This is a genomic window from Gordonia terrae, assembly GCF_051789125.1.
GTDB classification, from domain to species: domain Bacteria; phylum Actinomycetota; class Actinomycetes; order Mycobacteriales; family Mycobacteriaceae; genus Gordonia; species Gordonia terrae_A.
In genome coordinates, this window is the sequence record NZ_CP196526.1 from 5,150,006 (window position 1) to 5,207,202 (window position 57,197).

The following is a 57,197-nucleotide window of genomic DNA, read 5'->3' on the forward strand; positions in this document are numbered from 1 at the left end:
GGCGCTTTCGCAGGCATTCGCCATCCGGCAACGGCTCGACGACAATCTTCCCGAGACCGACGACGAACGACGCTCCATGCTCGTGCAGATCATCACGACGTGCACCGACACCGACAGTGCGCTCGACGACCAGGTGGAGAATTTCGACGCCCTGCGCGACCTCCTGATCAACGCCGACGCCCGATTCGACTCGATCACACAGCAACTCATCGGTCTGCGCGCCCGGCTGGATCCGGCGGCGCGGCGGCTCATCGAGCTCGTCGATGCGCACGGTACGGGCATCCTCGCGTCGATCGTCGACAACGTGGATCTGGCCCGCGAGCAGATCGACTTCGCGGAGGCCACCGCGGATCAGGGCCGAGAGGCGATCGCCATGCCGGTCGGCAGGCAGGGACCGGCCGTCGCGGCCATCAGGTCCGCGGAGGGGTCCATCGAGCAGGCCACCGCGCTGCTCGACGCGATCGAGCACGCCGACGCGAACATCGCCGTGGCCCGCTCCCGGATGCCGGCACTCATCGACGAGGTGGAGGCCGAGCTCGCGGAGGCGGCGGAGTTCACTGCGAGCGGGCCGAACTTGACCGCTGCGGTCGAGGCCGCGGCAGCGGCGGTGGCGGCCGCTCGCAGCGATTTCGACGCGGACCCGCTGGGGACGTTCACCGCGCTCGTCGACGCCGATGCCGACCTGGACGACGCCCTCGCCGAGGCGCGCGATGCGGCGGCTGAGCGCACGCGGCGTGCGCAGGTGCTCACCGCGGCGTTGGAGTCGGCGGGGGCCAAGGTGTCGGCTGCCGCCGACTTCATCGGTACTCGTCGTGGCGCTGTGCAGTCCACGGCACGGACCCGGTTGGCCGAAGCGCAGCGCCTTCTCCGGTCCGCTCAGGACTCGGCGGCATCCGACCCGCTCACGGCGACCGACACGGCCCGCCGTGCGGGCTCGCTCGCCGACCAGGCTTTGATGGCGGCGCAGGGTGACGTGGTCAGCTGGCAGCACACACAGCAACCGCGATCCTCGGGAACCTCGACCGCGGGTGCCGTCCTGGGCGGCATCCTGGTCGACAGTTTCCTGCGCGGAACCGTCGGCGGCCGCGGTGGAGGCTTCGGTGGAGGAGGCTTCGGTGGTGGGTTCAGCAGCGGCGGACGAAGCCCCGGCTCGTTCGGCGGTTCCGGATCGTCCGGACGCATCGGTACGGGCGGCCGGTTCTGACGCATTTCCCATGGTTCCACGTGGAACCATCACCTCTGTTGGGCTGCCGTTCATGCACGGGTAGCCATCGGTTCGTCTGGCCCTCCTAACGTGCTTCTCGTCGTGCGCCGGCCCCGTGGCGCGACGTTTCTCAGAGGAGCCCGTGTGCGTATTCCGTTGCAGCTGTTCATGTCCAATGGTGAGGATGCGGGGCGGTCGTCCCGTGCCTATGTGACCTGCCGCTACAAGTGCGGCGACGCGTGCCGGCACGAGCCCGGGAACACCAGCGACAACGCCTACTTCCGCGACGTCGTTCGCACTGCGGTGTCTCGTCGAAGTGTCCTGAAGACATCCGCGGGCGCAGCCGTCGCCGTCGGCGCGACGTCACTCCTTGCCGCCTGCGGCGACTCGGGCTCATCGGGCTCGGCGTCGTCGAGCCCCGCGGCTTCCGGGGATGCACTCCCGGGTATGAAGTTCGCTGCTGTCGCCCCGAATACGCAAGACGCCGTGGTGATTCCGGATGGTTACCAGCAGGAGGTGGTCATCCGCTGGGGTGATCCGGTCCTTCCCGGTGCACCCGAGTTCGACTTCGCCAATCAGACGCCGGAGGCCCAGGCGGGCCAGTTCGGTTTCAACAACGATTTCGCCGGTCTTATCCCCGTCGACGGTGTCGCCGACCACTACTACCTTGTCGCGAATCTCGAGTACCCGACCGAACCGTTCATGTTCACCGGTTACAAGGACGGCGAACCGACCGAACAGCAGGCGCGCATCGCGATGGCGTCGGTCGGCATCGCGGTCGTCGAGGTCACTGCGCAGTCCGGTAGCGGAGCGCTCAAGCCAGTTGTGGGACCGCGGAATCAGCGCCTCACCGCTTCGAGCCCCTTCCGTCTGACGGGACCGGCGGCGGGCAGCGAGTTCGTCAAGACCACCGCCGACCCGGCCGGCTCCACCGTGTTGGGAACCTTCGCAAACTGCTCGGGTGGGCTCACCCCCTGGGGCACCATGCTCTCCGGCGAGGAGAACTTCAACAACTACTTCAGCAACGCGAGCAAGGTGACCGACGCCAAGGCCACCGAGCGACTCGAGCGCTACTCGTTCGAGGACGACGGCGACGAACACCACTGGGGGCGGTTCGACAAGCGCTTCGATCTCGCCGTGGAACCCAACGAGGGCAACCGGTTCGGCTACATCGTCGAGGTGGATCCGCAGGACCCGAAAGCCGTTCCCGTCAAACACAGTTCGATGGGCCGGTTCAAACACGAGTCGGCGAACATCTACGTCGTCCCCAGTGGACCCGACAAGGACACGGTCGTCGCGTACAGCGGCGACGACGAGAAATTCGAGTACATCTACAAGTTCGTGTCGAGCCGCAAGATGAAGAGTGGGCTGTCCCGGACCGCGCGCGAGCACAACATGGGCATCCTCGACGAGGGCACCCTGTACGTCGCCACCTTCACCGGCGAATCGCCCGACCAAGTCGACGGTTCCGGAACCCCGCCTGCTTCAGGCAAGTTCGCCGGCAAGGGTTCGTGGAAGCCGCTGCTGACCGTCAACGCCGACGGCTCGGCCCGCTCGTACATCGCGGGTATGACGCCCGCCGAGGTCGCGGTGTTCACCCGGCAGGCCGCCGACGCCGTCGGAGCCACCAAGATGGACCGTCCGGAGGACATCGAGCCGAACCCGAAGACCGGCAAGGTGTACTGCGCGCTCACCAACAACAGCGACCGCGGCACGGACGGTGAAGCGGTCGCGGACGCGGTCAATCCGCGTAACGAGAACAAGAACGGTCAGGTCCTCGAGATGACCGACGACCACACCGGTACCGAGTTCACGTGGGAGCTGCTCCTCGTCTGCGGCGATCCGGCTGCGGCCGACACGTATTACGGCGGATTCGACAAAACCAAGGTCAGCCCCATCTCCTGCCCGGACAACGTCGCCTTCGACCCTCACGGCAACCTCTGGGTGTCCACCGACGGCAACGCACTCGACAGCAACGACGGACTGTTCGCGGTCGCGTTGGACGGCGACCGCCGCGGCGAGACCAAGCAGTTCCTGACGGTGCCCAAGGGCGGCGAGACCTGCGGTCCGATCATCGACACGAATCGCATTCTCATCGCCGTGCAGCATCCGGGTGAGCTCGACGATCACTCGGCGGACAACCCCGCCTCGCACTGGCCCGACGGCGGTGACTCCCAACCGCGCCCGTCTGTCGTCGCGGTCTGGCGCGAGGACGGCGCCGAAATCGGGGTCTGACCACCTCCTACTTCCAAGACCCCCGAGTTCTCCGAACACCCCCGGGTTCCGGCTCACAGCCGGAACCCGGGGTGCTTTGTTGTTGCGACGCGGAGTCGCCGACGACCCGTCCGCTCACCCGGCCGCACCGGTGATATAGCCATATCCGGACAGTCGTCAAGTTTTTTCTTGACGACTGTCAAGAGTTCGTCTTAGTGTGGCGTGCAGCACATGTTGTCTCGACTGTGTCCTGCTTCTCCGCCTGACGCTGACGGCATCGGCGGTTCTCACTGGAGGTATAACGATGACGAGCTACGACCTGACCGGGCGGACGGCATTGGTCACCGGTGGCGCGCAAGGTCTCGGCGCCGGAATGGCCGAGGCACTGGCTGCTGCGGGCGCATCTGTGGCGATCGGCGATGTGAACGCGGACGGCGGTCAACGGACGGTCGAGGCCTTGCGCACGAAAGGCGCCAAGGCCGAGTTCGTCTCACTCGACGTCACCGACGACTCTGCCTGGGAAGCCGCCGTGGCGTCGACCGTCGAATCGCTCGGCGGCCTGGACATCGTCGTGAACAACGCCGGCATCGAGGTGACCAGTCTCCTGGTCGACATCGACGCCGCAGAAGCGTCGAAGATGTTGGACGTCAACGTGTTGGGCACAGCGCTGGGCATCAAACACGCCTTCCGTGCGATGCGCCCGGGCGGCATCGCGGGCAAGGGCGGGGCAGTCGTGAACATCGCATCCGTCGCTGCGACAATCGCTTTCCCGGGAATCAGCGTCTATTCCGCGACGAAGTCCGGTATCGACCGTCTCACCCGCGTCGCGGCGGCGGAGGCGGGCAAACTGGGTTACGGCGTCCGCGTCAACTCGATCTATCCCGCGCTCACCCCGACCGCGATGGGCAACAAACTGGCCGTCGAGACCGCCGCTCTCGGCTTGTTCGAGTCACCGGAGGCGGCCGCCCAGGCGGTCGCGGAACTGACGCCCCTCGGCCGACTCGGTCAGGTCGACGACATGGCCGACGCCGTGGTCTTCCTCGTCTCCGATGCCGCGAAGTTCATCACCGGCGCCGGCCTGCCGGTCGACGGCGGCATGGGGATGTGACACCCCGACCCTCGCTTCATCCCACCGACACTTTCACCATCACCCCGGCTTCACCAGCACCCGAGGAGTTCTGCCATGCCCACTGACAAGCGCGTCGTCGTCTACGGAGCGTCCGGATACACCGGCCGACTGATCTGTGAATACCTGCGCGAGTACAACATTCCGTTCCTCGCGGCGGGTCGCGATCACGCCCGGTTGACGAGTGCGGTCGAGGCGGTGCCCGGCATCGACACGGTCGCATACGACATCATCGAGGTCGAGCACACGGTCGAGGCCCTGACCGAGGCCTTCCGCGGTGCCGACGTCGTCTTGAACACGGTCGGTCCGTTCGCCCGCTACGGTCACGAGGTCGTCCAGGCATGCCTGGAGATCGGGGCCCACTACACCGACACCAACGGCGAGCAGAACTGGATGATCGACGCCGAGGCCCAGTACGGTGCCGAATTCGCCTCGCGCGAACTGGTGTTGACCCCTGGCCTGGCACAGATGTACTCGATCGGCGAGATCGCGGCGAACATCTGCCTGGAGAACCCGGGACTGGACACCCTCGACATCCAGGTGTTCTGGAAGGGCCACCCGACGGTAGCGTCGACCAACACCATCCTCACCAACGCGGCGTTCGCCAAGGCGTACTACCTCGAGGAGAACGAGTACGTCGAGTGGCCCGCGGACGCAGGTCTGTACACGGTGAGTGTGCCCGGCCAGCACGACCTCGGGCTCGCACTGCCCTGGGGCGGCACCTCGCATCCGGTGTGGTTCAAGAACGATCCGCGTGTGGCCACGGCAAAGGCGCTCGGCGGTGTGTTCAATCGTCCACTGATGCAGGGGGTACCGGTCTTGGTTGCGGCTGCGCTCGAGCAGATGGAGGGAAAGTCCGAAGAGGAGAAGTACCGGATCATCGACGAACAGTCGGCCGCCATCCGCAGCGAGATGCCGCCGCGGGAGAATCCGCGCCTGAACACGTCGTTGGACTCGGTCTACGCGTCGGGGCCGCTCGGCCGGGCGCACTGTGTGATCCACGGCAACTCCAACTACAAGCAGACCGCGCTGCTCAACGCTCATGCAGCGAACGAGTTGCTGCAGGCACGACCCCGACGCGTCGGCTTCGTCTCCAGCTGCCAGGCGTTCGGACACCGCGAGTTGCTCGGGACCCTGCGCGCTTTCGGTCTGGTGCTGGACCCGATCGTGACCGTGCACCGCTGAGGGCGACATGCGACTTTCGGAGTATCTCGACAAGGGTGCCTCGCTGGGACGTGACGCGCCGTGCCTGACCACCGGCGGAGTCACCTCGACCTACGGTGAGGTCCAGGATCGGTCGACGGCCATCGCGGGTGCGTTGCAGCACAACGGGATCGACGCGGGCGATCGGGTCGCCGTCCTGTCGGCGAACGACCCGCTGGCATTGACGTGTGTCTTCGGCATCTCGCGAGCCGGCGCCGTGTGGTGCCCGGTCAATCCCCGCAACGAGGCCGACGAGAACCGGCAGCTGTTCGACCTCTTCGGGTGTCGGCTGCTGTTCTTCCAGGCGAAGTTCGCCGGCCTGGTCGAGAAGATCAAAGATCAGTTGCCACAACTGGACTGGCTGGTGTGCTTGGACGGTGAGGTGGGCTGGGCGACCTCTTTCGACGCCTGGCTGGACGCGCACCGCGCTGAAACGGACGAGAGTCGACGACCCGACGGCGGCCTGTGCATGCTGGCCGGCACCGGCGGGACGACCGGGCGCCCGAAGGGGGTGCGATTGACCGAGGACAACATGATGACCTCGACCGCGCTGGCGCTGATGAGCTACCCCTTCGGCGACCGTCCGCGCTACCTGGCGCTGGCCCCGCTGACCCACTCGGCGGGGGTCCTGACGTTCCCGATTCTGAGCCTGGGCGGCGAAGTCGTCATCATGCCCGCGCCCGACATCGGCGAGTTCCTGGAACTCATCGAACGTCATCGCATCACCCACGCGTTCCTGCCGCCCACCGTGATCTACGGCGTGCTCGACCACCCGGATCTGGACAGTCGGGACTTGAGCTCGATGCGGTGTCTCTGGTACGGCGCCGCGCCGATGTCCCCCACCCGTCTGGAGGAGGCGCTGACGCGTATCGGTCCCGTACTCGGCCAGTTGTTCGGACAGACCGAGGCACCGAACATGATCGCGACGCTCGCGCCCGCGGAGCACTTTCGGGCAGACGGTTCGATGGCCACCGAGCGGTTCACCTCGGCCGGCCGGCCGACGCCGCTGACCACGGTGGCGATCATGGACGACGACGGGACGCTGCTGGGGCGGGACGAACGAGGCGAGATCGTCGTCCGCGGCCCGCTGGTGATGGACGGTTACCACGACAATCCCGAGGCAACGGCCGAGGTCAGTGCGCATGGATGGCACCACACGGGCGACATCGGATATCTCGACGACGACGGATACCTCTTTGTCGTCGACCGGGCCAAGGACATGATCATCACGGGTGGATTCAACGTGTACTCGGCCGAGGTCGAGCAGGCGCTTCTCGCTCACCCGGCCGTGAAAGACTCGGCCGTCATCGGTCTGCCCGATCCCAAGTGGGGCGAACGCGTGACCGCCGCGGTGGAACTGCGCGCGGGTCACGATGCCGACACCGCAGACCTCATCGCCTTCGTCAAGCAACGGATCGGCAGTGTCAAGGCGCCCAAGGAGGTCGAGATCTGGACTGAGCTACCTCGTTCCAAGGTCGGGAAGATCCTCAAGAACGAGGTCCGGGGCAACTACGGCGAGCAGCGGAATTAGGCCGACGCCTCTACTCGTCAGGTGCTCATCCGGCCGACCTTGACAAGCGTCAAGATCGGCCGGATGAGTACACTGAGGGCTCTCCGAGCACGCTTCTCCCAGCAAGGACGGCAAGATGACACAAGTCGTCGACCGACAGGCCCGCATCGAGGCCCGCTCACGCGACAAGTTCCAGGCGAAGCGCGACGAGCTGGCCATGGCGACTCTGACGACGCTGGCCGAACTGGGTTACGCGCGGACGAGCCTGCGCGAGATCGCGCAGAACTCCGAGTACTCGCACGGGGTGCTGCACTACTACTTCACCGACAAACTCGACCTCATCGCCCACGCGGTCCGGCAGTACGAAGCCGTCTGCGTCACCCGCTACGACGAGGTCGTCGCCAACGCGGTCACCGCAGCTCAACTGCGCGACGAGTTCGCCGACACGTTCTTCGCGGGCATGCACTCCGAGGCGTCCATCCACCGACTCTGGTACGACCTGCGTAATCAGAGCATGTTCGACGACTCGTTCCGCGCCGACGTCATCGAGATCGAGAGCCGTCGTGAAGAGATGATCTGGCGCGTCGTCGACAGGTTCTGCGAGCTGTCGGGGACCCGGCCGGCGGTCACACCCGCGGTCGCCTACATCGCACTCGACGGCATCTTCCAGCGGGGTCTGCTGAGTGAAATAGACGGCCGCCCCGACGGAGTCGCGACCGCCCGCCGCGACCTCATCGCCTTTTTCGAGGTCGTCGGACACCACTGACCGACCGACCCGGTCACTCCGCCTCGAGTTCGGTAATCAGCATCACACGCTTCTGACTTAATACTTCGAAGTACTAAGTATTAGACTCGCTAACGTGTCCGCCTCCGATTCCGCACAGCTCGCCCTGGCCTTGCGCCCGACGATCACCAGGTTGTACCTGGCACTTCGCCGGCGCGCCCCCTCGGTGGAGCTGACGGCCGCGCAGACGTCAGCCCTCGGCGTCCTGGCCGATCATGGGTCGATGCGCATGGGTGAACTCGCCGAACGAGAATCCATCCGCATGCCGACAGCGACGTCGGTGATCGACGGACTCACCAAGCACGAGTTGGTGGAACGCAGGCCCGATCCCCTGGACCGCCGAGCGGTTCTGGTCGGTCTCACCGGCCATGGCCGCGCACTGGTCGAGCAGATCCGCGAGGAACGCGACGTCGTCCTGACGGGTGCACTGGCCGACCTCAGTGCGGAGCACCGGGCCGCCATCGCGGCGGCCGGCCCGGCGCTGCAGGCCCTGCGCGAACGACTCGACAACCATCCGGCAGCAGAGGCAGCCGCCACGGCGAGCGTGTGACCCCCTCGCCCACCGCCTGCCCCACCCGATCCAGACGAAGGACCTCATGACCGTCACCGAGCACTCCACGACCGACACGGTCGAGGTCGGCACCTCCGCCACCCCGGCCTCCGAACCGTCCATGCTCGCATCGCTGCGGGCCCAGCCTCGCGCGGTGTGGATCACCGCGTTCGCGGCGGTCATCGCGTTCATGGGCATCGGGCTCGTCGACCCGATCCTGCACAGCATCGCCGAGGCGCTCAATGCGCCGCCGGAGAAACTCACCCTTCTGTTCGGCGTCTACGTCGGTGTGCAGTGCGTCGCAATGCTGCTGACCGGTTGGGCCGCATACCGTTTCGGTCCTCGGCGGACACTGACCGTCGGTCTGGGCCTCATCGTCGTCGCCGCCGGCGTCTCGGCGTTCGCCGACAACATCGACCAGCTGATCGCCTATCGGGTGATCTGGGGGCTGGGCAACGCGTTGTTCCTCGCCACCGCATTGGCTTTCATCGTCCAGTCCGCGGTCGGCAACCGCAACAGCGCCATCATGATGTACGAGGCCGCCCTCGGTATCGGCCTGGCGGTCGGCCCGCTGCTGGGTGCCACACTCGGTGAATGGACCTGGCGCGCACCGTTTGCCGGCACTGCGCTACTGATGCTGGCCGGCGCGATCCTGTGCGCGTTCATGCTTCCCGCCGACGGCCCGCGGTCCGAACGCGTTCGCGTCCGGATCGTCGATCCGCTCAAGGTGCTGCGCAACCGCACCCTGTTCGTCACCTCCGTGGGTTCCGCGTTCTACACCGGCGCCCTGTTCACCGTGATCGCCTGGGCACCCATCGCGATGGGTCTGCGTCCGATGTACGCCGGACTGGTGTTCTTCGGCTGGGGTCTGCTCACCGCGGTCGCCGGCGTCTTCGTCGCGCCTCTGCTCGCACGAGTCATCGGTGAGAAGTCGGGTGTCCTCGTGGCCGTCTCGGTGTACGGACTGGTGATGGTCCTCGCCGGCATCGGCACCGCGACGGATCAGGTCTGGCTGATCGGCCTGGCCGTCATCCTCTCCGGCTTCCCGTCCGGCGTGCTCAACACCCTCTTCACCGACGTCGCGATGTCGGCGGTCGGCGGTGACACCCCGCGCTCTGTCTCGAGTGCCGGCTTCAGCTTCCTCCGCTGGATGGGCGCCGCCATCGCGGCGGTCCTCGTCGCCTACCTCGCCAAGTGGACCGGTTCGGAGGCCACGCCGTGGTGGTTCGCCGCCGCCTACTGCGTCGTCGCGCTCGGTGCCGTCTCCCTGGCGAAGGTCGCGCACGACCACAAGGTCGCCGACGACGCGGCCCTCATCGGCGCCGAGGAGTTCTGAGCTCCCCGCAAACCCACCTTTCTGCTCCCTGAGGTGTGAGGAGCGACAGCGACGAGCCACGAAGGGCGACGAACGTTCGCCGGCCCTTCGTGGCTCGCTGCGCTCGCACCTCAGGGAGCGGGACTGTGGTGGATCTGCGAAACGGTGACCTGCGTCCCGGCGGCCGGGTACCGTCCGGGCGATGACGGATTCCAAGGTGATCGTGGCGATCCGCGGTGATGGACTCACCCGGGCCGATGCCGACCTGCTCGTCGCGAACTGCGGCGCCGCGGGTGCCACTCGCGTCCAGGTCAACCTCAGCGACGACCAGGTGTCGGCAGCCATGCGCATCGACGAACTCGACCCGCCGATCGGCGCGACGGTCGCATTCTGGGCGTCCGAGCCCGAACCGGTCCTGGCGGTCGTGTCCGCCGAGGTCGACGGCCCCGTCGCGGCCTGGGTGGTCACCGAGCGGACACCACTGGATCCGGAACTGCCCCGCGACGGATCCCGGATCAACGCGCTGTCGAACATCGCCTTCCTCCGCAGACCGGCAGAGCTCGATCGGGACGAGTGGCTGCGCCGCTGGCTCGACGACCACACGCAGGTCGCCATCGACACCCAGGACACGTTCGGCTACGTCCAGAACATCGTCGACCGACCGCTGACCGACGACGCCCCACCGGTCGCAGCGATCGTCGAGGAACTGTTCCCGATGACAGCGGTCAGCGACATCCACGCGTTCTACGGGAGCGGCGGGGATCAGCAGGAACTCGAACGGCGGATGACCCTGATGCTCGAGAGCGTCGCCAGGTTCGGGGCGGACCGGAATCTCGACGTGGTTCCGACGTCGCGTTACGACTTCGACCTCAGCCGCTCGCGCACCTGACCGGTCACACCGCGGAGTCGGGGAAGGCGATCACCGACAGAAAACGCACCGGCAGTTCGACGAGTTCGACGGGCCCGTGCGCACCCTCGCCGTCGAGCTGCAACGAGTCACCGGGATGCATCCGGTACACCGACCGGCTGTGCGCGTAGTCCATCACGCCTTCGAGGACGTAGAGGAACTCCGTGCCCGCGTGCTGGAACAGCGGTTGCGTGACCGACTTCTCGGTCAGCGTGACGAGCAGACACTCGAGGCGCTTGTGCTCGCCGCGCAGTGAACCGAGCAGTTCGTACTCGTGACCCTCGCGGGAGCCCTCGCGAACGATCTCCGAACCCTCGCCCGCCTTCACGAAGACCGCCGACCGCTCCATCTCGGCACCTCGGAAGAGCGAGGTCACCGACACGTCGAACCCGTTGGCGAGCCGAGCGAGCGTGCTGAGACTGCACGAGGTCTGCGCGTTCTCGATCTTCGACATCATCGCTTTGGAGATACCGACCCGAGATGCCATGTCTCCCACCGACAGACCTTGCTGCCGTCGCAACCTTCGCACGTTGTGGGCGATCGCCGTCTCGAGTTCTAGTTCCTCGACCGACTGGTCGACGGGGCGTTCCCGTGCGATTCCAGACTGATTCCGGATCAAAGGGTCGTCGGTCACGCTGCCAGCATAGAGAGAAACAACGTTTCCTGACAGTTGACACATGCGGTCAGCGCATCTCCCCCGCCCCCACGTAGGGGAAGCGCGTCTTCAGCAGGTCGCCGTCGTCGAACCGTGAGAAGCGGAAGTCCGTCTCCGGCACCCGAGGGTCGGAGCTGCGACCGTCGACGACGAGGTCGGCGATCAACCGTCCCACCGCGGGCGAGATCTTGAACCCGTGCCCGCTGAAGCCGGCGGCCAGCACGAGGCCGTCGAGCGGCCCGCGCGAGATGATCGGGTTCCAATCGGGCGTCACGTCGTAACAGCCGGCATAGCTCGTGGTGATCGCCGGATCGCTGAAGCCGGGGAATCGCGTGCCGACCTTCTCGACGGTCAGGTCGATGAAGTCCGAATCAGCGCGATTGCGGTAGCCGTCCGGATCCGCGATGTCGAGAGCCGCCAGATCGCTGTTGCCGAACAGGATCTCGCCACGGACGTCCGGGCGGACATACTGCAACGACACCAGATCGGAGAACACCGGGACGTCTCCGAGATCATCCCCCGGATGAATCATCACGATCTGCTCGCGGTGCACCTCGATCGGGACGTCGATGCCGAAGGGGGCGAGGAACGGCTTCGTCCACACGCCGGTGGCGACCACCACGGTGTCCGCGGAGATCGTCGAACCGTCCGCGAGGCGAACGCCCGTCACCCGGTCGGAGTCGACGACCAGGCCGGTGACGTTGGTGCCCTGACGAATTCGGATTCCTGTTGCCCGCGCCGACGCCGCGAAGGCCTGCGCGGTCTGATAAGCGTCGCCGTACCCGCCACGCTCCTCCCAGCCGAAGGCCGCGAACGGGTCGAGGTCGGCGGTCGGCCACATCGCGGCCACATCGGCGGCGTCGATCTCCTCGGTCTGTACACCCACCGCGCGCTGCGCGGCGAGACTCGCGCGCATGTTCTCGACGTTGGGTTCACCCACGCCGACGACGTATCCGGTCTGACGGAAACCGATGTCGGCACCGAAGATCTCCTCGGCCTTCTCGAACACCTCGAGACCGTAGGCGGCCATGGCGGCCAACGAGCTGACACCGTAGTGGCAACGGACGATCCCCGACGACTTGCCGGTCATCCCGCCGCCGACGGTGTCTCGCTCACACACGACCACATCGGTGATGCCGCGTTGACCCAGCGCCCACGCGGCGGCCGTCCCTTCCAGGCCTCCGCCGACGATGACGACCTGCGCGGTCTCCGCCGCGGTCACGATCCCGATCCCGGGATCCAGCTGGTCCCGGCCAGCGGCACACGGGCCATGGCCGACGCCTCGATCGAGATCGCCACCAGGTCCTCGGGCTCCAGGTGCTGTAGGTGCGCCTTGCCGCACGCGCGGGCGATCGTCTGGGCCTCCATCGTCATGACCCGCAGGAAGTTCGCGAGTCGTTTGCCGCCGAGAACGGGGTCGAAGCGGGCGGAGAGTTCGGGGTCCTGGGTGCTGATGCCCGCCGGGTCGCGGCCGTCCTGGAAGTCGTCGTAGTAACCGGCCGCCGATCCGAGCGCCTCGTACTCCGCCGCGTGGCGAGGATCGTTGTCGCCCAGCGCGATCAGGGCTGCCGTCCCGATCGCGACCGCGTCCGCGCCGAGTGCCATCGCCTTGGCGACGTCGGCGCCGTTGCGGATTCCGCCCGAGACGATCAACTGAACCTCTCTGTGAACACCCAACTCCTGCAACGCCTGTACGGCCTGCGGGATCGCGGCCAGCGTGGGGATGCCGACGTGTTCGATGAAGACGTCCTGGGTTGCGGCGGTACCACCTTGCATACCGTCGACCACGACGACGTCGGCGCCCGAGTGCACGGCGAGCTTCACGTCGTAGTAGGTGCGGGTGGCACCGACCTTGACGTAGATCGGCTTCTCCCAGTCGGTGATCTCACGCAGCTCGTTGATCTTGATGGCGAGGTCGTCGGGACCGGTCCAGTCCGGGTGACGGCAGGCGCTGCGCTGGTCGATACCCTGCGGCAAGGTACGCATGCCGGCGACACGTTCGGAGATCTTCTGGCCCAGCAGCATTCCGCCGCCACCGGGTTTCGCGCCCTGGCCGAGGACGATCTCGATGGCATCGGCCTTGCGCAGGTCGTCGGGGTTCATGCCGTACCGCGACGGGAGGTACTGGTAGACGAGGTTCTTGGACTGTCCCCGCTCTTCGGGGGTCATCCCGCCGTCGCCGGTGGTGGTCGAGGTCCCGACCTCCGAAGCGCCCCGCCCGAGTGCCTCCTTCGCGCCGGCCGAGAGCGCGCCGAAGCTCATGCCTGCGATGGTCACCGGAGTCGACAGGTGCAATGGGTATTTCGCGTTCCGGTTACCGAGTACGACGTCGGTGTCACAGCGTTCGCGGTAACCCTCGAGCGGGTAGCGCGACATCGACGCACCGAGGAACAACAGGTCGTCGAAATGCGGCAGCTTGCGCTTGGCGCCCCAACCGCGGATGTCGTAGATGCCGGTCTCGGCGGCGCGCTGGATGGCGGCGATGGTGGTGCGGTCGAACGTGGCGGACTCACGCAGTCCGCGCTGCTCGACGCTGAGGTCGTCGGTCATGGTGATCCTTCTCGAGTCGTGTGGTGTGTGTGTGCGAGGTTGCGGCCCTTCGTGGCTCGTCGCTGCGCTCCTCGCACCTCAGGGAGCAAAGTGGTGTCGCCGACCTCAGGGAGCGAGGGTGGTGTCGCACCTCAGGGAGCGGGGGCGTCAGTACGCGGAGGCGTTGTCGACCTTGAAGTGGTACAGCTCGCGGGCGGAACCGTAGCGGGTGTAGTCGCGCGGGTCGTCGTCGCCGAACCCGGCGGCCTTGAGCAGGCCGGTGAGTTCGTCGAGGTGTTCGGCGCGCATGGGTTTGGCGACGCAGTCGGCACCGAGGGAGGCGACGTCGCCGCGAACATAGATGCGGGTCTCGTAGATCGAGTCGCCGAGACCGTCGCCGGCATCGCCGCGGACCACGAGACGTCCGGCCTGGGCCATGAAAGCGCTGTTGTGGCCGACGTTTCCGCCCACGACGATGTCGACCCCCTTCATCGAGATGCCGCATCGCGCGGCGGCGTCACCGTCGATCACGAGGAGTCCGCCGTGCGCGGTCGCGCCTGCCGACTGGGACGCGTTGCCCTTGACGATGACGCTGCCGCTCATCATGTTCTCGGCCACGCCGGTGCCGGCATTGCCGTTGATGGTCACCTCGGCCTGCTGGTTCATCCCGGCCGCGTAGTAGCCGACGTGACCGTTGACCGTGATCTTCACCGGCAGGTTCACTCCCGCGGCGACGCTGTGGGCGCCGGCCGGGTTCTCGATGACGATGTCACCCGAGATGTCGCCGTGCAGAGCCGAATTGATCTCGCGCAGAGGTGTAGTCGCCAGATCGAAGGTGTGGTTGGGGTTCATCGTCTCAGCTTTCGCCAGGCCGGTCGAGGCGGGAACGGAAGGTGCGGGTGCCTGCTCGACGGTCATCGTGTCCATGCGTACACGACCTCCGGCTCCGGCTCCCAGATCCGGGCGTTCTCCACGCCCGGGAGCTTGGCGAGTGCCCGGTACTCGCTGGCCATCGCGACCCAGTCGTCGGTTTCGGCGATCACGGCGGGCTTGCACGCGATCGCGTCCCGGACGACGGCGAACGAGTCACGGTTCGACACGAGGAGTGTGTAGAAGCCGTCGAAGTTCGCGCAGACCTCTTTCAGTGCGGTCTCCACGTCCTTGCCCGCGGCCAGCTGATGGGCGACGAAGCGCGCACCCACCTCCGTGTCGTTCTCGCTGTCGAACTCGACTCCCGCGGCGCGCAGTTCGCGCCGGATGGTGGCGTGATTGGCGAACGATCCGTTGTGGACAAGGCACTGTTCGGGACCCACCGCGAACGGGTGGGCGCCCGACGAGGTGACGGCCGACTCGGTGGCCATGCGGGTGTGGCCGACGCCCTGCCAGCCCGACGCCGCTGCAAGCGACCATGATTCGGTCAGGTCCCGCGGTGCGCCGACGCCCTTGAGGACGGTCAGGTCGGCTCCGAAACCGGCGATCAGCGCAGCGGGGTAGGCGGCACGCGTCGCGACGAGCAGCTCGTCGGCGGACACCGGAGCCGACACCACCAGGGTGACGTCGATCGCCTGTGCGGCCACCGGGACCCCGAGGGCGGCTCCGAGCGTGCTCGCCACCTCCTCGGCCGACACCTCGAGTTCCAGGAGGGAGATACACCCATGCCCCGGCGGCGCCCATTCGGGGTTGCCGTAGACGGCGATGCCGGCCGAATCGGCACCGCGGTCCTGCATCTCGCCGAGCATCACGGCGAGCAGGGCGCCGAGTCGGGGATGGAGATCCGGGTTGCGCAGGTGCAACCCGACGATTCCGCACATGGTCAGGTCCTTACGTTCGATGGGGTGATGGAGTGGTTCGTCGGGATTCGGGTGATCGCGTGAGAGGTGGGCCGTGTCAGAAGGCGGTGAGGTACTTGTCGACCTCCCACGGCGAGACGGCCGCGTGCCAATCGAAGAACTCATCGCGTTTGAGGCCGGCGAAGTAGGCGGACACCCGTTGCTGCTCGGTCGGCCAGTCCTCGGGGAGCGCGGCGTCGAGTGTTCCGGCGACCACCGCGTCGATCTCGAGCGCGTCCACGGCGTGCAGGAGGGTCAGCGGCAGTTCGGCGATGTGGCCGGGGCAGTTCCCGACAGGGCCGGGGTCCAGACTCCGCTTGATGCCGTCGAGACCGGCTCCGAGCAACGCGGCAACGGCCAGATAGGGATTCGCGGACCCGTCGGCGCCGCGCAGTTCGACGCGCTGCTCGTCGGGCACTCGGACATAGTGCGTGCGGTCGTTACCTCCGTAGGTGGCACGCCTCGGTGCCCACGAGGCACCCGACCGGGTGGCGGTGGCCCCGGTTCGCTTGTATGAGTTGACCGTCGGGGCGATGACCGCCTGCAAGGCGGGCGCGTGCTCGAGGATGCCGCCGATGAAACCGTAGGCCGTCTCGGACAGTCCGAGCCCGCGCTCGTCGTCGCCGACCTGCGGGAAGACCGGGTCCCCGGCCCGGGTGAGCGACAGGTGGAAGTGCAGGCCCGACCCGGTGCGCTCGGCGAACGGCTTGGGCATGAAGGTCGCGATCATGCCCCTCTCCGCGGCCAGCGCCGACAGCAGGTAGCGGAGCGTGACGACCCGGTCGGCTGTGGTGAGCGCGTCGGAGTAGGCGAAGTTCTGCTCGAACTGCCCGTTCCCGTCTTCGTGGTCGTTGGCGTAGTTGCTCCAGCCGAGCTGGTTCATCGCGGTGGAGACCGTCGTCAAGTGCTCGTACATGCGCGTCAACCCGCGGACGTCGTAGCAGGGCTGGTCGGAGTCATCGGCGGCGTCCGCGGTCACCAGCGAACCGTCGGCGCCCCGCTTGAGGAGGAAGTACTCGACCTCGGCACCGACCCACGGCTCGAACCCGGCATCCGCGGTCTGTGCGATGAGCGCCTTGAGGATGTTGCGCGGCGCGAACGGCCATGGCTTCCCTTCGACGTGCGGGTCGCACTGGACGACTGCGAGGCCCTCCTTGATGAACGGGATGGGCAGGAAGGAACTGACGTCCGGGATGGCGATGAGGTCGGGATCCTTGGGTTCCTGCCCGATCGCGCCGACCGCGTAGCCGGCGAATCCGACTCCGTCGGTGGCCAGTTCGTCGACTGCCTCCACCGGTACCAGCTTGGCGCAGGGCTTGCCGCGAAGGTCGACGAACATCGCGAGGATGAACTTCGTGCCGTGTGCCGCACACAGCGCGGCCAGTTCGTCGGTGGTCTCGCTGGTTGACGTTGCGGTGGTTGTCTTCTCGGTCGTTGTCGTCGCGATCGTCGTCATCGTGTGCTCCGGGGTCGACTCTAGAGGTTCTCGTTCACGGTGTCCACTCTTGTGAACCACTGTCTACCGCTAGTAGACGCCTTGACTGTTTCCCTCGTGTTTCGCAGCGGTGAGCGATGGGTGTCGTTTTGCGCGAGGCGTTTGCCGATCCGACACAGAAATACTCGGGGGCCCACCGGTGACCGGTGAACCCCCGAGCAGTCACTGACGCAAAGCGTCCGGCGCGGTCGGTCAGACCCCCGCGGGTGGCGCCGACGCCGGTGCCGACGACGGCATCGCCTGCTCGACCCTGTCGACCGCCCGCGCGGGCGACATGCCGGCGAGGCCGCTGCCGGCGTGTCCGACTGACGCACTCGGGATCTCGTACGCGGTCTCGGCGTGCAGCACGGTGTCCAGGCCGGTCACCTCGGTTTCCTCGTCGACGCGTAGGCCGATGAGCTTGTCGAGACCCTTCGCGATGAGCCAGGTCATCACGAACGAGTAGGTGCAGGTGATGACGATTCCGGCGAGTTCGCGCCACACGATGTCGACCGGTCCCCCGAAGAGGATGCCCTGGACACCGGCCGGCGCCGCCTCGGTGGCGAACAAGACGATGCAGATGGTGCCCACGATGCCACCGACACCGTGGACGGCGAATGCGTCCAGCGTCTCGTCGACCTTCAGCCTGCTCTTGAAGCTCAGCAGGAACGCCACGACGGCAGCGGCGAAGATGCCGACGAGCAGCGCCCCGAGCGGCGCCATGCTGCTCGCCGCGGGTGTGATGCCCACCAGGCCTGCGACGGTGCCGGTGATCATGCCGAGCGAGGTCACATGTCCCTCACGCCACTTCTCCACGATGGCGAAGCCGATCATGCCCGCGGACCCGGCGAGCAGCGTGTTCAGGATGACGGCCTGTGCCAGGAAGTTGGCCCCGAGCGCACAGCTGCCGTTGAACCCGAACCAGCCGAAGAACAGGATGCCGCCGCCGAGGATCGTCATCGGCACGTTGTGCGGACGTTCCATGCGACGCTTGCGCGCGCCCAGGACGACGGCCAGGGCGAGCGCCGCGACACCGGAATTCATGTGCACCGCCGTACCGCCGGCGTAGTCGACGATCTCGAGATCGTTGAGCAGGAATCCACCGCTGTAGTTGTCGTCGACGTCAGCAGCGAAGACCCAGTGCGCGACTGGGAAATACACCACAAGAAGCCAGATCGGCGCGAAGACCAGCCAAGCGGAGAATTTCATCCGGCCGGCGGCACCACTGGCCACGATGGCGATCGTGATCGCGGCGAACAGGATGAACCAGGCCGCGAAGTACAGCGTCTGGGTGGCTCCGGACGCGTCATCGGTCAGCCAGTTGGTCAATCCGATGTAGTCGGTCGGATTGCCGATGAGACCCCACCCGCCCACCGACGGTCCCGACACCAGGCCGTGGCCGATCACGACGTAGAGGACGGCCGTGATCGCGAGGGTGGACATGACCATGGTCATGATGTTGAGCACGTTCTTCGACCCGACCATGCCGCCGTAGAAGAAGGCGAGGCCGGGGAACATCAGCAGGACGAAGACGAAGGCCGCCAGCATCCATGCCAGGTCGGCGTTGGCCGCGAGAATCGGTTCCATGAGCGATCTTTCGGTTCAGGGACTGTGGAGAAATCGGGTTGTGCGGGACCAGCAGCTCACGGGCACCGTTGACCGCGGAGATAGGCGACGACACTGTCGCGATAGTCGAGGAATCCCTTGTAAGCGGCGATGTCCTCGCCGAGCGTCTCGATGACGGTCGCCAGTTGACCGGCCCACTCGGGTATGCGCTTCACGTCCTCGAGCGAGGCCATGAATGTCCGGATATTGAACGTCACCGCACCCGACATCGGCAACCGGACGAAGTGTTCCAGCTCGATTCGCAGGCGCGCCCTGCCGAAATCGCCGTCGGCGATCATCCCGGGGACATCGCCGGACCACTCGGGGAGTTCCTCGAGACTGACGTCGAGTTTGTGCGAGTCCGACGCCGAGAGCGTCCAGTTCACCCTGCGGTAGACCTGGTCGGCCGGTAGCCTCCGCAGGAACTGTTCCGCGCGGGCGACGATGCCCTCGCGAAGCATGCGCGGGACCGGTGCGTGGATCTCGTACATGTCCATGCCGACGTCGAACGACACCGACCATGCCGCGGCGAAGGTGACGACCCCGGCGTCGAAGTAGAGGTGTCCGTCGCGCTCGGTGACGAGCAGCAGATCATCGGGGACTTCGCGCGCCAGGAACTCCATCGGCCCGTACGGCAACGTGCGCGGGTCGCCGAGCACGAAGGCCTGGTCCGTTCCGAGGAGGTCGTTGCGCCAACGGAATCGGCCGTCACCGTCTTCGGCGAGATGCATCACGTCGGGGTATGCGCGGTCGAGATCGCGGAGGTAGTAGATCAGCAGATCCCAGCACGCCAGTTCCATACCCGTACGAACCCGCACGCGGGAGGGATCGGCGTCGAGGATCCGACGCCGCTCGGCCATGATCTCCGGGTACTCGACACCTCCGAGATCGACGAGGTGTCTACCCCATTCGCCCGCGCGCGTGGCTCGCGGGACGCGTGCCGGTTCCACGTTCACGCTGTAGGCGAACTCGTCGAGATCGTCGGGGAACGGCCACGGGAGGTTCGCCAAGTGGTCGACTCGACGGACGGAAAGAGATTCGGTGCTCATAGGTCCACCTCGATGTCGTGGCCTCGGGACACACAGCACAGCATCGAGTCACCCGCGGCCTTCTCGTCCTCGGTCAGTACGAAGTCTCGATGTTCGATGACGCCGCGTCGCACCGGGATTCGGCATTCGCCGCACACCCCCTGACGGCACAGGTTGGGTACCGCGACACCCGTGTCGAGCAGCCGCTGCAGCAGCGACACCCCGGCCGGTACGTCGATGCCGGCACCCGTCGATGCCACGGTGGCGGTGAACGGGTCACCCGGGTCCTGTTCGGGCGCGGCGAAACGCTCCAGATGGACACGTGCATCGGGCCATCCGGCGTCCGCGGCCAGTCGCGCGTAGGTGTCGAGAAGTGACGCGGGTCCGCAGGCGTAGGCATGCGTACCCAGGGGTTGTGCCCGCAGTCTCTCGGCGATGAGCGCCGCGGTCTGTTCGGCCCCGGACACCTCGTGCAGCGAGATGTGCGGGTGCCGCGCCAACGCCCGAAGGTCCTCGAGGTGCGCACCGCCGCCGCGTCGGTACGAGTACACGATGTCCGCACGACGTCCGTCGCGCGCCAGAGCCCGCGCGTGTGAGAGCACCGGCGTGACACCGATCCCACCCGCGACGAGAAGCGCACCATGCTGGTCGAGGACAGGCGCGAACATCGACCTGGGTCCCTCGATCTCGACGACGGCATCCTCGACGAGGTTGTCGTGCAACCAGTCCGAGCCTCCACCGGCTGCCCGCCGCAGGACGGAGATCCCGTAGGTGGTCGGATACATCCCGTCGTCGACGAGGGAGTAAGCGTTGCGTCCATCACCGGTCGTGATGATCAGGTGACTGCCGGGCTGGTACGCCGTCAGTGCCGGTGAGGAGTCGTCGAGGGGGCCGAAGCGGAAGTGGGTGATCGCGTCGGTGAGCCGGCGAATCGAGACGACCCGCATCGGTCGCGGTCCGGTGGCGTACGCCGGGTGCAGATGAGCCGCCGGTTGTTGCGGAATGGCCACAGCGGTCATGCATCACCTGCTGCAGAGCCCAGGAAGCTCCCGAGCACCGGCGAATGATGCTCGTGGATGGCGAGATCGCGCGCGCAACCCGGACATATGACGGTTTCCCCGGCCGCTGCCTCCACCCGGAACGTGTCGCGGCAGTGTGCGCAGTAGAGCGGTAGGTCGTGGGTGTGGGTCACATACGACGACAGTTCTGCGGGCAGCGCTCCCGCCCCGCGGGCCGCCGCGAGCGCCGTCATGACGTCGTACTGACCGCCGGTCACGAGGATCCGCGTCCCGGTGACAGACTCGTCCAGGGCACGCTGCAGCGCGGCGCGGTCATGGTCGTCGGCCAGGGTGTCGAGAACCAGGAGTCGGGTCGGGCCCACGGCCTCGGCCGCACCCACCCAGGTCCGCGACACGTGTGCGGCCTCGGGGTCGTCGCCGACGGTGACGACGAGGAACGCCGACCCACTGGTGTCGACGGCGGGTGGAGACGTCGGCCACACGGGTACTCCGGGCCCCGAAACCTCTGACGGCGTGGGGACGGCGGACCGCAGCCAGCTCGCCGCACGGTCCCGGAACTTGATGATCCCCTTGTAATCGGCCATGTCCGCGGGCAATTCGGCCAACACTTCGGCGGTGCGGCGCCGCCACGGCTCGACGGTCGCGAGCTGCTCCAGGGGGAGCATGTACGTGCGGATCACGAACATCACCGCACCCGAGTCCGGGAGGCGGACGAGGTGCTGGACCTCGACGCGCAGATGGACGCGGCGGCCGAACTCGTCGTCGGGGACGGTCTGGATGCTCTCGCGGTCGGGTCCCCACTCGGGGTAGATCTCCGTGGAGACGTCGAGGCGGCGATCGATGGTCAGGGTCCAGTTGGTCCGCCGATACGGCTGATGCGGTTGCAGGCGTTTGAGGAACTCGTGGGCCCGGGTGATGACGCCTTCCTTGCGGACACGCGGGACCGGACCGTGGATCTCGAGGAAACTCATGCCGACGTCGAATCCGAAGCTCCAGTCGGCGGCGAAGGTGACCACACCCGCGTCGACGAACAGCTGGTCGTTGCGCTGATCGAGGAGTGCGATGTCCTCCTGGACCTGAGAAGTGATGTAGCGCAGCGGTTCGTCGGGCAGCGTGGTGTCGTCGCCGTACCGGAAACCCTGCTCGATGCCGAGTACGGTGTTGCGCCACATCCAGGTGTCGGCTCCGGTCGATCGCAGCTGCATCTGTTCGGGGTACGCGGAATCGAGCTCCCGCATGATCGTCAGCATCGCGTCCCACGCCGCAGGCACCATGTGCGGCAGCACCGCGTGGCGGGTGGGGTCGGCGGCGAGGATCGTCGCTCGCTGATCGAGTTCGGTTCGATACTCCGCGTCGATGTCGATGACCGCGGAACCCCACTGACCGGTGGGCGTGACCACCGGATTCCGCGCCGGTTCGACATTGGTGCTGTAGCGATATCGGTCGTCGGGGAACGGAAACGGGAATCCCGCGAGCAGATCTCGCGCGATGTCCGTCTCGAGCGTGCTGGTCACAGGGGAACCTCCAATGTGCAACCCGCGGCCGCGCGCGAGACGCACGGCATGATGGCGTCACCGGCGTCCTTCTCCTCGGCGGTGAGGTAGAGGTCGCGGTGGATGGGCGTACCACCGGCGAGGGGGATGCGGCACTCTCCGCAGACGCCCTGCCGGCACAGGTTGGGAATCGCGATGCCGTCGTGCTCGAGGGCTTCGAGGAGACTGGTGCCGGACGGCACGTCGATCGTGCGTCCGGTCTCGCGGAGAGTCACGCGGAACGGGTCACCGGCGTCGAGCGCGTCGACACCGAAGCGTTCGAAGTGGATTCGCGAGTCGGGCCAACCCGCGGCGGCGGCCGCCGCAGTCACGGCATCGATCATGGGCGACGGTCCGCACACGTACAAGTGTGTGCCGACGGGTTGCGACCCGAGAGCCTGCTCGAGCCGTTCGGCGAAGGACGAACGGTCGGTGAACAGCTCCGCCCGTGTGCCGGCGAGCGCCGTCACATCGTCGAGGTGGGCGGCGGACGAGTCGCGGAACACGTAGAGCAACTGAACATCTCGACGCCACCGTGTCGCGGCCCGCAGATGTGACACGATCGGGGTGATCCCGATACCGCCGGCGATCAGAAGATGTTTGCGGGCACGTGCGATCGGGCCGAAGGCGCTGCGGGGCAGCCCGACAGTCAGATGATCGCCGACGGCCAGCCGCTCGTGAAGCCAACGGGAACCGCCGTGGCCGTCGTCGCAACGGAGAACCGAGATGGAGTAGTGCGACGGGTGGGTGCCGTCGCCCGTGAGACTGTACGCGTTGGTGTGGCTCCCGGCGTGGACCACCAGGTGGCTGCCCGGGACGAACGCGGGGAGCGCTCGGCCCGTCGGGTCGGCCAGGGTGATCGCGCGGATGTCGCGCGTCGTGTTCTCGATCGAGGTCACGAGCAGGTCCATCGTCGTCGGACGGGTTGCGTTCTCGGCGACCGATACCGGTGGGTTCGTCTCTGCGAGCGCGATGTTCATCGGATCAGCTCCTAGTTGGAGTGGGACATGGCGCTGTCTGCACCCGCGGTCTCGGCGTCGACCATGAAGCCCAGGAACTGCCCCGACCGCCGGGACACATGGTGGTAGACGAGGAGGTCGCGTCGGCAGCCGGCACACGGGACGACGTCGTCGACCACGGCGGTGGTCCGCGTGATCGAACGGCAGTGGGCGCAGAAGATCTCGACCGGACGTCTCCCCGCCCGAGGGGCCGGAACGACCTCGATCTCGTCGTCCTCGAGGCCCGCGCCGAGCGCGACAGCACGGAGCACGAGGGCGTCGCCGACGTCGGCGACGATCCAGACACGCACGCCGACAACGGCTTCGGTCAAGGCGGTGCCGAGCAGGTCGGCGACCGAGTCGGCATCTCCGTGGATGCGTGTGGTCGCACGCGGAGGGAGTTCGGCTTCCCACCGACCCAGGATGTCGGCGACGTCCCCGACACCGACCAGCACATAGGAGCTACCGGTCGGTGCAGGGGTTGCCGGGACGACCGGCCCACCGGCACGCGCCCACGGCGGCACGCTGGAGTACGCGATCTGCGACATGGTGATTCAGAGCAGTGTCGCGTCGCGCAGCCCCGTGTAGAAGGCAAGCGCGTAATCGGGCGTGCTGAAGTAGATCTTGGACCCCTTCGGGAAGAAGATCGCGTCCTTGGCCTTCGCGACCGTCTTCTGTCCGGTCTCCTTGTTCTCCAAGAGGAACTCGCCCTGGAGGACGACCTTCATCTCGTCGTACTCGTATTCGTAATACAGCGGCTCGTCAGTGTGGCGCAGCTCGAAGTATCCGCTGCACATGGGACTTCCGTCCGGGTTCTCGTAGACGTCGCCGATGAAGCCCTGGGTTCCCGGGTACTCGGACTCGGGCATCTTCGGCAGGTTCTCGTGTCCGCCGCTGGTCACGCGGAACTCCAACGCCTTGGCACTCTCGATGGTCACGTTGCTCCTTCACTTGCGTCTTCGGGGTGTACTCGCCGGAGGCGGTACTTGATCACGTCCCCAGGTGAGTCATCGCCTGTCGTGGCGAATCACCTGAGTAGACGTTGTCCCCTGCTATGAAACAAGTGGAGTGTTTCCGCTGTATGACGGCTTTGTAATGGAGTGCTACGGCGTTTTCTCGCAGAACCGGAACCGGCGGACATCCTGCTGGCGCAAGGAGTTGGTAGGCCGGCTCAACCCAGAGAGATCTATCGACACGACCGGTCACCGAGCCACTCGACGGTGCGGTGCTGTCGTCGCGCCGACACCGGGGCGTCGAATCGATAGAGTCGACCCGAAAGTCCGGTTGGTGCGCAGAGGACCGGCCGCGTGTGCGAGGTCGGAACTCCCAGATCTGAATCCGAGAGGAACACATGACGCAGGTCGCGTCCCGTCGCAGCGGGCTCGTCGCCGGGTTGTTCGTCGTCACGCTGCTCGCCGCCGGTTGCGGCGGCACCGATGCGGGCGGTGCCCCGGGAACGGCATCGTCGACACCGGTGTCGACGTCACCGGCAGGCCCCGGCGAGAAGAAGGTCGCGGGCGCGGAGAGGCCGACCGAGGCCGCGCCCTCCTCACTGACGGTCGTGGGTGTCGACGACGTCGAGGTGACACTGGCCGGCCCGATCGCCACCAAGTACGCGTCGGCGACCGCGGCCCAGAAGGACGCTCTCGGTCAACCGCTGACCGGCGATCACAACGCCGGGACCCGGGGACAGCGGCGTCGTGTTCCAGCAGTTCCAGGGCGGCGTGGTCATCGCGAAGTCCGCAGACCCGGGGACACCGGCGTACATCATCACCTCGGGCAGGATCCGGGACGCGTGGAACACCGAGCGTGATCCGGATGGCATCCCGTTGATCACCGGGAAGAACGGCTCGGCCGGACCTCTGGGAGTCCCCACGAGCGACCTGACCACCGACGGCGACCGCCGGGTGGTGACCTTCGACCACGGCACCATTTCCGAGAGCACGACGAGCGGCGACGTCACCGTGACCGTCAACGGCAAGACCGTGCCGTCGGGTCTGAAGTAGACGACCGGACACCGAGCCGGGCCGAACCTCCTACGCGCTCTTGCGGCCCCGCACCAGTGCGGCCGCCGCGACGAGCACGAGCGACAGGCAACCGGCGACGACGAACGCGAGGTGGACGCCGTCGGCGCCCGCCTGGAGCGGGTTCACCCCGTCGTCGATGGCCGATTGGGTTCCCCTGGTCATCAACGTGATGAACAGTGCCGTGCCGGCCGCCCCGGCGACCTGCTGGATGGTGCTGACCGTCGCGCTGCCATGGGAGTACAGTTCCGGGCTCAGTGACCCGAGAGCGGAGGTCATCAGCGGCGTGAGGCCGAAAGCGATTCCCGCGCTGAGGATCACGTGAGCGGCGATCACCATGCCGATCGACGAGCCGGCGTCGAGGGTGGTGAGCAACCAGGTGCCCGCGCTGACCGCGATCGTGCCGGGCAGGACGAGCGGCCGCGCACCGAGCTTGTCGAACAGGGCCCCGACGAACGGCGCCAGCAGACCCATCACGAGACCACCCGGCAACAGCACCAGACCAGTCGTCAGGACGTCTTTGCCCATCACGTTCTGCAGGTACAGCGGCAGCAGGATCAGCGCGCCGAAGAGGGTGAGCATGAAGCCCGCCATCAACACGACGGCGAGGCGGAAGGGCCCGACCGCGAAGGTCCGTAGGTCGAGCAGCGCGTGGCCGCGACCGGCGAGGGCCAGCTGCCGGTAGACGAACAGCGCGAGTGCGACGACTCCGATGACCAGCGGCACCCACGGCGGGACCGGAGCGTGTCCGTTGGCGGATTCCCCGATGCTGCTCAGTCCGTAGACGAGTCCACCGAAACCGAGAGCCGACAACGGAACCGAGATGATGTCGAGGTGCGAGGGCCGCTGCTCGGTCACATTGCGGACGAAGACCCCGCCCAGGATCAGCGCGCCGACCGCGATCGGGAGCACGATCCAGAACATCGCGCGCCAGCTCAGCGACTGCAGGATGAGACCGGACACCGTGGGCCCGATGGCAGGCGCCACCGCTATCACGATGGAGACGAGCCCCATTGTGCGGCCGCGATTCTGCTCGGGAACGACATTGAGGATGGTCGTCATCAGGAGCGGCACCATGAGCGCGGTACCCGACGCCTGGACAATACGCGCGATGATCAGGAGCTCGAAACCCGGCGCCAGTGCCGCGACGAGCGTTCCGACCGTGAACAGGGTCATCGCCGCGATGTAGATGGACCGCAGCGTGAACCGCTGCATCAGGAACCCGGTGATCGGGATGACGATCGCCATCGTCAACAGGAACCCACTGGTCAGCCACTGAGCGGTCGCCGCGGTGATGTCGAGATCGGTCATCAGGGTGGGCAGGGCCACGCTGAGGATCGTCTCGTTGAGGATCACCACGAAGGCCGCGACCAGCAGCACACCGATGAGCAGCACACCGCTGCGCTCGGTGGTGGGGGTGTCTCGGCGCTCGTCGGTGCCCGCGAGGGCTGCGTTCTCGGTCACGGTCGCTCTTTCATCGCTTCGGTCATCCGGTCGATCACACGGCGACGATACACGAATGTGTCAGTGACTGTCAGATTGGCAGCAGGTGACGCGAGCTTCTGGCGTGAAGGCTACCCTCGTGCCCATGACAGACTCCTCCGAGAGCGGCGGGTTGCGGGCCCGGCGACGGGATGCGACCCTCCGGGAGATCCATGAGGTCGCGTTGGATCTGTTCGAGCGCAACGGGTTCGAAGCGACGACCGTCGATGAGGTCGCGGCTGCCGCGGGAGTGTCGTCCCGGACGTTCTTCCGGTACTTCCCCACAAAAGAAGACTGCGTACTCTTCGACCGGTTCGGATTCGACCAGGCCATCGACGACCATCTCGCCACCCTCGACGCCGACACCCTGACCCTCGCCGACATCGAGGGCGCCTACCGCGAACTCCTCGAGGGCTTCGGAGATCGCAGCGACGACGTATCGGCACACTTCATGCGCGTACAGAAACTCGTGCTCGCGACACCATGCCTCAGCCGGGTGGTGCTCGGCCGCCATGCCGAGAAGTCCCGGCAGCGCCCCGAGGCCCTCGGTGGGCGGAGTTCGACGAGAACCCGTGCGCAGATCCGGATGATTCTCGAGATCGCCAATCTCGAGGTGCAATGCGCTTTCGAGGAGTGGGTGGAGGTCAACGAGGCCGCCGAGAGCGGATCGGCGTCTCCCCGGTCGCTGGTGGCCGTGTACGACGACGTCTGCCGTCGGATGAGGGAACTGTAGATCTCTGTGGGACAGTCTGATCGGTGCGGTGACATGGATCGCCCGGTGACATGGAGGTGGTGGCGGGCAGTGGGCCGATCTGGTGGGCGCACGCGCAGGTGGAGCCGGTCGTCAGTCCAACCAGTCGAGTACCGAGGCCGCGGTCCAGCTCTGCTGCATGCTGCCGAGCGGTTCGCCGGTGAAGGGTTCGTAGTACTCGGCGAACGTCCCGTCGGTCGCCTGTCGCAGACCCTCGTCGCGAAGGCGCGCAGACCGTTCGGTCCACCCCCGGCGGGCGAACGCCCAGCTGAACAGCCAGGTCATCACCGGCCACACCGGGCCGCGCCAGTACTCCCGCGGACGGAAGTCCGCCGAGATCGGTGACGTCGAGGGCGGCACCGCATAGCGCAGGTCCGGATGGCCGCAGTACCTCGGGCCGTCGAAGAGCCGCAGCAGGGCACGTTCACGTTCGCGCGACAGGCCACCGCACAGCAGCGGTGCGAACACCGCGATGGTCTCGGTGTTGATCCACGAGTTGGCGCGGAGATCGAAATCCCTTGCGGCACCGTTGCGATCGTTGGCCGCCGACACCACACCGGACCGGAACCGGTCGGCCCACGCGCGCAGGTCGCGCACATCCGACCTCGGCTTGGAATAGTCCTCGCCGATGGTGGCGAGCACGTCACACGCGACGGCGAAGATGGCGCTGACGAAGACGTCCTCGACCGCGAAGCTCATCACCTTCGGAAGCAGTTCGTCGTCGTAGTTCGCCCGTTTCATCTGCTCGACGAGCCAGATGTAACGGTCGTACTCGAGATCGGTGGGGCGCATCGACATGTCTTCGACATGGTCGAGGTCGGCCCGCTGATAAGGCGGAAGGTCCAGGCCCGGAACGACGTTGGCGTAGGCGGAGTCCCAGCGCGGGGAATTGTCCATGCCGGATTCCCAGCCGTGGAAGAGGGTGATCCGGCCGCGGCCGTTGGGATCTCGGGCATGGGCCAGCCAGCGGTGCCACCGCACGAGAGAACTCCAACGCCGGTCGATGAACTCGTTGGCCACCGCTCGCGTCGTACGGCCGTGGCGTCGGGAATGGTCGAGGATGCGCTGCACGGCGATCGCGTGCACCGGCGGCTGCGTGATCCCGGAGGTGTCGGGGAAGTCGGGTGCGCATTCGGCCAGCCGGGCGCACTCCCAGCGAGACGGGCCGGGGAAGTATCCGTCACGACCGTTGGCGAAGACGATGTGCGGGATCATCCCGTTGCGCCACTGTGCGGACAGCAACGTGTCCATCTCGATCACGGCCCGCTCCACCGACAGCGGCGCGAGGCCGACAGTCACGAACGCCGCATCCCAGCTCCACATGTGCGGATACAGCTTGGGCGCAGCACTTGTCATCGTGCCCAGGTCGTTGCCGCGCAGCAGATAGGCGGCACGCGCCGACAACTGCGTTGGGGTGAATCCGTACCTGGCCACGCCGACGATTGTGCCCCGCGGCGCCCGGCTGTGCTCAGCGAGCCCGATGCGGCTCGGCTTCTCCGGTTCGACAGTAGGGTCGAGGAGTGCCCACCGCTTTGATCACCGGAGCGAGCCGAGGTCTCGGTGCCGAGATCGCCCGGCAACTCGCCCCCACCCACGACCTGCTCCTCGGCGGACGCCCCTCCCCCGAACTCGACCGGCTCGCCACCGAACTCGACGGTGCCAGCACGTTCGCCGTCGAACTGACCGACTACGAGGAGGTCGAGGCCGAGGTAGAGGCGATCACGTCCCTCGATGTGCTGGTCCACAACGCCGGCGTGGGGAGCAGCCTCGAGAAGGTGGCCGACACCCCCGTCGAGGAGTGGCATCACGTCCTCGAGGTCAATCTGATCGCGGCGGCGGAACTGACGCGACTACTGCTCCCCGCGCTGCGGGCGGCCTCCGGCCACGTCGTCTTCGTCAACTCGGGCGCGGGGCGCCGGGTCAATCCGGGCTGGACCCCGTACGCGGCGAGCAAATTCGCACTGCGTGCGCTCGCCGACGGGTTACGCGTCGAGGAGCCCACTCTTCGGGTCACCACGGTCTTCCCCGGACGCATCGACACCGACATGCAGCGCGACATCGTCGCCATCGAGGGCGACGAGTACGACCCGTCGAAGTTCCTGAGGCCCTCGACCGTCGCCCGTGCCGTCGTGCAGGCCGTGCACACCCCGGCCGACGCCCACCCCGAGGAGATCGTGCTGCGACCGACGGGGCTGGGCTGACTCAGAGCTGCTTGAGGTCCGACTGCTGCCACACCGCGCGCATCGTCGCCACCTTGCCCTCGTCGTCGAACACCATGATGTCGACCGGGGTGATCTCGAAGGCGAGGCCTGCGGTCTTGGTGACGAGGGTGAACTCGAACACGGCGGTGTCGCCGGCGATCTTCTTCCACTTCAGGGTGGCGGTGCGCTCGTCCATACCGGTGATGACCGAGTAGAACTCCACGAGCTGGTCGCGGGTGTCGCGGATGTCGGCGCCGATGGGATCCTCGACGGTCGCATCGGCCGCGTAGAGATCGGCGATCTGCTCGGCGGTCCCCGAGTTCAGCAGTTCGATGTAGGCGTCCACGGCGGCGTCGATCTTCTCGGCCAGCCCGGCTTGCTCAACGGTCATCAATCCTCCAGAAATAGAACGTGTTCTAGTTCGGCACGGTAGCACGCGTGTCCGTCGACCGGTGGATGATTCCGGTGCACGGGCCTGCTTGTTTGATACGTTCGCCGCACAGATCCCCCGCGTGGAAAGGCCGGTGTCCGTCGTCGATGTCCGAGCCCCCGCACGCACCGCCGCCCCGGCCTGACGAGGCCTCGCGGCGACCTCCGGACGTGTCCGACGAATGGCGGCCCGTCGACGCGGCCGACTCGCAGGCACCGTCGGTCTCACAACCGCAGTCGGGCCCGCAACCGCAGTGGGGTTCGGCCGTGTCCGGGCCGCACGGCCCCGTCGCGGTCAACCCGCAGGGTTGGTGGTGGCCGGGTCCGGTGCCGCTGCTGCGACCCGCGTCCGTCACCGACCTTCTGCAACGGATCTTCACGACCGTCTTCGCCGCACCCCGCGTGTTCGTCGGCCTCGTGGGCGCGAGCTGGCTGGTGGCAGCGGTGCCGCTCGTGATCGCCACGTACTGGCTCGTGAGCTCCGGCCCCTTCCTGGAAGATCCGGATGAGTGGGGCTCGTCCGCGGCACCGGCCGCTGCGGTCGTGGCTGTCGCATTTGCGCAGTGGATCGTCGTGGCAGGCACGCTCAGCGGAGTCGCAGCTCACCCGGCGGCCCGTCTCCGCGCCGGTACCCGGGTCACCCTCCTCGACACGTGGCAGCACACCCGGCGCGCACTCATGCCGCTGCTCGGTTGGACCGCGCTGCTCGCGCTCGCCGTCGCGACGGCCTTCACACCCGCCGTCACACTGTTCACACTCGGTGTGCGCTCGGGTGGGCTCGTTCTTGTCGCGGGCAGTGTGCTTCTCGCCCTGGTCGCGGTGATCCCGGTGGCGTGGCTCGGCGTGCGCACAGTGTTCACCGCACCGGCGATCGTCGTCGACGGACTCTCGATCCGGGACGCTCTCGGCCGCTCGGGAGCGCTCTCGGTCCCCGGGTTCTGGCGGACGTGTGGCGTTCTCGCGGTGATGGGCGTCCTGGTCTGGGCGGCTATGGCGACGATGATGTACCCCGTCGACCTCGTCGGATCCATCGCCGGCGAGTGGTTCGGCGGTGATGGCGACACCACCGCGACGATTGCGTCGGTGATCGGCGCCGTCCTGGCCTCGATCGTCGTGCAACCGGTCCTGACCGTCGTACCGGCGGTCCTCTACGACGAGGCGCGCACCGCGCAGACGGCCACGGCACTCCACACGGGGCCGGGTGGCCGGTGACCCCGATCCTCGCTCAGCCACTCGACCCCGGTAACGACGAGGCCCGACGCTGGGCCGAGCAGGAGCTTTCCGACTCCGACTACCAGCCGCCGCAACCGTCGTGGCTCGACCGGTTCAGTGAACGACTCTGGGAATGGCTCGCCGACAACATCTTCGGATGGTTCGGGGGATCGGACACCATCCGGGTGATCGTCATCGTCCTCGCGATCGCGCTCGTCCTCGGACTCGTCGTCGTGGTCGTTCGTCACCTCCGGCGCAACCCGAGAGTGCCCGAGGTCGCCTCGACACCGACGTCGACGACGGTGATGTCCGGCGCGGCTCGGACCGCCGAGGAGTTCCGGAGCGAGGCCGAGAACGCCTATGCGGCAGGCCGGTACGACGCCTGCGTGATCGCATCGGTCCGGTCCATGACGCGGCGCGGGATCGAGCGACGGCTGCTGGCCGACGAACCGTCACTCACCGCCCACGACGTCGCCGTCGACCTCGGACCGAGATTCCCGCTCCATGCCGACGCGTTGTCCCGCGCGACCGACCTGTTCGACGCCGTCGCGTACGGCGATCGACACGCGTCGGCGGAGTCCGCGTCACGCGTCCTCGAACTCGACCGCGCGATCGCCTCCGCACGACCGGCGCAGGCCGAGGGGAACCGTCCTCGTCGACTGGCGGTGCCCCGGTGACCGCCGAAGTCCACACACGCGGCCCGCGGCCGGCTCCGGTGAAGAATGCAACCCCGCGCTGGATCTGGGTGGTCATCGTCCTGGTGGTGGTCGTCGTCATCGCGGTCGTGGGCCTGCTCGGCCTCACCGCGCTGACCGGGGTCAAGGGCGCACCCGGGCCCGGCGTCAGCTACGACCCCGACAACGCGCAGCCCACCGGAGCCCGGGCGCTGGCGCGGATCCTCGACGACCACGGTGCCGACGTCCGGCAGGTACGAGGTCTCGACGACTTCACCGACGCGCCCCGGCCCGACAGCGGCACAACCGTGGTCGTGAGTTCCACGTCTGCGCTGAATCCCGGTACCACACAGCAGTTCCGGGACCGGGTACGTGACGCCCACCGGGTGATCCTGGTCGCGCCGGACAACACTGTGCTCAGCGCGCTGGGACTCCCGGTCACGTCCGGCTTCGGTGCCGGGCCGGCTGCGGTCGCCGCCGGTTGCCGGACCTCGGAGATCGCCGAGACCGACATCGTCGGCTACTCCCCGTTCGGCTATGTCCCGACCTCGACCCCGCCCGCGGTCACCGCGTGCTTCACCGCGGACACGGCGTCGAACCTGGTGATCGTCCCAGGCAACGCCGACCGACCGGAGGTCGTCATCGTCAGCGGCGACTTGGTGACCAACGAGCAGCTGGCCGATCACGACAATGCCGGCGTGGCCGTCCGGGTCTTCGCGAGCTCGAACGACATCCTCTGGTACATACCGCTCTTCACCGACGAGGTCGACACCGACGACGAGGAGTCCGACATCCCGGAGGCGGTGGGGCCGCTGATCCTGCTGGCGGTCTTCGGCGTGCTGGTGCTGATGCTGTGGCGCGGCAGGCGATTCGGCGCACTGGTGACCGAACCGTTGCCCGCCGTCGTGAAGGCCATCGAGACCACCCGGGCCCGCGGCCGGATGTACCACCGGGCCGGGGCCGACGCCCGCGCCGCCGCTGCCCTCCGGATCCACACACTGTGCTCGCTCGCATCGTTCCTCGGCCTCCCGTTCGACGCGACACGGGCCACAGATGCGCTGTCCCAGCCGGATTGGGAATCGACGGTCGCGCGGACCGAGAACACCGATCCGTCCGTCCAGGCGATCGTGGTCGCCGTGGCCGGAGCAAGCCACCGCGATCCCGGCGAGGTCCACGCGCTGCTCGCCGGACCACTGCCCGCCGATGCCGCGGGACTCGTGCACTTCACCGCCGCACTGACCGCTCTCGAGAAGGAAGTCCGACTCACGCCATGACCGTCGACCCGTCCCGCACCCCCGGCCCGCTCGAGCAGCCCGGTCCATCCGGACCGCCACCGCAGCAGAACCCGTTCGACCAGCAGCAGGCGTCCACGCGCCCCGGAGCATTCGAGAAGAATCGTGCCCGGGACGCCCTGGGCGCGGTTCGGGCCGAGGTCGCGAAAGCCGTCGTCGGTCAGGACCCGGCCGTGGCGGGCATCCTGATCGCGTTGCTGTGCCGCGGCCACATTCTCCTCGAAGGCGTTCCCGGCGTGGCGAAGACACTGCTCGTCCGGTCGGTCGCGGCCGCGCTCGACGTCGACACCAAACGCGTGCAGTTCACCCCCGACCTGATGCCCGGAGATGTGACCGGCTCCCTCGTCTTCGACGCCGCCAGTTCGGAATTCACGTTCCGCGAGGGACCGGTGTTCACCAACCTGCTGCTGGCCGACGAGATCAACCGGACCCCGCCGAAAACCCAGGCGTCGTTGCTGGAGGCCATGGAGGAGCGCCAGGTCACCGTCGACGGTCATCCCCGGCCGCTGCCGAGCCCGTTCCTTGTGGCCGCGACGCAGAACCCGGTGGAGTACGAGGGCACCTACCCCCTGCCCGAGGCGCAGCTCGACCGGTTCCTGCTGAAGGTCACCCTGCCGCTGCCTCCCCGCGACGACGAGATCACCGTCCTGACACGGCACGCCTCCGGCTTCGATCCGCGGAACCTCGCCGCCGCAGGATTGCGGTCCGTCGCCTCGGCGGCCGATGTCGAGGCCGGTGCCGAGCAGGTACGCCGGGTTTCGGTGGCGCCGCAGGTGACCGCGTACATCGTCGACATCGCACGCGCCACCCGGTTCTCCCCGTCGCTGGCCCTCGGCGTCAGCCCACGCGGCGCGACGGCGCTGCTGGGTACGAGTCGGGCGTGGGCCTGGCTCAACGGCCGCGACTTCGTGACCCCCGATGACGTTCAGGCGCTGGCACAGTCGACCCTGGCGCACCGATTGTCGCTGCGGCCGGAAGCCGAACTCGAAGGCGTCTCGGTGGGGTCGGTGCTCGACGCCGCCGTCAAGTCGGTGCCCGTCCCGCGCTGATGTTCCTCACCGGACGCTCTCTGCTCCTGGTGCTGCTCGGTGCGGTGCCCATCCTGGTCTGGCCGAACTTCGTGGTCCCGCCGCTGTGGGTGATGTTCTGCGTGATGCTCGTCTGCGTCGACATCGCGCTCGCCGGATCGACGAAGTCGATCACCCTGGCGCGTTCCGTACCCGGGCCTCTTCGACTCGGCGAGTCCACGACCTGTTCGGTCGCCGTCACCAACCACGGCTCGGGGACGTTCCGTGGTGTCCTGCGCGACAGTTGGCAGCCATCGGCGGGCGCGTCGGAGAACACACACCGCGTCACCGTTCCGCGCGCCGAGACACGCTCGGTGACAACGATCCTCACGCCCACCCGGCGCGGAGACCGCCTGGCCGTACGGATGACCATCCGCCGGCTCGGACCACTCGGACTCGCCGGACGCCAGCGTTCGGTCGCGATGCCGGGCCGCGTCCGAGCATTGCCGCCGTTCGATTCCCGCCGGCTCCTGCCCTCGCGGCTCGCCCATCTCCGCCAGCTCGACGGCCGGTCGGCGGTGCGGGTGCGCGGCCAGGGCACCGAATTCGACTCCCTGCGCGACTATGTCGAGGGTGACGATGTCCGCAGCATCGACTGGCGCGCCACCGCCCGACGCCGGTCGACGGTGGTCCGTACCTGGCAGCCCGAGAAGGACCGGCACATCGTCATCGTCCTGGACACCTCGCGGACCTCGGCCGGGCGGGTTGGCGACACCCCTCGACTCGACGCCGCGATGGATGCGGCGCTTCTGCTGGCCGCGCTCGCGTCCCATGCCGGCGACCGGGTGGACCTCATCGCCGGCGACCGGCGCGTGCACCGGCGGGTGGTCGGGGTCGGTCGCACCATGCTGCTCAACAGCCTGGTCACCGCCATGGCCGACCTCGAACCCGCTCTGCTCGAGGCGGATTGGCCCCTACTCGGTGCCGAGGTCGCCAAGATCGGGCGTCAGCGCGCCTTGCTCGTCCTGCTGACCCCGCTCGAACCGGCCGCCGTCGAGGAGTCTCTGCTCCCACCGCTGGCGGTCCTGGCGCAGCGTTACAAGGTGATCATCGGTTCGGTCGCCGACCCCGCCCTCGACCACATGCTTGCCAAACGCGGCGACGCCGCCCAGATCTACGACGCCGCGGCCGCGGCCCGCACGATCACACTCCGCAACCGGACGGCCACTGCGTTGAGCCGGCTCGGCGTCGACGTGGTGGATGCCGAGCCGGCAAAACTCCCCGCAAAACTCGCCGATCACTACCTTCTGCTGAAGTCGCGGGGATTGCTCTGACCCCCCTGCCGGTTGAGCCGGCACCGAGCGCAGCGACGAGCCTGGTCGAATCCACCCCGCAACCAATCCACAAATCGCTCAACCACTCCCAGCGTCAGTCGGTTATGTCGGTGGGGTGGTTTACCGTGTCGGCAGAGGGCTGGAATGGGGACCGGTCCGCGACAGTCCGGAGTCATCGTGCGAGGGACTGTCCCGCGCCGTCAGTCGAGGATCGCGGTGGCTTCGACTTCGACGAGGACGTCGGGTTCGAAGAGGTAGTCGACGCCGATCAACGAGGCGGGGGGCATCGGAGACGGCAGGCCAATGTCCTCGGCAACGCGCTCGACACCGGCCATGAAATCGGCGATCTTCTCGGGCGCCCAGTCGGTCACGTAGAACGTCAACCGCAGGACGTCGCCGAAAGCCGCCCCCGCCCCTGCCAAGCCGGCTGCGGTGTTTCGCAGCGCCTGAGCGACCTGGCCCGCCAGGTCACCCGGTGCCACAGGCGTTCCGTCGGCCGTTCGAGCGATCTGGCCACTGACGTGCACGTGACGCGTCCCCGTGCCCACAGCAACGTGGTGGTATGGCGTCGGCTGGGTCATGCCCAGCGGGGTCGAGTAGTCAACGGTCATGGTGTTCTCCTCAGCGGCATCCAATAGGTATATCTTTGATACTTGGTGGCTGCAGGACACTTCAAGGAGACGTGGTTTCATGACCGATACCGGTGGACAGTCCGTCGAGCTCGCGATCAGCGCACCACATCGCGAACTGCTGGATCAGGTGCTGGACAAATGGTCGTTGGCGGTCTTGAACGAACTCTGCGAGCAACCCTGCCGGTTCAACGGTTTGCGGCGCGCCATACCAACGGTCACCCAGAAGTCGCTCACCGCGACATTGCGCAAGCTCGAGCGGAACGGCATCGTCGAACGGGTCCTGCTGAGCTCGCGCCCGGTCGCGGTCGAGTACCGAATCACCCCGCTGGGCAAGACACTTCGTCCACCCATCGACGTGATCCTCGAATGGGCGACGGCACACATGCCTGACATCGAACGTGCCCGGGAGGCCTTCGATACGGCCGAGGACGACTCGACGGCACAGCGCTTTTCCACCCAGTGATCACACTCCGCGACGCGGGGGTTGCTCCGAGCTAGCCGTCCTCGCCGAGCGACCGCTACCCGCGGGTCGGCGCCGATCTGTCTCGTGTACGTGCTCCGCTGTTGACCGACACAAGCGCTACCTGACACCGATCTGCGCTAGTTGTAAATAGCGCAGCTGTTGGGAAGTAGCGCTTCTGCACATAGGAGGAGCGCTGGCGACGAGCCACCGAAGGGCGACTGTCACCGAGGGGGCGTCACTTCTTCGCGAGCACAGCCCGGTAGCCGAGGAACCCTACGTACCCGGCGAGCCCCGCCAGACCCAGCCGTCGGGTGCGGGGCGACACCAGCGCCACACCGATCGCGGTCTCGAGGGCACCGTTGCGGTAGGTCCAGGTGGTCGTGTCGTCGGGGAACACCGGTGCCGTGATCGGCGCGAAGGCCTGCGGTGCGACGAAGTGCGCGAGCCCGACCGCGGCCAGGCCACCTCCCACCAGCGAGACTTTGTCCAGCGATCCCTTACGAGCGGCCATCGGTCGTTCCCTTCGTCGAAGATTCTCCCGTGATCGTAGGCGGTGTCGGGGCACCGGTGGACGTCGCCTCGACGCCTCCACGTCTTTCGCGGTCCGGCGGTCGACCTGCGGTCCGGGGGTCGAGGCGCAACTATGCGGTCACGCGGTCGGCACGGTGAGCCCGCGGTCGGCCTCGTCGAGGTCGCCGGTGTCTCCGTGTTCGACCGCGCGGCGTCCGGCGACGAAGACGTAGGCCATGAACAGCGACCACACCGAGACTCCGATCCCGATGCGCGCCCAGGTGGGCAACGGGGACGGGGTCACGAAGGCCTCGATCACCCCGCACAGCAGCAGCACCACGACCAGACCGAGGGCAACACCTATCGCGGCTCGGCCCGCCTCGCCGAGAGCTGTTGCCCGCGTTCTGTTCCCGGGTGACACCCAGGCCCAGAAGATCCGAAGTCCGACGCCCGCGGCGACGAACAGGCACGTCAGCTCCAGCATCCCGTGCGGCAGGATCAGCCCGAAGAACAGGTCGCCACGACCGTGGCGGATCATGATCGACGCGACGACCACAAGATTCAAGACGTTCGTGTAGAGCATCCAGACGACCGGAAAGCCGAAGACGCCCAACGCGATACACAGGGCAGCGAGCCAGAAGTTGTTGGTCCACACCCGCGCCGCGAACGAGGTGGCCTCGAATTCGCTGTAATAGTTCTCGAAGTCGTTCGTGACGAGTCGCTCGATCTCCTCGGGCGAGGCGAAGGAACTCTCGATGCGCGGATGCTCCAGGACCCACCACGTCATGAGTGCCGCCGCACCCAGCGAGGCACCCATCACCGACAGCCACCACCACCGCATCCGGTAGAGGGCCGCGGGAAACGACACGGCGAAGAACTCGACGACCGTCGCGGGAGTGCTGACCCGGGTACCGGTGGCACGCCCCCGAGCGCGCGCCAGCAACGACGAGAGGTAGGCGACGAGTGACGCGTCGGGGGCAGCGGATCGGATCACCGACAGATGCGTCGCCACCCGCTGATAGGTGTCGATCATCTCGTCGGCCTCGGCGCCGGTGAGACGACGACGACGCGACAGGGTGTCGAGTCGCTCCCACGTCGCGCGGTGCGCGGACACATAGGCGTCGAGATCCACCCGGTCAGCCTAACCGCCGTTTTCGTCATGTCGGCGCGTGTCATTCAGCGGACGTCGTGCCGGTGCAGTCCGACGGCCACCCGGTGCCGTCACGTCGTAGGGTGAGGCGTGATGTCGAGTCCCGCGCCTCCCCCGCCGCCGGGTGCACCCGGTGCGCCGGTGGCCGGCCGACCTGGCACGGTTGCCTGGGGTGCGGGTGCCACGGCGACAGTCGGGGTCGGCCGCGACGACCTCGTCTCGGGTGAGGCGGTCGCCCTCGCACTGCCCCCGGCAAACCTCGGTTATCGAATTCTCTCCGGCATCATCGACGTCGCTCTCGGATTCGGTCTGTGGTTGTTCCTCTGGTGGCTCTCGTTCAAGGTCGCCATCGACGCGAACGAGGCCTGGCGCGGGACGATCAACACCCTCATTCCCATCCTGGCCGTCGTCGCACTTCCCACCGCGCTCGAGACCGTCACGCCGGGAAAGACCGTCGGCCACCTCGTCCTCGGGCTGCGCACCGTCCGTGACGACGCGGGTCCCATCCGATTCCGGCACGCGCTCACCCGCGCACTGGTCGGGTTCGTCGAACTCTTCGCATGTCTCGGCCTGCCGGCGCTGATCTCCGCGGCCATCTCTCGCCGCAACAAACGCCTCGGGGATCTGCTGGCAGGCACCTATGTGATCCGCGATCGGCACCGAATCGTCGACCAGGCACCGATCCAGATGCCACCGCAACTCGAGGTGTGGGCGCGGGCGGCAGACATGGCGGCGCTCCCCGACCGCCTCGCAGTGATCGTCCGCCAGTTCCTCGACGGCCGGCACGGCATGAAACCAGAGCCGCGCGCCCATGCCGCCCGCCGCATCGTGTTCGATGTGGCGCCGTTCGTCGCGCCCGCTCCCCCGCCGGGCGCCCCGTTCGAGGACGTGTTGTCGGCGATCATGGCCGAGCGCCGACGTCGCGACACCGAACGTCTGGAGCGGGAGGCCGCGCTCCGGGAGCGACTGTTGCGATGAAACGGGTCGCGCCCCGCGTTCCCCGGCGCGCCACCGGCCACGCGCGGTTACCCTGCTACGAGTGACGGTGCCAGCACACTCCGTGAGCCATACGAGACGACCGGTCGGCCGACGGCTGCTCGCCGGAGCCATCGCGGCCGTCGCGGTGGGCACCGCCGCGTTCGCCGGTGTCGGGTCCACCTGGGCGGGCCCGTCCCCGAACTCGACGGCCGTCCACCTCGTCACCCCCCGCGTCATCAGCACCGAAGCCGTATACGACCCCGTTGTCGCTCTCCCCCAGGCTGATTCGACGCTCCGCGTGCGGTACAGCTCGACCTCGGTCCGCGGCGAACCCACCGAGATGACCGGAACCCTGCTCACTCCGTCGAGCCCGCCGCCGGCCGAGGGCTGGCCGCTGGCCGTCTGGAACCACATGACGGTCGGTGCCGCCGACGACTGCGCCCCCTCGACCGCGCACTCCGACCACGCCGAGCTCCCCCGGATGACGTCCGGAGATGCCATCGTCGCCCGACTTCTCGACGCCGGGTTCGCCGTCGCCCGGCCGGACTTCGAGGGCATCGGTGCGCCGGGCCCACATCCCTACCTCATCGGTTCCTCGCTCGCGCGATCGACGGTCGACATGGCGTTCGCCACTGCCCATCTCGACCCTCGTATCGGGCATGACGTCGTCGTGGCCGGCCACTCCGAGGGTGCGGTCGCTGCGCTGTCGGCCGCGGCCCGTCCGTCCTCGGAATGGGGAAACCTGCGCTTGCGAGCGGTGTCGGCGCTGGCACCGCCGACGCAGATCGCCGCCCTGCTCGACGGCGCCTCGAATGTCCCGGTGGCCGGACCGGCCATCAACGAACTCATGGGGCTGGCCGCGTTGATCGGGAGTGGCGCGGGCGCAGCCGATCCCGCCTTCGACCGACTCATGGAGACGGGTGGGCTCAGCACCGCGGCACGGAAGCTCCGGCCGCAGGTGGAGACCCGCTGCTACGCCGATCTGACAGCCCCGGACTCGTTCGGCGGTCTCGCTCCCGCGCATCTCCTCGGTCCGCGCGGTGCCGAGATGAAGGAAGCGCTACTGGGCATCCTCCGCGACAACGACGTTGCCGCACTGCGCTTCCCGCGCGGACTGCCGGTCCGGATCGACTCCGGAACAGTCGACACCGTGTCGCCGGCACCCCTGGTGTCGGGGCTGGTCGAGACCTATCGCCGGGCAGGCGTACCGGTCACCTACTACGACCACTTCACGGGGCACCCGGGAGTGGCGACCGATCCGCGCAACGCCGAGGTCATCGCCGAGTGGCTGATCGGTCGGGTGTGACCGTACGTCAGATGCCCGGACCGAGCCAGGAGCGCGCGGCATGCACCAGCGCCCGAACCCCGATCGGCAGGGTCGGGTCGATCACCGGCGCGTAGTGCGGTGAATGGTTGGAGGGCACCGTCAGCAGAGCCGGGTCGGTCATGTCGCCGGTGGTGAACAGCGACGGGTCCGCACCCCCGAGCAACCAATACGACAGTGGTGCATCGCAACTCGTCGCGAGAATCCCGACATCCTCACTGCCCGCACCGGCCCCGGGGTCGAGAATGTTGCCCTCGCCGAGCCACTCCGCGAATGTCTCGAGGGTTTTGTCCAGTGCGTCAGCGTCATTCGTGACGACGGGGAACCGCTCGATCTCGGTGACCGTCGGTTCGTCGGGCGCTCCCGAGGCAGCGGCCTCGCCGCGGACTATTCGTTCGACACCGTCGAGAATCTTGCGACGGACTCCCTCGTCGTAACTACGGATGTTCAGCTGGATCTCGGCCTCGCCGGGGATCACGTTCGCCGCGTCGCCCGCATGGATCGAGCCGACCGTCAGCACCGCGGTGGCGGTGCTCGGGATCTCTCTGGAGATGACGGTCTGCAGTCGCAGCACCGTCGACGCCGCCAGGACGATCGGGTCGACAGATGCCTCGGGCATGGATCCGTGCGCTCCACGGCCGACGAGACGGACCCGCAACGAATCCGAGCCCGCATACGAGGCGCCGGGGTGGCCCGCGATCTTGCCGGCCGGTAGCGGAGCCACATGCTGGCCCAGAACCACGTCGGGTCGCGGGAACCGGTCCCACAGGCCGTCGTCGACCATCGCCTGCGCGCCGGCACCGAGTTCCTCCGCAGGCTGAAAGACCACAACCAGCGTTCCCGACCACTCTCGGGTGTTCGCAGCCAGGACCGCGGATGCCCCGAGCAGGCACGTGGTGTGCAGGTCGTGGCCACATGCATGTGCCACCGGCACCGACTTGCCGTCGTCGTCGGTTGCGGTCACTGTACTGGCGTAGTCGAGACCGGTGTCCTCGCGGACCGGGAGTGCGTCCATGTCGGCGCGCAGCGCGATCGTCGGTCCGTCCCCGTTTCGCAGGATGCCGACGACACCGGTCTTCCCCACTCCCGTGGTGACCTCAAAACCCGCTGCGTGCAGGCGATCTGCCGCGATCGCTGCGGTTTGCTGTTCTCGAAAACCGAGTTCGGGATGCCGGTGGAGGTGCTTGTACAGGTCCACAAGCGACGGGTCGACGTCGAAATCAAGGGTTGTGGTCACATCGCCACCTCCGACAGCGGTCGCAGGCCGGGCCGGATGCCCGACCCCTACGCCCCATGGTCACACGTCGTGGAACCAGATGTGCCGGCTCGGCGGCATTTGCTGTCGGTTATCCAGAATCGCTACGTCGAATCCGCCTGCGAACGGCGGGGACGGTCTGCTACTTCAGATCCGTCGACGTCTTACCCAGCACCCGGCGCGCGATGATCAATTGCTGAATCTGTTGCGTGCCTTCGAAGATGTCGAGGATCTTCGAGTCTCGAGCCCACTTCTCCAACAGGGAGGTCTCCGAAAAGCCCGCTGTGGCACCGATTTCTACCGCCTTGTTGGTGATGTCGGTGACGGTGCGACCGGCCTTGGCCTTGGACATCGACGCCTCGGCGGAGTTCGGTTGCTTGTTGTCGGCCATCCAGGCCGCGCGCACCGTGTGCAACCACGATGCCTCCCAGTCGGATTCGAGCCGGATGTACTCCGCGACGGTGGCGTGCTGAGCCGATGCGGGACGGTCGTAGTCGATTTGGTGGCCCGCGTCCTCCAGCATCCGTCGAAGTTCTTCGAGCGCCGCACGACCGAGACCGATGGCCATCGCCGCGACCACCGGGCGCGTGTTGTCGAAGGTCTGCATGACCCCGCCGAAGGCCTTCTTGGTGTCGATCTCCGGCGAACCGAGGAGGTTCTCGGCCGGCACACGAGCGTTCTCGAACCGAACGACCGCTGTGTCGGAGGCCTTGATGCCGAGCTTGTGCTCGAGGCGCGCGACCGTGACACCGTCGGTCGTCATCGGCACGACGAAGCTCTTGATCGCCGCACGTCCGACGGTCTTGTCGATGGTGGCCCACACGACCACATGGTCGGCCCGCGAACCGGCGGTGACGAAGATCTTCTCGCCGTTCAGGATGTAGTCGTCGCCGTCGAGCGTGGCGGTGGTGGTCACCGCGGCCGAGTCGGAGCCGAAGCTGGGCTCGGTGATCGCCATCGCCGCCCACACATCACCGAAGCGTTCGAGTTGCTCGGGAGTGGCCACCGCCGCGATCGCCGCGTTGCCGAGTCCCTGTCCCGGGATGGAGAGCAGAAGTCCGACGTCGCCCCAGCTCATCTCCAGTGCGGAGAGAAGACCGCGCATGTTGGCGCCGTTCACCGACGGCGCGTCCGATGCGGACTTGTCGGTATCGGCGGACTTCTCCGAGGACCGGCCCTGTTTGGCCAGCTTGGCCAGCTCATCGAGTTCCACCGGATACTCGTGCTCGGCCTTGTCGTACTTGCGCGAGATGGGCCGGAAGAGGTGCTCGGCAGCCATGTGGGTGCGCTCGACCGTCGAATCGAACTTCTTCGGGAGCTCCAGGTTGATCGCCATGTCGATACCTTACTGCCCGGTAAGTTCGTTGCCAAGTCCCTCGCGGGTTCCGACGGCGAATAGCCTGGACCGGTGGCCTACGACGAGGAACTCGCCTTTCGCATCCGTGCGCTGATGGCGACGGAGTGCGGCGTCGACGAGAAGTCGATGTTCGGCGGACTGGCGTTCCTGATCAAGGGCAACATGGCGGTCGCCGCGAGCGGCAAGGGCGGCATCCTGGTCCGCGTCCCGCCCGAGGAGACCGACAGCCTGCTCGAGTATCCGCACACCGCGCCCATGGTCATGTCGGGCCGGGAGACGCGCGGCTGGTTGCGCGTCGGCGACGACGGTGTCGCCACCGACCGGCAACTCTCCCGCTGGGTCGCGATCGGCGCCGACTTCGCGCGGAAGTTGCCGCCGAAGTAGATCGGGGCCCTTCGAGGCTCGTCGCTATCGCTCCTCGCACCTCAGGGAGCAAAGGTCACGGGACGATGTTCACCATCCGGCCGGGCACCACGATGACCTTGCGCGGTTCGGCACCGTCGAGGATCGCGGCGATCTTCTCGTCGGCGAGGGCGGTGGCACGCAGGGTGTCCTCGTCGGCATCGGCGGCCACGGTGATGCGGCTGCGGACCTTGCCCTTGACCTGAACCGGGATCTCGACGGTGTCCTCGACCAGCCACTTCGGATCGGGAGTGGGGAAGGGACCGCGCACCACAAGACCGCCCTGACCCAGGCGATGCCACAGCTCCTCCGCGATATGCGGTGCCAGGGGCGCCAGCATGGTCACCAGTGATTCGACGGCTTCGCGTGGGGGACCGGTCTTCTCGAAGTTCTTCGTCAGGTGGTTGGTCAGCACCGTCAGCTTGGCGACCGCCGTGTTGTTACGCAGCGCGTCGTAGTCTTCGCGAACACCGGCGATCGTCTTGTGCAGCAACCGTTTCGTGTCGTCGTCGAGTTCGGCGTCGGTGACGCGCACCGCGCCGGACTCCTCGTCGACGACGAGTCGCCAGATGCGCTGCAGGAACCGCTGCGAGCCGACGACGTCCTTGGTGGCCCACGGACGCGACTGGTCCAGAGGACCCATGAACATCTCGTAGACGCGCAGGGTGTCGGCACCGTAGTCGCGGCAGATGTCGTCGGGGGTCACCGAGTTCTTCAGCGACTTGCCCATCTTCCCGTACTCCTGGCGGACCTGTTCACCGTTGTAGAAGAACTGGCCGTTCTCCTCGGTGACCTCCTCGGCAGGTACGTAGATTCCGCGTGAGTCGGTATAGGCGTACGCCTGGATCATGCCCTGGTTGAACAGCTTCCGGTAGGGCTCGCGGCTGGTGACGTAACCCAGGTCGAACAGGACCTTGTGCCAGAACCGCGAGTACAGCAGGTGCAGAACCGCGTGCTCGACGCCACCGATGTAGAGGTCGAGGCCACCCGGGTCGTTCTCGCCGTGCAGCGCCGGACGGGGACCCATCCAATACGCTTCGTTCTCCTTGGCGCACAACGTGTCCGAGTTGGTGGGATCGATGTAGCGCAGCTGATACCAGGAGCTGCCCGCCCACTGGGGCATGACGTTGGCGTCACGGGTGTAGGTCTGCGGGCCGTCACCGAGATCCAGTTCGACGGTCATCCAGTCGGTGGCCTTCGCCAGCGGGGGAGAGGGCTCGCTGTCGGCGTCGTCCGGATCGAAGGACACCGGTGCGTAGTCGTCGACTTCCGGCAGTTCCACCGGCAGCATCGATTCCGGCAGCGCATGCGGCCGGCCTGCCGCGTCGTAGACGATCGGGAACGGCTCACCCCAGTAGCGCTGCCGGGCGAACAGCCAGTCGCGCAGCTTGTACTGGATCTTTCCGGTTCCGGCACCGTCGGCCTCCAGCCGTTCGACGACGGCGGCCTTCGCGTCGTCGACCCGCAGTCCGTCGAGGAAGCCGGAGTTGACGAGTGGCCCGTCTCCGACATACGCCTCGGCCTGGATATCGGTGTCCGACCCGATGACCTCGCGGATCGGCAGGCCGAAGACGGTCGCGAACTCGTGATCACGGGCATCATGGGCCGGGACCGCCATGATCGCGCCGGTGCCATAACCCATCAGGACGTAGTCGGCGATGAACACCGGAACCTGTTCGCCGTTCACGGGATTCACCGCGAAACTGCCGGTGAAGACGCCCGTCTTCTCCTTGTTCTCCTGGCGCTCGAGGTCGGACTTGGCCGCGATCGACGCCCGGTAGCCGGCGATCGCCGCGGCCGGATCGGCGGCTCCGCCCGTCCAGCGCGGGTCGGTGTTCGCCGGCCACTCGGTCGCGGTCAGACGGTCGACGAGGGAGTGCTCGGGCGCGAGCACCATGTAGGTCGCTCCGAACAGGGTGTCGGGGCGGGTGGTGAACACCTCGATGTCACCGATACCCGGCACGTCGAAGCGCACCTGGGCGCCGCGCGAACGTCCGATCCAGTTGCGCTGCATGGTCTTGACCTTGTCCGGCCAGTCCAGCAGGTCCAGGTCGTCGAGCAACCTGTCCGAGTACGCGGTGATCCGCATCATCCACTGGCGCAGATGCTTCCGGAAGACGGGGAAGTTGCCGCGGTCACTGCGACCATCGGCGGTGACCTCCTCGTTGGCCAGCACGGTGCCCAGGCCCGGGCACCAGTTGACCAGCGAATCACTCAGGTAGACCAGGCGGTGATCGTCGATGACCTCGGTCCGCTCGGCGGGGGAGAGGTCAGCCCATGCGCGGCCCGCGAATGCGCCGGCCAACGGGCGTGCGCCGGAGGCGAATTCGTCGACCAGCTCGGAGATGCGTCGCGCCTTGCCCTGGTCGGCGTCGTACCACGCGTTGTAGATCTGCAGGAAGATCCACTGGGTCCACCGGTAGAACTCGACATCGGTGGTCGCCACGCGGCGTCGCTCGTCGTGGCCGAGACCCAGACGGCGGATCTGGCCGAGGTAGCGCTCGATGTTCTGCTCGGTCGTGGTGCGGGGATGCGTACCGGTCTGTACCGCGTACTGCTCGGCGGGCAGGCCGAACGAGTCGAAGCCCATCGTGTGCAGCACGTTCTTGCCGGTCATCCGCTGGTAGCGCGCGAAGACGTCGCTGGCGATGAAGCCGAGCGGGTGCCCGACGTGCAGTCCGGCTCCCGACGGGTAGGGGAACATGTCCTGCACGAACAGCTTGTCCGCGGCGTCGGCACCGCCCCCGCCGAAGGCACTGAGGTCACCGGCCAGCGGTCCGACGGGGTTGGGCGCCTCATAGGCGTGCTCGTCGGACCACGTCTGCTGCCAGCGCTGCTCGATGTCACCGGCGACCGCTGCGGTGTAGCGATGCGCGGTGGTGTCGGCGGTGCCGGTTCCGGTCGTCCCGGCCGAGCCGCTGCCCTTGGTCTCAGCTGAAGTCACGCGACCAGGGTAAATCCTGTCCCGGACCGGCCGTGAATCCGGTCGCGCGGCGTGACGTCCGGAACCGTGGCGGACGCTCCGATTCGGTCCGTACGACGCACGGTCGTATGCTGTGGGTCGTGAACGCCCTGCCCGTTGCCGTCGCCGTCTTGCTCTTCGTGCTGGCCGGACTCTGGGTCGTGGTAGGAATCCGAGGACTTCGCGGCTCTCTGCCGCGCAACCGCTGGGCCGGTGTCCGCTCCGGCGAGACCATGCGCTCCGACGAGGCGTTCCGCGTCGCCAACCGGGTCGCGGCACCGGGCACGCTCGGAGCGAGCGCCATCCTCGTGCTCGGCGGTATCGCCACCCTCGCGGTTTCCAGCGGGTGGGCACCCGTGTTCGGTCTGGTCGCGCTCGTCGTAGCGCTCGCGGTGATCGGGCTGGTCAGCGGCATTGCCGTACGAGCAGCCGCCACCGTCCCCGCCGACGACGAAGGCTGCTCCTGCTGCTCGGGCGGAGATGCCCACGACCACGGGCCCGCCGACAAGGATCCCTCGGATCCCGCTTCCGACTGCGGTACCAGCAGCTGTGGTGCGTGCTCGCTGCGCGGCGTCTGCGCCGGAGACACCGCGCAGGCCTGAGCTCTTTCGTCTCACCCACGCGTCTCACCCCCACCACCTTTCGAGGGCACACCCATGCGCACTCTCAAGCAACTCTTGGACCGTTCACCGGTCGACGGCTTCATCCTCGCGATCATCGTCGCCGTCGTCGTGGCCGCGTTCCTCCCGGTCCGCGGTGCCGCCGCGGAGGCACTCGACTGGATCGTCGTCGCCGCCATCGCGGCGCTGTTCTTCCTCTACGGCACCCGTCTGCACCCACGTGAGGCACTCGAAGGTCTCAAGCACTGGCGCCTGCACCTCACGATCCTCGCGTTCACGTTCATCGCGTTCCCGCTGATCGGTCTCGCACTGAAGCCGGTGGTCGAACCACTCATCGGCGAGGACCTGTACGCCGGTCTGCTTTTCATGTGCCTCGTGCCCTCGACCGTGCAGTCCTCGATCGCCTTCACCTCGATGGCCCGCGGCAACATCGCCGGCGCTATCGTCAGCGCCTCGACATCGAACATCCTCGGCGTCTTCCTCACGCCACTGCTGGTGGTCGCGCTGATGCAGAGCAGCGGTGACATCAGCATCGACGCGACGTCGGTGCTGAAGATCGTGGCCCAGATCCTGGTGCCGTTCCTGCTCGGCCAGCTCGCCCGCCCATGGGTCGGCCCGTTCTTCACGCGGCACGCGAAGATCACCAAGCTGGCCGACCGCAGCGCGATCGTGCTCGTCGTCTATGTCGCTTTCAGCGAAGGCGTCGTCGAGGGCATCTGGTCGGCGGTGGGGGTGTGGCAGGTGGTCGCCGTGTCGGTGATCTCGCTACTGCTCGTCGTCGTGATGCTGGCGGTCACCCGCTGGGTACCGCGGCGGCTCGGCTTCGACCGCGCCGACACCATCGCCATCCAGTTCTGCGGAACCAAGAAGAGCCTGGCCACCGGTCTGCCGATGGCGACCGTGCTCTTCGCCGGGAGCGCCGTGGGCCTGATCGTCCTGCCGCTGATGATCTTCCATCAGATCCAGCTCATGATCTGCTCGTGGCTCGCCACCCGGTACGGGCGCGAGGCCGACGACGAAGCGGCCAACGCGCCAATCTGATCAGTTGGCGTCGATGTTTCGACTGCGGTGTCGACGCTGAGCATTCCGACGGTGACGTACGGCGACGGCCTCGGCTGGCGAGGCCACGCACCACTGAGCGTAGGAGTCGTGGTCGGCGGGCCCGCGGGCTCAAAGGCCAACGGTGCGCGCAGATATCGAGGCCGTCGAACGTGATTCCCGCACACTTTCGTCACTGGTGACGAATCATGCAGCACGGCAACATATTCCGCCGATAATTTGTCCTACGTCAGGTAAACCTGTCGTGAGCAAACTCTACGTCTGGTTATCCTGACATGACAGTCAGGGCGTCGTCGACGTCGCTGTCCGGGACCGGTCGTGCAGGGCCTCGATCGCGGCGGTGAGGTCAGTTTAAGATCGGTAACTGTGGCGAAATCGTATGCGTTCTCATGGTTCTTGATCGCGGTTGCTGTCGTGATTGTTGCGGTCGGAGATTATGACGGCCGGGGGACAGGTGATCGGTTTCTGTTTATCGCGTTGGTCGCAGCGGTTGTGGCCGCGTTGCAGGCTCGAAGTTTCCGCGACGACAAGGCTGATCCTGGTCTTTAACCGGATTTGAGGCGGCGCAGTCGAGGTGTGTCGCCGGACGCTGAGAGAAGGGACGGGTGGCCGTGAGGCTGCCCGTCCCTTCTGGTCTCTTACCCGAGGGGTTTGACGCCACGGACCTCTGACACTTCACGCGGAACGATGACGTGAACCGTGTCTAGCATCGAGACATGACCGCTACGTCGCCGAGCAAGGCTGCTGGCGCTTTTCGCCGCACGGGGACGATCAGTCCCGCGTCACGTGGCGCTACAACTTCACCTGCCGGCCGCGCTGGTTGGCGCCGGCGGCCGACCGTGTCGGAGGCTGGTGGCTCGGTCGCGACATCGACCGTCGCATCACCTGATTCGCGCGTGGCTGCACAGACCCCGTTGTCCTCGCGGCGGTCACGGAGGCGACCGGCGAGGGCTATCGCTGAGCGGAGATCTCCCAGTTGGAGGCCGCCGAGTATTGCTCCGGATCGCTGGTCGAAGGCGAAGAGTGTGGCGACGATGACCGGGCCTTACTCTAGAGACCTCGTCCGATGTCGTCTTTCGCTGGCTGTTGCGGGTCATGAGATGAGCGGGGCCACTAGACTCAAGGCGTGACCGGAGCCGACGACTCGACACGTGACCGCGACCGCGACGGTCTCCCGGATGATCCCGGTCCGACCGACGACGATGCGACATCCGCCGCGGACGGCCCGGACGAACCCTCCGCAGCGAACGATAGGACCGGTGGGTCGACCCGTCGTCGGGGCGACCGGCTTCCCGTCCGACGCGACGATCCCGACCGTCCCGGACCCGGGCGCCGGATGGCCGACCTGCTGGCCCGCACCGACTCCAGCGCCGGGGTCGTCAAGGCTGCTCGCGCCGCACGAGATCTGATCCCGCACAACGAGAACCCGATCACCGGGCCGCGTGCATCCGACCGCGTGGCACGCCTCATCAGCGAGTCCCGGCCCGAGAAACCCAGTGCCATACGAGAGATCGGCCTCGCATCGATCCAGGTGTGGCAGGCGTTGGTGACCACACGACGTCGTCGATCCGATCGCACTCCAGTCCCCGCCACCATCTTGTTCACCGATCTCGTCGGATTCTCGACGTGGGCCCTGCATGCCGGAGACGACCAGGTCCTCCAACTCCTGCGCGACGTCAACGGCGTCACCGAGAACATCGTGCGCAGCCGCGGCGGACGCATCGTCAAAAATCTCGGCGACGGGACGATGGCCGTGTTCATCGACGGTGTCGAGGCGATCGAGGCCGGTCACGAGGTGATCGTCGCCGTGAGTGCCCTGACGGTCGGGGACTACCGGCCACAGCTGCGAGCCGGTCTCCACACCGGCGAACCGCGGGCGGTCGGTGACGATTTCCTCGGTGTCGATGTCAACGTAGCCGCTCGGGTCGCGGCAGCCGCGGGAGCCGGTGAGCTGTTGGCCAGCGGAGCGACCGTCGAGGCCGCCGGCGCCGATCGGTACGCCACTCGTCGCCGGCGATTCCGCGCCAAGGGGGTACCGCGCGACATCGAGGTGTTCGCCGTCGTGCCCCGCTACTCCGACTGATCGATCCCCGACCTCATGAGGGTCCGACAGTCGAATCCTTAGATCGCGACCAACAAACCTTACGTCAGACAGCGCCGAGAACCGTGCTCCCCCAGCCTCATTGAGGTGCCGATAATCTACGTTATGACGAACTCAAAGGGGTGGTCGTACCCTCTATGTTCGTCTGTTTCTCGCGCTTGAGCGGCAGCCATGTTGCGAGGGTCTGCCCCAAGGTCCCGACCAGCTCGGCACCGAAAACGCACAGCGTCTTCTCCCAGGGGTGTCCGAATGTGCCGGCTCTGAAGTCGGGACGGGCGAAGATGTAGTAGTCCCCGTTTGGGCACACAGTCACCGGCCACTCGGTGTCGAACGTCTCGGCGTGTACTGCGGCATCGAGCCGATAGCCGGGGTGCTGCCAGTCGAGCACGATCCAGCCGGGGTCGTCGAACACGCTGACGAAGCAGCGCTGAGCCTCGGCGTTGATTGCATCGAACTGTGCGCTCCAGACGCCGGGCGAATTCTCCGGAACAGCCAGATCGAAGGTTACTGACGGATTCGGATCAACCACTGCGGGCCAGTCTTTCGGGTAGACGCTCGGCCGGAATGATTGGAACCGGTCGATGAACAGATCCCACGCGAGATTCTCCTCATCTCGCGGCAGATAGCTCCACCCTGGTGGCAGCGGGTTCCCGTGGTCGAGGGTCCAACGCATCATCAGACCATCGTCGCAGAGCATCCATCAGCGGCCGTGGTCGTAACGCGTGGGAGTTATGACGGGTCCGCGAATCCGAACCGTCGCATCCGCGGTGACATCGATGCCTGGATCGCCTTGAGCGGCGTCCGAGCCGGGGTCGCGGTCCGCGGCGGCCCACATCCCGTCGGCCGATCTCAACTGCCGGGTAGGGGTGTTTGAATCGTCAGGCCATGCCTGGATCAGGTAGTCCTCGCACGGCTCGTCGACGATGCGATCCCAGTTTGCGGCACGCCCGCGTGTGGACACCCGTAGGGTCACTGCACCCGATGCGGGAGCGGGGATAGGGCCCAGGGCCTCAGAGACCTCCCCGTCGACTGTCATCACGTGCAGATCCTGGGTGGTCGACACCGTTGTCTCCGCGACGTTGTCCCACGCGTCCAGATCGGCCGGCGGGGCACTGTCATGCAGCTCGACACCCACCGTGGCGGGGCCCGCGGAGATACCGGTATGTACCACTAGCAACCCGGACCCGGACACGATGAAGACATCGGTTTCCGCTGCGATGGTGGTCGGATCAGACTCAAGCCCACCGATCTGGAACTGGTGGTTACCTACCTCGACCTCATCCCACGTAGTCATCAAGCCACGCTAGCAACCGCAAGGGACAAATCAGGCGGTGCGCTCTTCGACAATCGACACGGTCGTGCTCCTCGACAAAGCCGTCGGGTGGGCTGCCCGCGGCGAGTAGATTGTGGATGTGCTGATGGCCACGGCCGGACTATCCGAATGCGCTGCTGATTGCCGCGCGGACAACTGGCCGTTCTTCATCGGTTTCGCGTTGTTTGTGTTGTTCTGCGTCTGGATCACCTTGTCGATGTTCGCGACTGTCGACGTCATCAGTCGTCACATCGGGCCGCGTCGCAGTGCGACGTGGGTCGGCGTCGTGTGGCTTGTTCCGATCATCGGCGCGGCCGCTTGGCGCCTTTCACGCCGCCGCTCGCAGGACGCTTATGTCAACTCGAACCCGAATTGCTAGTTCGCCCAGTCGATTTGAAGTGCCGATAATTAACCTTATGTCAAGTAAACTTGACATGCCGCAGGTAGGGACACATCGCGGACTGCGGCCGCGTCTGGCAGGCTTGACCCATTGCCAATTTTGGGTTGGCTGGACGGCCATTGGAGTCGCTTCGATTAGTGAATCCGCCGCCAGGTCGGCATCGGTGAGGTCGACGCTCGCACGACACGAACTCGAGAGCGAGGATAGTTTCAATGGATCAGCATTCCGCCCCGGTTGGAACCGACGACGTGTACGCGGCTCTGCCAAGGGCGTTGGAACTGGCGACCGAATACCTGCAGGGACTGCCACACCGGCCGGTCGATGCGAGTACGAGCTATGACGATGTCGTCGACGCACTGAGCGGGCCGTTGCCCGACCAAGGTACGAATGCGGTCGCGGTAGTCGAGCGATTGGCCGCCACTCTCGGTCCGGCAACCATTGCGTGCGCCGGCCCTCGCTACTTCGGCCTCGTCGTCGGAGGAACGCTACCCGCGGCCCTGGCTGCCGACTGGCTGGTATCGACCTGGGACCAGACCGCGTACAGCCGGATGTCGTCGCCGGCCGGCGCTGCGATCGATGCCGTCACCGAGCGCTGGGTTCTCGACGCTCTTGGGTTGCCCACGCGCGCGGCGGTCGGGTTCGTCACCGGAGCCACGGCGGGAAACGTCGTTGGGTTGCTTTCCGCACGGCACGTTCTCTTGGCACGGCAAGGTTGGGACGTTGAGGCCGATGGGCTCGCCCAAGCGCCCCGTGTTCGCGTACTCGTGGGCGACGAGGTCCATCCCTCCGTACTGCAGGCGTTGCAGATGATCGGTCTGGGATCGCGCCGCGTCGAGCGCGTGGCGGCCGACGCACAAGGAGCGATGAGAGCCGACGCGCTCGCCGACGCGCTCGCCGCCGACTCCGACCCCGCCATCGTGTGCGCGCAGGTCGGCAACGTGAACTCCGGAGCGTGCGACCCAATGTCAGAGATCGTCGCGGCGACCCACAAGCACGGCGGCTGGGTTCACGTCGACGGCGCATTCGGACTTTGGGCTAGCGCATCGCCGCGACTGTCGGCACTCGTCCGAGGTGTCGAGTTGGCCGATTCGTGGTCGACCGACGCACACAAGTGGCTCAACGTCCCCTACGACTGCGGCCTGGCCATTGTCGCCGACCCCCAAGCTGCTCGCTCCGCACTAGGTGCCAACACCAGCTATCTGCCCACAAGTAGCGAGCGCGAGCCCGGCGTCCTGGTGCCCGAGATGTCCCGGCGTGCACGCGCGGTACCTGTCTACGCAGCGCTCGCCTCGCTAGGCAGGCTGGGGTTGCGACAACTGATCGAACGCTGCTGCGACCATGCCCGCCGCCTGGCCGAGACGATGCAAGCCACCGACGGCTTCTCCGTATGCAACGACGTGGTGCTCAACCAGGTCCTGATCCGTGCTGACGACAGCGACGAGCGCACTTGGCGTGTGGCAGAACTCGTGCGCCGCAGCGGAGAGGCGTGGGTCGCGGGAACCGAATGGCACGGTCGAGCGGCGATACGCGTGTCCTTCTCCAATTGGACGACAGCGGATAACGACCTCGACCGTCTCGCTGAAGCGCTGCGGCAATCGCTGGCGGCGGCGCGTAAGGCTCAGCAGGCGTAGGGCCAAGGCTGCGGCTCAGCGGCGCCGCCAGCAGGGGACGGCATTCCTGGACGTTTGCGCAGAGAAGCGCCAAGTCTGAACTTCATCATGTTTTCTCCGGCGGTCTCGGGTTCGTCGTCGTCGATGTTCCCCGGTGCGGATTTCGCGTGGCTCCCGCTGTCGAGTCCCGGTCTCGTGTCGATCCCCCTGGCCTTTGTCCTGGGCGTCTCACTGGTGACGAATTACTCTGCGGCACAATGCATCACGCCAATAACGGATATTATGTCAGGTAGTCGGGGTGCGGGGCGTCCGGACGAGCATTGATTACCCGTCTCCATCTCGGCTGGCGAGGATGGTGATGAGGGCCTGGATGTTGGCGCGGTGCGGTTCGGGTAGTTCGTCGATGTCGGCGGCCATCCGTAGCAGGCGCGGCCAGGTGTTGTTGGCCGTCTGCACTCGTTATGCCATCGACTGATCCTGGTGTGGGTGGTGGAACTCTCGGGTGAAGAACGCGATGTCGACCCCGAACCAGTCAGCGACGGCGGCGATGATTCCGAAGCCGGGTTCGAGTGCCCGCCCGCGTCGCAGCGAGGAGAGCATTGGCTCTTTCAACCGCCCGCCCGGGCCTGATTGGCGCTACGACACACCTCCCGCCCCGTCAACGGCACGCCGAGCGCCGGCCCGGGCGTGTGCTCAAACAACGCGTTGATCAGCGCCGCCCACGACAAGTCCTCACCCACAACGCCTTCGGCGTCGCCGCTGGGGCCAAGGTGCACCGACTCCGCCACCAACCACCCCTCTCGCGGCTTGCCAGCGCAACGCCGGGCCACAACCGATCACCACCGCAATGTTGCGTATGTCACAACCGGTAGTTTTCGATAGTGAATGTCGCGCCTGTGTGATCCACTCTTCGTGTTCACGATAGCGAAGAATGGATACGGCAATGTTCATGCATTGGGGTGGTTTGCAGACGAACGCGGGTCGTCATGCGGTCACGGCAGCGGCCGCGGTCGTGGTCGGTCTGGCTGCCGGCGTCGGGGCCGGTACTGCGGCCGCGGCCACCTTTCCTGACCACCAGGTGTCGAAAACCACCGCCGACGGGTGGCGGGTGACTGCCATCAAAGCCGACGAGAAGGTGCGCAGCGTCGCGCCTCTCAACCAATCACCTTGGACACGTGAAGGTTTCCTGTCGCTGCGCGGCGAAGGACGCATCACCGGCGCCGGCCGCATCGCGGTCTCCGCGGGCACAGTCACATCTGGTTTCCAGATCGGCTGCAACACCGACGTCACCTCCGGGGTGACCCTCGGCGTCACCGCCGGCCCCACAGCGCAGATGTCGATCTCCTGGCCACCAGCGCTGATCGTCGGCGCCCAGGCCAGCGGCAACATCTCCACCACGTTGAAACCGGGCACGATCGCCGACATTCCGTTCGGCACCAAGAAACTCGCCGGACCCTCTGCCGGACTCACCGTCGACGGTGTGCACGTCAAAGTCGACGGCTGCCTCGGGCCGGTCGCCGTGCGCTCCTACGTCACCGTCGCCATCTCCACACCCACCAACGACAACACCATCAACGTCTACGGCCAACCCCACTACCTCTAAACCCCCTACTCTCCCGCCCACCACCGAAATACACGACATCGCAAGGAGACCCACATGAACAATGTCAGCATCAAGCGAATCGGTGCCGGCGTGTGCGCCGTAGCGGCGATCGCCGCCGCCAGCGCCGGTATCACCGGCGGTGCGGGCTCCGCACACGCCGTCGAGGTCAAACAAGACAACCGCTACACCGTGCTGTGGCTGACCCACGCCGAAACCCGGCACGCCGCGGACATCGGACTGGTGCGGTTCCTCGACCAGCCCGGAATCATCGAACACACCACGGTGAAGGTGCGAGCCGACTCACAGTTCCAGCACTTACGCACCACCGAAGGTGGCCGCCACTACTTCCACGTCAGCAAACAACAACTCGTCGCCGAGGCCGCCGCCCGCCCCGGCGGCCGCATCGGGGTCTACCTCAACCGCACACAGCCCAACCAGCCCCTCGGCATCACCCAGTACTGGCCCACCCGCTAACCCCGGCAACCCAACCCCAGCCAGCCCGAACCCCGGTACGTCCAGGAGACCCACCGCCATGACCACACCCACCACCACCGGGGCGGGCGCCTCATCGCATACCCGGTCGCGCCACTCCGCCGACAGTCATGCTCCCGACGCCAGTGATGATCGTGGCGGCTTTCCCTTCCTGAAAGCAGCACTGTTCGTCGCCGGGTGCACCCTGCTGGTCCTGGCCGCAGCCAACCTCACCCACCTCGCCCAATGGTCGGATCGGTGGGGACAGATCCCGGTGTTCCTCGGCTACTTCCTCCTCATGTCGATCGCCGGACGCTGGTTCTGGACCGGCGCCGACGCCATCCTGGCCAAAGTCGTCGGCAACCAATGACCCACCGCCCCACACGCCATACCCGCACCGCCACAACACTTCTTACGCTCGCGGGGACCGCGGCCATCACCTGTGGTGTGCTCACCGGACTCTCCTCGACCGCGCACGCCGACCCACTCTGCGACCAAATGCGCGCCCAATACGGGCCCGGCTGGCCCTGCATCAGCGTCCCCACCTACACCCCACCACCCACCCAAAACACCCCGCCACCCACCACAGGCGGCAACAACCCAGGCTCCACCGGCGGACCCGGCATCACCGGCAACCCCGGACCAGGCCCCGGCCAAGGCAACGGAACCCCCATCGTGCCCGTCCCCGGCCAGCCATCCCCGCGCGCGCCGCATGGTCCGCAACCTCCGGTCGGCACTGCGCCCACACGAGTTCCGCAACCCCCGAACACCCCGCCCGACAACAACCCTGGTCTCCCCACACCGTCGGTGCCACAGCCTGTCGCACCACCCACCGGCACCATCATCGATGACGCCGATGAACCGTCCGTCCCGACCGACACCACACCACCGGCCACCACAGACACCGACGGTGAGCGCGGTTCGATTCCGCTGGCGATCTGGATCCTCGCCGGCGCCGGAGCCGTCGCCGCCTCCTACCCACGCACCCGCGCCCAATCCTCCACGCGCAACACCGCATCCGCACCGGCATCGGCGTCACCGGGCGCACGCATGTACAACACCGCCGCCAGCGCGGAGGTTCCCCGCCCCCAACCCCCGAC

At 67.1% G+C, this 57,197-nt stretch carries 55 protein-coding genes and 1 pseudogene (2 of these 56 running past the window's edge); 30 read left to right on the top strand and 26 right to left on the bottom strand.

The window, feature by feature from the left end:
• The 9 genes from ACSUZC_RS23465 to ACSUZC_RS23505 form a co-directional block, all read left to right on the top strand.
• Positions 1-1,204: the 3' portion of a TPM domain-containing protein gene (locus tag ACSUZC_RS23465; RefSeq protein WP_439030833.1), read on the top strand. The gene continues 830 nt to the left of window position 1, outside the view; only the last 1,204 of its 2,034 coding nucleotides appear in the window; the start codon falls outside the window, past its left edge; it ends in the stop codon at positions 1,202-1,204.
• Positions 1,205-1,348: 144 nt separating this feature from the next.
• Positions 1,349-3,439, top strand: a complete 2,091-nt coding sequence (locus tag ACSUZC_RS23470) for a PhoX family protein (RefSeq protein ID WP_439030834.1) — start codon at positions 1,349-1,351, stop codon at positions 3,437-3,439.
• Between the two features lie 283 nt (positions 3,440-3,722).
• Positions 3,723-4,526, top strand: coding sequence for an SDR family NAD(P)-dependent oxidoreductase (locus ACSUZC_RS23475; RefSeq protein WP_439030835.1), 804 nt, complete (start codon positions 3,723-3,725; stop codon positions 4,524-4,526).
• 75 nt (positions 4,527-4,601) lie between these two features.
• The gene (locus tag ACSUZC_RS23480) at positions 4,602-5,729 is read left to right on the top strand and encodes a DUF5938 domain-containing protein (protein ID WP_439030836.1); all 1,128 of its coding nucleotides are present in this window, start codon (positions 4,602-4,604) and stop codon (positions 5,727-5,729) included.
• A 7-nt stretch (positions 5,730-5,736) separates the two neighbouring features.
• Positions 5,737-7,278, top strand: coding sequence for an acyl-CoA synthetase (locus ACSUZC_RS23485; RefSeq protein ID WP_439030837.1), 1,542 nt, complete (start codon positions 5,737-5,739; stop codon positions 7,276-7,278).
• 115 nt (positions 7,279-7,393) lie between these two features.
• Positions 7,394-8,023, top strand: a complete 630-nt coding sequence (locus ACSUZC_RS23490; RefSeq protein WP_439030838.1) for a TetR/AcrR family transcriptional regulator — start codon at positions 7,394-7,396, stop codon at positions 8,021-8,023.
• A gap of 94 nt (positions 8,024-8,117) precedes the next feature.
• Positions 8,118-8,591: a MarR family winged helix-turn-helix transcriptional regulator gene (locus ACSUZC_RS23495; protein WP_439030839.1), complete on the top strand. Its 474-nt coding sequence runs from the start codon at positions 8,118-8,120 to the stop codon at positions 8,589-8,591.
• Positions 8,592-8,637: 46 nt separating this feature from the next.
• Entirely contained in the window at positions 8,638-9,927 is a 1,290-nt protein-coding gene (locus tag ACSUZC_RS23500; protein WP_439030840.1) for an MFS transporter, read from the top strand.
• A 181-nt stretch (positions 9,928-10,108) separates the two neighbouring features.
• The gene (locus ACSUZC_RS23505) at positions 10,109-10,795 is read left to right on the top strand and encodes a hypothetical protein (RefSeq protein ID WP_439030841.1); all 687 of its coding nucleotides are present in this window, start codon (positions 10,109-10,111) and stop codon (positions 10,793-10,795) included.
• A gap of 4 nt (positions 10,796-10,799) precedes the next feature.
• Here ACSUZC_RS23505 and ACSUZC_RS23510 read toward each other — a convergent pair whose 3' ends face one another.
• The 13 genes from ACSUZC_RS23510 to ACSUZC_RS23570 all read right to left on the bottom strand — a co-directional run bounded on the left by ACSUZC_RS23510 (position 10,800) and on the right by ACSUZC_RS23570 (position 24,420).
• A complete protein-coding gene (locus ACSUZC_RS23510) occupies positions 10,800-11,492 on the bottom strand; it encodes a helix-turn-helix domain-containing protein (protein ID WP_439030842.1) in 693 nt (230 codons plus the stop codon).
• Between the two features lie 4 nt (positions 11,493-11,496).
• Entirely contained in the window at positions 11,497-12,690 is a 1,194-nt protein-coding gene (locus ACSUZC_RS23515; RefSeq protein ID WP_439030843.1) for an NAD(P)/FAD-dependent oxidoreductase, read from the bottom strand.
• Positions 12,687-14,018: an FMN-binding glutamate synthase family protein gene (locus ACSUZC_RS23520; RefSeq protein WP_439030844.1), complete on the bottom strand. Its 1,332-nt coding sequence runs from the start codon at positions 14,016-14,018 to the stop codon at positions 12,687-12,689. Before ACSUZC_RS23520 ends, ACSUZC_RS23515 begins: the two co-directional genes overlap by 4 nt.
• Before the next feature lie 147 nt (positions 14,019-14,165).
• Positions 14,166-14,924, bottom strand: coding sequence for a protein glxC (locus ACSUZC_RS23525; protein WP_439030845.1), 759 nt, complete (start codon positions 14,922-14,924; stop codon positions 14,166-14,168).
• Positions 14,912-15,808, bottom strand: a complete 897-nt coding sequence (locus tag ACSUZC_RS23530; protein WP_439030846.1) for a glutamine amidotransferase — start codon at positions 15,806-15,808, stop codon at positions 14,912-14,914. The genes ACSUZC_RS23525 and ACSUZC_RS23530 overlap by 13 nt, the downstream gene beginning before the upstream one ends.
• A 76-nt stretch (positions 15,809-15,884) precedes the next feature.
• Positions 15,885-17,282, bottom strand: coding sequence for a type III glutamate--ammonia ligase (gene glnT / locus ACSUZC_RS23535; RefSeq protein WP_439030847.1), 1,398 nt, complete (start codon positions 17,280-17,282; stop codon positions 15,885-15,887).
• 231 nt (positions 17,283-17,513) lie between these two features.
• Positions 17,514-18,887 carry an ammonium transporter gene (locus ACSUZC_RS23540; protein WP_439030848.1) on the bottom strand — a complete coding sequence of 458 codons (1,374 nt, stop codon included), beginning with the start codon at positions 18,885-18,887 and terminating at the stop codon, positions 17,514-17,516.
• Between the two features lie 56 nt (positions 18,888-18,943).
• Entirely contained in the window at positions 18,944-19,954 is a 1,011-nt protein-coding gene (locus ACSUZC_RS23545; RefSeq protein WP_439030849.1) for a heme-dependent oxidative N-demethylase family protein, read from the bottom strand.
• On the bottom strand, positions 19,951-20,952 hold the full coding sequence (locus tag ACSUZC_RS23550) for a PDR/VanB family oxidoreductase (protein ID WP_439030850.1): 1,002 nt from the start codon (positions 20,950-20,952) through the stop codon (positions 19,951-19,953). The genes ACSUZC_RS23545 and ACSUZC_RS23550 overlap by 4 nt, the downstream gene beginning before the upstream one ends.
• On the bottom strand, positions 20,949-22,466 hold the full coding sequence (locus tag ACSUZC_RS23555) for a heme-dependent oxidative N-demethylase subunit alpha family protein (protein ID WP_439030851.1): 1,518 nt from the start codon (positions 22,464-22,466) through the stop codon (positions 20,949-20,951). The genes ACSUZC_RS23550 and ACSUZC_RS23555 overlap by 4 nt, the downstream gene beginning before the upstream one ends.
• Positions 22,463-23,464, bottom strand: a complete 1,002-nt coding sequence (locus tag ACSUZC_RS23560; protein ID WP_439030852.1) for a PDR/VanB family oxidoreductase — start codon at positions 23,462-23,464, stop codon at positions 22,463-22,465. The genes ACSUZC_RS23555 and ACSUZC_RS23560 overlap by 4 nt, the downstream gene beginning before the upstream one ends.
• Positions 23,465-23,475: 11 nt before the next feature.
• Positions 23,476-24,030, bottom strand: a complete 555-nt coding sequence (locus tag ACSUZC_RS23565; RefSeq protein ID WP_439030853.1) for a dimethylamine monooxygenase subunit DmmA family protein — start codon at positions 24,028-24,030, stop codon at positions 23,476-23,478.
• Between the two features lie 6 nt (positions 24,031-24,036).
• On the bottom strand, positions 24,037-24,420 hold the full coding sequence (locus ACSUZC_RS23570) for an ethanolamine utilization protein (RefSeq protein WP_439030854.1): 384 nt from the start codon (positions 24,418-24,420) through the stop codon (positions 24,037-24,039).
• A 413-nt stretch (positions 24,421-24,833) separates the two neighbouring features.
• On the opposite strand from ACSUZC_RS23570, the pseudogene ACSUZC_RS23575 reads away from it, so the two are divergent.
• A pseudogene (locus ACSUZC_RS23575) lies at positions 24,834-25,488 on the top strand (LGFP repeat-containing protein).
• A gap of 30 nt (positions 25,489-25,518) precedes the next feature.
• Here ACSUZC_RS23575 and ACSUZC_RS23580 read toward each other — a convergent pair.
• A complete protein-coding gene (locus ACSUZC_RS23580) occupies positions 25,519-26,970 on the bottom strand; it encodes an MDR family MFS transporter (protein ID WP_439030855.1) in 1,452 nt (483 codons plus the stop codon).
• Positions 26,971-27,094: 124 nt separating this feature from the next.
• Here ACSUZC_RS23580 and ACSUZC_RS23585 point away from each other — a divergent pair, with 124 nt between their 5' ends.
• Positions 27,095-27,721 (top strand): TetR family transcriptional regulator, encoded by a 627-nt coding sequence (locus ACSUZC_RS23585; protein ID WP_439030856.1) that lies wholly within the window; start codon positions 27,095-27,097, stop codon positions 27,719-27,721.
• Positions 27,722-27,832: 111 nt separating this feature from the next.
• Here ACSUZC_RS23585 and ggh read toward each other — a convergent pair whose 3' ends face one another.
• A complete protein-coding gene (ggh, locus tag ACSUZC_RS23590; protein ID WP_439030857.1) occupies positions 27,833-29,173 on the bottom strand; it encodes a glucosylglycerate hydrolase in 1,341 nt (446 codons plus the stop codon).
• 86 nt (positions 29,174-29,259) lie between these two features.
• On the opposite strand from ggh, the gene ACSUZC_RS23595 reads away from it, so the two are divergent.
• Positions 29,260-29,940, top strand: a complete 681-nt coding sequence (locus ACSUZC_RS23595; protein WP_439030858.1) for an SDR family oxidoreductase — start codon at positions 29,260-29,262, stop codon at positions 29,938-29,940.
• A gap of 1 nt (position 29,941) precedes the next feature.
• On the opposite strand, the gene ACSUZC_RS23600 is transcribed toward ACSUZC_RS23595, so the two are convergent.
• Positions 29,942-30,331, bottom strand: a complete 390-nt coding sequence (locus ACSUZC_RS23600) for a nuclear transport factor 2 family protein (protein WP_439030859.1) — start codon at positions 30,329-30,331, stop codon at positions 29,942-29,944.
• 209 nt (positions 30,332-30,540) lie between these two features.
• On the opposite strand from ACSUZC_RS23600, the gene ACSUZC_RS23605 reads away from it, so the two are divergent.
• From ACSUZC_RS23605 to ACSUZC_RS23625, 5 genes are all read left to right on the top strand, one after another.
• The gene (locus ACSUZC_RS23605) at positions 30,541-31,581 is read left to right on the top strand and encodes a glycerophosphoryl diester phosphodiesterase membrane domain-containing protein (protein ID WP_439030860.1); all 1,041 of its coding nucleotides are present in this window, start codon (positions 30,541-30,543) and stop codon (positions 31,579-31,581) included.
• On the top strand, positions 31,578-32,258 hold the full coding sequence (locus tag ACSUZC_RS23610; protein ID WP_439030861.1) for a DUF4129 domain-containing protein: 681 nt from the start codon (positions 31,578-31,580) through the stop codon (positions 32,256-32,258). Before ACSUZC_RS23605 ends, ACSUZC_RS23610 begins: the two co-directional genes overlap by 4 nt.
• A gap of 68 nt (positions 32,259-32,326) precedes the next feature.
• Positions 32,327-33,529 carry a DUF4350 domain-containing protein gene (locus ACSUZC_RS23615; protein ID WP_439033215.1) on the top strand — a complete coding sequence of 401 codons (1,203 nt, stop codon included), beginning with the start codon at positions 32,327-32,329 and terminating at the stop codon, positions 33,527-33,529.
• The gene (locus ACSUZC_RS23620) at positions 33,526-34,596 is read left to right on the top strand and encodes an AAA family ATPase (protein ID WP_439030862.1); all 1,071 of its coding nucleotides are present in this window, start codon (positions 33,526-33,528) and stop codon (positions 34,594-34,596) included. The genes ACSUZC_RS23615 and ACSUZC_RS23620 overlap by 4 nt, the downstream gene beginning before the upstream one ends.
• The gene (locus ACSUZC_RS23625) at positions 34,596-35,888 is read left to right on the top strand and encodes a DUF58 domain-containing protein (RefSeq protein ID WP_439030863.1); all 1,293 of its coding nucleotides are present in this window, start codon (positions 34,596-34,598) and stop codon (positions 35,886-35,888) included. The genes ACSUZC_RS23620 and ACSUZC_RS23625 overlap by 1 nt, the downstream gene beginning before the upstream one ends.
• Positions 35,889-36,088: 200 nt before the next feature.
• On the opposite strand, the gene ACSUZC_RS23630 is transcribed toward ACSUZC_RS23625, so the two are convergent.
• Positions 36,089-36,499 (bottom strand): RidA family protein, encoded by a 411-nt coding sequence (locus ACSUZC_RS23630; RefSeq protein ID WP_439030864.1) that lies wholly within the window; start codon positions 36,497-36,499, stop codon positions 36,089-36,091.
• Positions 36,500-36,578: 79 nt separating this feature from the next.
• Here ACSUZC_RS23630 and ACSUZC_RS23635 point away from each other — a divergent pair, with 79 nt between their 5' ends.
• Positions 36,579-36,983 (top strand): winged helix-turn-helix transcriptional regulator, encoded by a 405-nt coding sequence (locus tag ACSUZC_RS23635; protein ID WP_439030865.1) that lies wholly within the window; start codon positions 36,579-36,581, stop codon positions 36,981-36,983.
• A 235-nt stretch (positions 36,984-37,218) separates the two neighbouring features.
• On the opposite strand, the gene ACSUZC_RS23640 is transcribed toward ACSUZC_RS23635, so the two are convergent.
• Positions 37,219-37,494, bottom strand: coding sequence for a hypothetical protein (locus ACSUZC_RS23640; RefSeq protein ID WP_439030866.1), 276 nt, complete (start codon positions 37,492-37,494; stop codon positions 37,219-37,221).
• A 138-nt stretch (positions 37,495-37,632) separates the two neighbouring features.
• Entirely contained in the window at positions 37,633-38,625 is a 993-nt protein-coding gene (locus tag ACSUZC_RS23645) for a stage II sporulation protein M (protein WP_439030867.1), read from the bottom strand.
• A gap of 111 nt (positions 38,626-38,736) precedes the next feature.
• On the opposite strand from ACSUZC_RS23645, the gene ACSUZC_RS23650 reads away from it, so the two are divergent.
• Together ACSUZC_RS23650 and ACSUZC_RS23655 are read left to right on the top strand one after the other, a co-directional pair.
• Positions 38,737-39,621, top strand: coding sequence for an RDD family protein (locus ACSUZC_RS23650; RefSeq protein WP_439030868.1), 885 nt, complete (start codon positions 38,737-38,739; stop codon positions 39,619-39,621).
• Between the two features lie 67 nt (positions 39,622-39,688).
• Complete coding sequence (locus ACSUZC_RS23655) at positions 39,689-40,927, top strand: lipase family protein (RefSeq protein ID WP_439033216.1); 1,239 nt, start codon at positions 39,689-39,691, stop codon at positions 40,925-40,927.
• A gap of 7 nt (positions 40,928-40,934) precedes the next feature.
• Here ACSUZC_RS23655 and ACSUZC_RS23660 read toward each other — a convergent pair whose 3' ends face one another.
• Together ACSUZC_RS23660 and ACSUZC_RS23665 are read right to left on the bottom strand one after the other, a co-directional pair.
• Complete coding sequence (locus tag ACSUZC_RS23660) at positions 40,935-42,182, bottom strand: amidohydrolase (RefSeq protein ID WP_439030869.1); 1,248 nt, start codon at positions 42,180-42,182, stop codon at positions 40,935-40,937.
• A gap of 160 nt (positions 42,183-42,342) precedes the next feature.
• Complete coding sequence (locus tag ACSUZC_RS23665; RefSeq protein ID WP_439030870.1) at positions 42,343-43,536, bottom strand: acyl-CoA dehydrogenase family protein; 1,194 nt, start codon at positions 43,534-43,536, stop codon at positions 42,343-42,345.
• 72 nt (positions 43,537-43,608) lie between these two features.
• Between ACSUZC_RS23665 and ACSUZC_RS23670 the strand changes: the two genes are divergently transcribed.
• Complete coding sequence (locus ACSUZC_RS23670) at positions 43,609-43,941, top strand: TfoX/Sxy family protein (RefSeq protein ID WP_439030871.1); 333 nt, start codon at positions 43,609-43,611, stop codon at positions 43,939-43,941.
• Positions 43,942-43,996: 55 nt separating this feature from the next.
• Here ACSUZC_RS23670 and leuS read toward each other — a convergent pair whose 3' ends face one another.
• Entirely contained in the window at positions 43,997-46,903 is a 2,907-nt protein-coding gene (leuS, locus tag ACSUZC_RS23675) for a leucine--tRNA ligase (RefSeq protein ID WP_439030872.1), read from the bottom strand.
• Positions 46,904-47,010: 107 nt separating this feature from the next.
• Here leuS and ACSUZC_RS23680 point away from each other — a divergent pair, with 107 nt between their 5' ends.
• The 3 genes from ACSUZC_RS23680 to ACSUZC_RS23690 all read left to right on the top strand — a co-directional run bounded on the left by ACSUZC_RS23680 (position 47,011) and on the right by ACSUZC_RS23690 (position 50,683).
• The gene (locus ACSUZC_RS23680; RefSeq protein ID WP_439030873.1) at positions 47,011-47,523 is read left to right on the top strand and encodes an SdpI family protein; all 513 of its coding nucleotides are present in this window, start codon (positions 47,011-47,013) and stop codon (positions 47,521-47,523) included.
• A 54-nt stretch (positions 47,524-47,577) separates the two neighbouring features.
• The gene (locus tag ACSUZC_RS23685) at positions 47,578-48,582 is read left to right on the top strand and encodes a bile acid:sodium symporter family protein (protein ID WP_439030874.1); all 1,005 of its coding nucleotides are present in this window, start codon (positions 47,578-47,580) and stop codon (positions 48,580-48,582) included.
• Between the two features lie 1,144 nt (positions 48,583-49,726).
• Complete coding sequence (locus ACSUZC_RS23690) at positions 49,727-50,683, top strand: adenylate/guanylate cyclase domain-containing protein (protein WP_439030875.1); 957 nt, start codon at positions 49,727-49,729, stop codon at positions 50,681-50,683.
• 121 nt (positions 50,684-50,804) lie between these two features.
• On the opposite strand, the gene ACSUZC_RS23695 is transcribed toward ACSUZC_RS23690, so the two are convergent.
• Together ACSUZC_RS23695 and ACSUZC_RS23700 are read right to left on the bottom strand one after the other, a co-directional pair.
• A complete protein-coding gene (locus ACSUZC_RS23695) occupies positions 50,805-51,377 on the bottom strand; it encodes a DUF2716 domain-containing protein (RefSeq protein ID WP_439030876.1) in 573 nt (190 codons plus the stop codon).
• Positions 51,378-51,401: 24 nt separating this feature from the next.
• The gene (locus ACSUZC_RS23700; protein WP_439030877.1) at positions 51,402-51,995 is read right to left on the bottom strand and encodes a hypothetical protein; all 594 of its coding nucleotides are present in this window, start codon (positions 51,993-51,995) and stop codon (positions 51,402-51,404) included.
• A gap of 124 nt (positions 51,996-52,119) precedes the next feature.
• Between ACSUZC_RS23700 and ACSUZC_RS23705 the strand changes: the two genes are divergently transcribed.
• Together ACSUZC_RS23705 and ACSUZC_RS23710 are read left to right on the top strand one after the other, a co-directional pair.
• Positions 52,120-52,392: a PLD nuclease N-terminal domain-containing protein gene (locus tag ACSUZC_RS23705; RefSeq protein WP_439030878.1), complete on the top strand. Its 273-nt coding sequence runs from the start codon at positions 52,120-52,122 to the stop codon at positions 52,390-52,392.
• A 233-nt stretch (positions 52,393-52,625) separates the two neighbouring features.
• Complete coding sequence (locus ACSUZC_RS23710; RefSeq protein WP_439030879.1) at positions 52,626-54,044, top strand: pyridoxal phosphate-dependent decarboxylase family protein; 1,419 nt, start codon at positions 52,626-52,628, stop codon at positions 54,042-54,044.
• A 303-nt stretch (positions 54,045-54,347) separates the two neighbouring features.
• On the opposite strand, the gene ACSUZC_RS23715 is transcribed toward ACSUZC_RS23710, so the two are convergent.
• Positions 54,348-54,479, bottom strand: coding sequence for a hypothetical protein (locus ACSUZC_RS23715; RefSeq protein WP_439030880.1), 132 nt, complete (start codon positions 54,477-54,479; stop codon positions 54,348-54,350).
• Between the two features lie 3 nt (positions 54,480-54,482).
• Complete coding sequence (locus ACSUZC_RS23720) at positions 54,483-54,623, bottom strand: hypothetical protein (protein ID WP_439030881.1); 141 nt, start codon at positions 54,621-54,623, stop codon at positions 54,483-54,485.
• A gap of 331 nt (positions 54,624-54,954) precedes the next feature.
• Here ACSUZC_RS23720 and ACSUZC_RS23725 point away from each other — a divergent pair, with 331 nt between their 5' ends.
• From ACSUZC_RS23725 to ACSUZC_RS23740, 4 genes are all read left to right on the top strand, one after another.
• Positions 54,955-55,626, top strand: a complete 672-nt coding sequence (locus ACSUZC_RS23725) for an MspA family porin (RefSeq protein WP_439030882.1) — start codon at positions 54,955-54,957, stop codon at positions 55,624-55,626.
• 54 nt (positions 55,627-55,680) lie between these two features.
• Positions 55,681-56,100: a hypothetical protein gene (locus ACSUZC_RS23730; RefSeq protein ID WP_439030883.1), complete on the top strand. Its 420-nt coding sequence runs from the start codon at positions 55,681-55,683 to the stop codon at positions 56,098-56,100.
• Between the two features lie 58 nt (positions 56,101-56,158).
• A complete protein-coding gene (locus ACSUZC_RS23735; protein ID WP_439030884.1) occupies positions 56,159-56,467 on the top strand; it encodes a hypothetical protein in 309 nt (102 codons plus the stop codon).
• A gap of 437 nt (positions 56,468-56,904) precedes the next feature.
• A protein-coding gene (locus tag ACSUZC_RS23740; RefSeq protein ID WP_439030885.1) for a hypothetical protein crosses the window boundary here: on the top strand, positions 56,905-57,197 show its 5' end (the start). The gene runs 1,879 nt beyond the window's last position; only the first 293 of its 2,172 coding nucleotides appear in the window; its start codon is at positions 56,905-56,907; the stop codon falls past the right edge of the window.

Bases quoted from the DNA above. Each gene is read 5' to 3' on its own strand.
- ACSUZC_RS23475 (WP_439030835.1), top strand. From the start codon at position 3,723: ATGACGAGCTACGACCTGACCGGGCGGACGGCATTGGTCACCGGTGGC.
- ACSUZC_RS23480 (WP_439030836.1), top strand. From the start codon at position 4,602: ATGCCCACTGACAAGCGCGTCGTCGTCTACGGAGCGTCCGGATACACC.
- ACSUZC_RS23485 (WP_439030837.1), top strand. From the start codon at position 5,737: ATGCGACTTTCGGAGTATCTCGACAAGGGTGCCTCGCTGGGACGTGAC.
- ACSUZC_RS23490 (WP_439030838.1), top strand. From the start codon at position 7,394: ATGACACAAGTCGTCGACCGACAGGCCCGCATCGAGGCCCGCTCACGC.
- ACSUZC_RS23500 (WP_439030840.1), top strand. From the start codon at position 8,638: ATGACCGTCACCGAGCACTCCACGACCGACACGGTCGAGGTCGGCACC.
- ACSUZC_RS23505 (WP_439030841.1), top strand. From the start codon at position 10,109: ATGACGGATTCCAAGGTGATCGTGGCGATCCGCGGTGATGGACTCACC.
- ACSUZC_RS23510 (WP_439030842.1), bottom strand. From the start codon at position 11,492: ATGTGTCAACTGTCAGGAAACGTTGTTTCTCTCTATGCTGGCAGCGTG.
- ACSUZC_RS23520 (WP_439030844.1), bottom strand. From the start codon at position 14,018: ATGACCGACGACCTCAGCGTCGAGCAGCGCGGACTGCGTGAGTCCGCC.
- ACSUZC_RS23525 (WP_439030845.1), bottom strand. From the start codon at position 14,924: ATGGACACGATGACCGTCGAGCAGGCACCCGCACCTTCCGTTCCCGCC.
- ACSUZC_RS23530 (WP_439030846.1), bottom strand. From the start codon at position 15,808: ATGTGCGGAATCGTCGGGTTGCACCTGCGCAACCCGGATCTCCATCCC.
- glnT (WP_439030847.1), bottom strand. From the start codon at position 17,282: ATGACGACGATCGCGACGACAACGACCGAGAAGACAACCACCGCAACG.
- ACSUZC_RS23540 (WP_439030848.1), bottom strand. From the start codon at position 18,887: ATGGAACCGATTCTCGCGGCCAACGCCGACCTGGCATGGATGCTGGCG.
- ACSUZC_RS23545 (WP_439030849.1), bottom strand. From the start codon at position 19,954: ATGAGCACCGAATCTCTTTCCGTCCGTCGAGTCGACCACTTGGCGAAC.
- ACSUZC_RS23550 (WP_439030850.1), bottom strand. From the start codon at position 20,952: ATGACCGCTGTGGCCATTCCGCAACAACCGGCGGCTCATCTGCACCCG.
- ACSUZC_RS23560 (WP_439030852.1), bottom strand. From the start codon at position 23,464: ATGAACATCGCGCTCGCAGAGACGAACCCACCGGTATCGGTCGCCGAG.
- ACSUZC_RS23565 (WP_439030853.1), bottom strand. From the start codon at position 24,030: ATGTCGCAGATCGCGTACTCCAGCGTGCCGCCGTGGGCGCGTGCCGGT.
- ACSUZC_RS23585 (WP_439030856.1), top strand. From the start codon at position 27,095: ATGACAGACTCCTCCGAGAGCGGCGGGTTGCGGGCCCGGCGACGGGAT.
- ACSUZC_RS23600 (WP_439030859.1), bottom strand. From the start codon at position 30,331: ATGACCGTTGAGCAAGCCGGGCTGGCCGAGAAGATCGACGCCGCCGTG.
- ACSUZC_RS23620 (WP_439030862.1), top strand. From the start codon at position 33,526: ATGACCGTCGACCCGTCCCGCACCCCCGGCCCGCTCGAGCAGCCCGGT.
- ACSUZC_RS23625 (WP_439030863.1), top strand. From the start codon at position 34,596: ATGTTCCTCACCGGACGCTCTCTGCTCCTGGTGCTGCTCGGTGCGGTG.
- ACSUZC_RS23630 (WP_439030864.1), bottom strand. From the start codon at position 36,499: ATGACCGTTGACTACTCGACCCCGCTGGGCATGACCCAGCCGACGCCA.
- ACSUZC_RS23635 (WP_439030865.1), top strand. From the start codon at position 36,579: ATGACCGATACCGGTGGACAGTCCGTCGAGCTCGCGATCAGCGCACCA.
- ACSUZC_RS23640 (WP_439030866.1), bottom strand. From the start codon at position 37,494: ATGGCCGCTCGTAAGGGATCGCTGGACAAAGTCTCGCTGGTGGGAGGT.
- ACSUZC_RS23650 (WP_439030868.1), top strand. From the start codon at position 38,737: ATGTCGAGTCCCGCGCCTCCCCCGCCGCCGGGTGCACCCGGTGCGCCG.
- ACSUZC_RS23665 (WP_439030870.1), bottom strand. From the start codon at position 43,536: ATGGCGATCAACCTGGAGCTCCCGAAGAAGTTCGATTCGACGGTCGAG.
- ACSUZC_RS23680 (WP_439030873.1), top strand. From the start codon at position 47,011: ATGCTGTGGGTCGTGAACGCCCTGCCCGTTGCCGTCGCCGTCTTGCTC.
- ACSUZC_RS23685 (WP_439030874.1), top strand. From the start codon at position 47,578: ATGCGCACTCTCAAGCAACTCTTGGACCGTTCACCGGTCGACGGCTTC.
- ACSUZC_RS23695 (WP_439030876.1), bottom strand. From the start codon at position 51,377: ATGATGCGTTGGACCCTCGACCACGGGAACCCGCTGCCACCAGGGTGG.
- ACSUZC_RS23700 (WP_439030877.1), bottom strand. From the start codon at position 51,995: ATGACTACGTGGGATGAGGTCGAGGTAGGTAACCACCAGTTCCAGATC.
- ACSUZC_RS23705 (WP_439030878.1), top strand. From the start codon at position 52,120: ATGGCCACGGCCGGACTATCCGAATGCGCTGCTGATTGCCGCGCGGAC.
- ACSUZC_RS23710 (WP_439030879.1), top strand. From the start codon at position 52,626: ATGGATCAGCATTCCGCCCCGGTTGGAACCGACGACGTGTACGCGGCT.
- ACSUZC_RS23720 (WP_439030881.1), bottom strand. From the start codon at position 54,623: ATGCTCTCCTCGCTGCGACGCGGGCGGGCACTCGAACCCGGCTTCGGA.
- ACSUZC_RS23725 (WP_439030882.1), top strand. From the start codon at position 54,955: ATGGATACGGCAATGTTCATGCATTGGGGTGGTTTGCAGACGAACGCG.
- ACSUZC_RS23730 (WP_439030883.1), top strand. From the start codon at position 55,681: ATGAACAATGTCAGCATCAAGCGAATCGGTGCCGGCGTGTGCGCCGTA.
- ACSUZC_RS23735 (WP_439030884.1), top strand. From the start codon at position 56,159: ATGACCACACCCACCACCACCGGGGCGGGCGCCTCATCGCATACCCGG.